Source organism: Haloechinothrix sp. LS1_15 (assembly GCF_033042135.1).
In the GTDB taxonomy this organism is placed as follows: domain Bacteria; phylum Actinomycetota; class Actinomycetes; order Mycobacteriales; family Pseudonocardiaceae; genus Haloechinothrix.
The window spans coordinates 115,344-171,737 of record NZ_WBXM01000005.1 but is presented as its reverse complement, the minus strand read 5'-3'; the positions used below and the strand labels follow the sequence as shown (position 1 = coordinate 171,737).

Annotated in this window: 60 protein-coding genes (1 of these 60 cut by a window edge); 41 read left to right on the top strand and 19 right to left on the bottom strand. The window is 68.7% G+C overall.

Annotated features, from left to right (window positions below):
• Positions 1–929 carry the 5' portion of an ATP-binding cassette domain-containing protein gene (locus F8178_RS10100; RefSeq protein ID WP_317494456.1) on the bottom strand. 58 nt of this gene lie to the left of the window's left edge, so 929 of the gene's 987 nt are visible here — the first part of the coding sequence; the start codon lies at positions 927–929; the stop codon falls past the left edge of the window.
• A gap of 90 nt (positions 930–1,019) precedes the next feature.
• On the opposite strand from F8178_RS10100, the gene F8178_RS10095 reads away from it, so the two are divergent.
• From F8178_RS10095 to dprA, 12 genes are all read left to right on the top strand, one after another.
• Positions 1,020–1,778, top strand: a complete 759-nt coding sequence (locus tag F8178_RS10095; RefSeq protein ID WP_317494455.1) for a TetR/AcrR family transcriptional regulator — start codon at positions 1,020–1,022, stop codon at positions 1,776–1,778.
• Between the two features lie 237 nt (positions 1,779–2,015).
• Positions 2,016–2,558, top strand: coding sequence for a 30S ribosomal protein S16 (rpsP, locus tag F8178_RS10090; RefSeq protein ID WP_317494454.1), 543 nt, complete (start codon positions 2,016–2,018; stop codon positions 2,556–2,558).
• The gene (locus tag F8178_RS10085) at positions 2,555–2,794 is read left to right on the top strand and encodes an RNA-binding protein (protein WP_317494453.1); all 240 of its coding nucleotides are present in this window, start codon (positions 2,555–2,557) and stop codon (positions 2,792–2,794) included. The genes rpsP and F8178_RS10085 overlap by 4 nt, the downstream gene beginning before the upstream one ends.
• An 89-nt stretch (positions 2,795–2,883) precedes the next feature.
• On the top strand, positions 2,884–3,465 hold the full coding sequence (gene rimM / locus F8178_RS10080) for a ribosome maturation factor RimM (RefSeq protein ID WP_317494452.1): 582 nt from the start codon (positions 2,884–2,886) through the stop codon (positions 3,463–3,465).
• 54 nt (positions 3,466–3,519) lie between these two features.
• Positions 3,520–4,293, top strand: a complete 774-nt coding sequence (trmD, locus tag F8178_RS10075) for a tRNA (guanosine(37)-N1)-methyltransferase TrmD (RefSeq protein ID WP_317494451.1) — start codon at positions 3,520–3,522, stop codon at positions 4,291–4,293.
• A 207-nt stretch (positions 4,294–4,500) separates the two neighbouring features.
• Positions 4,501–4,860, top strand: coding sequence for a 50S ribosomal protein L19 (rplS, locus tag F8178_RS10070; RefSeq protein ID WP_317494450.1), 360 nt, complete (start codon positions 4,501–4,503; stop codon positions 4,858–4,860).
• Positions 4,861–4,891: 31 nt separating this feature from the next.
• Positions 4,892–5,683, top strand: a complete 792-nt coding sequence (gene lepB, locus F8178_RS10065) for a signal peptidase I (protein ID WP_396345244.1) — start codon at positions 4,892–4,894, stop codon at positions 5,681–5,683.
• A 63-nt stretch (positions 5,684–5,746) separates the two neighbouring features.
• A complete protein-coding gene (locus F8178_RS10060; protein ID WP_317494449.1) occupies positions 5,747–6,484 on the top strand; it encodes a ribonuclease HII in 738 nt (245 codons plus the stop codon).
• 52 nt (positions 6,485–6,536) lie between these two features.
• A complete protein-coding gene (locus F8178_RS10055; RefSeq protein WP_317494448.1) occupies positions 6,537–6,860 on the top strand; it encodes a DUF2469 domain-containing protein in 324 nt (107 codons plus the stop codon).
• Between the two features lie 194 nt (positions 6,861–7,054).
• The gene (locus F8178_RS10050; protein WP_317494447.1) at positions 7,055–7,465 is read left to right on the top strand and encodes a YraN family protein; all 411 of its coding nucleotides are present in this window, start codon (positions 7,055–7,057) and stop codon (positions 7,463–7,465) included.
• A complete protein-coding gene (locus F8178_RS10045) occupies positions 7,466–8,983 on the top strand; it encodes a YifB family Mg chelatase-like AAA ATPase (protein WP_317494446.1) in 1,518 nt (505 codons plus the stop codon). It begins immediately after the preceding gene.
• Positions 8,980–10,146, top strand: a complete 1,167-nt coding sequence (dprA, locus tag F8178_RS10040) for a DNA-processing protein DprA (RefSeq protein WP_317494445.1) — start codon at positions 8,980–8,982, stop codon at positions 10,144–10,146. Before F8178_RS10045 ends, dprA begins: the two co-directional genes overlap by 4 nt.
• 60 nt (positions 10,147–10,206) lie before the next feature.
• Here the strand turns inward: dprA and F8178_RS20405 are convergent, their stop codons facing one another.
• From F8178_RS20405 to F8178_RS10025, 3 genes are all read right to left on the bottom strand, one after another.
• Positions 10,207–10,707, bottom strand: a complete 501-nt coding sequence (locus tag F8178_RS20405; protein ID WP_396345240.1) for a DUF6879 family protein — start codon at positions 10,705–10,707, stop codon at positions 10,207–10,209.
• Positions 10,708–11,023: 316 nt separating this feature from the next.
• A complete protein-coding gene (locus tag F8178_RS10030) occupies positions 11,024–11,788 on the bottom strand; it encodes a hypothetical protein (protein ID WP_317494443.1) in 765 nt (254 codons plus the stop codon).
• Positions 11,789–11,808: 20 nt separating this feature from the next.
• The gene (locus tag F8178_RS10025) at positions 11,809–11,946 is read right to left on the bottom strand and encodes a hypothetical protein (RefSeq protein ID WP_317494442.1); all 138 of its coding nucleotides are present in this window, start codon (positions 11,944–11,946) and stop codon (positions 11,809–11,811) included.
• 5 nt (positions 11,947–11,951) lie between these two features.
• On the opposite strand from F8178_RS10025, the gene F8178_RS10020 reads away from it, so the two are divergent.
• From F8178_RS10020 to F8178_RS10010, 3 genes are all read left to right on the top strand, one after another.
• Positions 11,952–13,064 carry a tyrosine recombinase XerC gene (locus tag F8178_RS10020; protein ID WP_317494441.1) on the top strand — a complete coding sequence of 371 codons (1,113 nt, stop codon included), beginning with the start codon at positions 11,952–11,954 and terminating at the stop codon, positions 13,062–13,064.
• The gene (locus F8178_RS10015; protein ID WP_396345237.1) at positions 13,039–13,926 is read left to right on the top strand and encodes a FliA/WhiG family RNA polymerase sigma factor; all 888 of its coding nucleotides are present in this window, start codon (positions 13,039–13,041) and stop codon (positions 13,924–13,926) included. Before F8178_RS10020 ends, F8178_RS10015 begins: the two co-directional genes overlap by 26 nt.
• A gap of 297 nt (positions 13,927–14,223) precedes the next feature.
• Positions 14,224–16,863 carry a S8 family serine peptidase gene (locus F8178_RS10010; protein ID WP_317494439.1) on the top strand — a complete coding sequence of 880 codons (2,640 nt, stop codon included), beginning with the start codon at positions 14,224–14,226 and terminating at the stop codon, positions 16,861–16,863.
• Positions 16,864–16,895: 32 nt separating this feature from the next.
• Here the strand turns inward: F8178_RS10010 and F8178_RS10005 are convergent, their stop codons facing one another.
• On the bottom strand, positions 16,896–17,507 hold the full coding sequence (locus F8178_RS10005; protein ID WP_317494438.1) for a M23 family metallopeptidase: 612 nt from the start codon (positions 17,505–17,507) through the stop codon (positions 16,896–16,898).
• Positions 17,508–18,032: 525 nt separating this feature from the next.
• Here F8178_RS10005 and rpsB point away from each other — a divergent pair.
• From rpsB to F8178_RS09970, 7 genes are all read left to right on the top strand, one after another.
• Positions 18,033–18,956: a 30S ribosomal protein S2 gene (gene rpsB / locus F8178_RS10000; protein ID WP_317494437.1), complete on the top strand. Its 924-nt coding sequence runs from the start codon at positions 18,033–18,035 to the stop codon at positions 18,954–18,956.
• 141 nt (positions 18,957–19,097) lie between these two features.
• The gene (gene tsf / locus F8178_RS09995; RefSeq protein WP_317494436.1) at positions 19,098–19,922 is read left to right on the top strand and encodes a translation elongation factor Ts; all 825 of its coding nucleotides are present in this window, start codon (positions 19,098–19,100) and stop codon (positions 19,920–19,922) included.
• Positions 19,923–19,936: 14 nt separating this feature from the next.
• Positions 19,937–20,683 (top strand): UMP kinase, encoded by a 747-nt coding sequence (pyrH, locus tag F8178_RS09990; RefSeq protein WP_317494435.1) that lies wholly within the window; start codon positions 19,937–19,939, stop codon positions 20,681–20,683.
• Positions 20,684–20,789: 106 nt separating this feature from the next.
• A complete protein-coding gene (gene frr / locus F8178_RS09985; RefSeq protein ID WP_317494434.1) occupies positions 20,790–21,347 on the top strand; it encodes a ribosome recycling factor in 558 nt (185 codons plus the stop codon).
• Between the two features lie 103 nt (positions 21,348–21,450).
• Positions 21,451–22,311 (top strand): phosphatidate cytidylyltransferase, encoded by an 861-nt coding sequence (locus F8178_RS09980; protein WP_317494433.1) that lies wholly within the window; start codon positions 21,451–21,453, stop codon positions 22,309–22,311.
• A 35-nt stretch (positions 22,312–22,346) separates the two neighbouring features.
• Entirely contained in the window at positions 22,347–23,474 is a 1,128-nt protein-coding gene (rlmN, locus tag F8178_RS09975) for a 23S rRNA (adenine(2503)-C(2))-methyltransferase RlmN (protein ID WP_317494432.1), read from the top strand.
• A gap of 40 nt (positions 23,475–23,514) precedes the next feature.
• Positions 23,515–23,673: a hypothetical protein gene (locus tag F8178_RS09970; RefSeq protein WP_317494431.1), complete on the top strand. Its 159-nt coding sequence runs from the start codon at positions 23,515–23,517 to the stop codon at positions 23,671–23,673.
• Between the two features lie 53 nt (positions 23,674–23,726).
• Here F8178_RS09970 and F8178_RS09965 read toward each other — a convergent pair whose 3' ends face one another.
• Positions 23,727–23,999, bottom strand: coding sequence for a DUF2631 domain-containing protein (locus F8178_RS09965; protein WP_317494430.1), 273 nt, complete (start codon positions 23,997–23,999; stop codon positions 23,727–23,729).
• A 237-nt stretch (positions 24,000–24,236) separates the two neighbouring features.
• Between F8178_RS09965 and dxr the strand changes: the two genes are divergently transcribed.
• The 8 genes from dxr (at position 24,237) to map (ending at position 33,109) form a co-directional block, all read left to right on the top strand.
• On the top strand, positions 24,237–25,475 hold the full coding sequence (gene dxr / locus F8178_RS09960; protein WP_317494429.1) for a 1-deoxy-D-xylulose-5-phosphate reductoisomerase: 1,239 nt from the start codon (positions 24,237–24,239) through the stop codon (positions 25,473–25,475).
• A gap of 3 nt (positions 25,476–25,478) precedes the next feature.
• Positions 25,479–26,717, top strand: coding sequence for a site-2 protease family protein (locus F8178_RS09955; protein WP_317494428.1), 1,239 nt, complete (start codon positions 25,479–25,481; stop codon positions 26,715–26,717).
• Between the two features lie 159 nt (positions 26,718–26,876).
• Complete coding sequence (gene ispG, locus F8178_RS09950) at positions 26,877–28,028, top strand: flavodoxin-dependent (E)-4-hydroxy-3-methylbut-2-enyl-diphosphate synthase (protein WP_317494585.1); 1,152 nt, start codon at positions 26,877–26,879, stop codon at positions 28,026–28,028.
• Positions 28,029–28,067: 39 nt separating this feature from the next.
• Positions 28,068–28,916, top strand: coding sequence for a helix-turn-helix domain-containing protein (locus F8178_RS09945; protein ID WP_317494427.1), 849 nt, complete (start codon positions 28,068–28,070; stop codon positions 28,914–28,916).
• A complete protein-coding gene (locus F8178_RS09940; RefSeq protein ID WP_317494426.1) occupies positions 28,913–29,314 on the top strand; it encodes a VOC family protein in 402 nt (133 codons plus the stop codon). Before F8178_RS09945 ends, F8178_RS09940 begins: the two co-directional genes overlap by 4 nt.
• 60 nt (positions 29,315–29,374) lie before the next feature.
• Entirely contained in the window at positions 29,375–30,229 is an 855-nt protein-coding gene (locus F8178_RS09935) for a GNAT family N-acetyltransferase (RefSeq protein WP_317494425.1), read from the top strand.
• A gap of 109 nt (positions 30,230–30,338) precedes the next feature.
• A complete protein-coding gene (locus F8178_RS09930; RefSeq protein ID WP_317494424.1) occupies positions 30,339–32,180 on the top strand; it encodes a penicillin-binding transpeptidase domain-containing protein in 1,842 nt (613 codons plus the stop codon).
• Positions 32,181–32,251: 71 nt separating this feature from the next.
• Positions 32,252–33,109, top strand: a complete 858-nt coding sequence (map, locus tag F8178_RS09925; protein WP_317494423.1) for a type I methionyl aminopeptidase — start codon at positions 32,252–32,254, stop codon at positions 33,107–33,109.
• A 39-nt stretch (positions 33,110–33,148) separates the two neighbouring features.
• On the opposite strand, the gene F8178_RS09920 is transcribed toward map, so the two are convergent.
• Complete coding sequence (locus F8178_RS09920) at positions 33,149–34,558, bottom strand: mycothione reductase (protein WP_317494422.1); 1,410 nt, start codon at positions 34,556–34,558, stop codon at positions 33,149–33,151.
• Between the two features lie 200 nt (positions 34,559–34,758).
• On the opposite strand from F8178_RS09920, the gene F8178_RS09915 reads away from it, so the two are divergent.
• Entirely contained in the window at positions 34,759–35,607 is an 849-nt protein-coding gene (locus F8178_RS09915; RefSeq protein ID WP_317494421.1) for a serine protease, read from the top strand.
• Positions 35,600–36,064 carry a GNAT family N-acetyltransferase gene (locus tag F8178_RS09910; RefSeq protein WP_317494420.1) on the top strand — a complete coding sequence of 155 codons (465 nt, stop codon included), beginning with the start codon at positions 35,600–35,602 and terminating at the stop codon, positions 36,062–36,064. Before F8178_RS09915 ends, F8178_RS09910 begins: the two co-directional genes overlap by 8 nt.
• On the opposite strand, the gene F8178_RS09905 is transcribed toward F8178_RS09910, so the two are convergent.
• On the bottom strand, positions 36,036–37,217 hold the full coding sequence (locus F8178_RS09905; protein ID WP_317494419.1) for an 8-amino-7-oxononanoate synthase: 1,182 nt from the start codon (positions 37,215–37,217) through the stop codon (positions 36,036–36,038). The two genes, F8178_RS09910 and F8178_RS09905, sit on opposite strands and share 29 nt — an antisense overlap.
• A 291-nt stretch (positions 37,218–37,508) precedes the next feature.
• On the opposite strand from F8178_RS09905, the gene F8178_RS09900 reads away from it, so the two are divergent.
• The gene (locus F8178_RS09900; protein WP_317494584.1) at positions 37,509–38,213 is read left to right on the top strand and encodes a PIG-L deacetylase family protein; all 705 of its coding nucleotides are present in this window, start codon (positions 37,509–37,511) and stop codon (positions 38,211–38,213) included.
• A 33-nt stretch (positions 38,214–38,246) separates the two neighbouring features.
• Here the strand turns inward: F8178_RS09900 and F8178_RS09895 are convergent, their stop codons facing one another.
• From F8178_RS09895 to F8178_RS09885, 3 genes are all read right to left on the bottom strand, one after another.
• Positions 38,247–39,635, bottom strand: coding sequence for a DEAD/DEAH box helicase (locus F8178_RS09895; protein WP_317494583.1), 1,389 nt, complete (start codon positions 39,633–39,635; stop codon positions 38,247–38,249).
• Between the two features lie 485 nt (positions 39,636–40,120).
• Positions 40,121–40,861, bottom strand: coding sequence for a peroxide stress protein YaaA (gene yaaA, locus F8178_RS09890; RefSeq protein WP_317494418.1), 741 nt, complete (start codon positions 40,859–40,861; stop codon positions 40,121–40,123).
• 90 nt (positions 40,862–40,951) lie between these two features.
• Positions 40,952–41,392, bottom strand: a complete 441-nt coding sequence (locus F8178_RS09885; RefSeq protein WP_317494417.1) for a YdeI/OmpD-associated family protein — start codon at positions 41,390–41,392, stop codon at positions 40,952–40,954.
• Between the two features lie 133 nt (positions 41,393–41,525).
• Between F8178_RS09885 and F8178_RS09880 the strand changes: the two genes are divergently transcribed.
• Positions 41,526–43,301 carry a proline--tRNA ligase gene (locus F8178_RS09880; protein ID WP_317494416.1) on the top strand — a complete coding sequence of 592 codons (1,776 nt, stop codon included), beginning with the start codon at positions 41,526–41,528 and terminating at the stop codon, positions 43,299–43,301.
• Positions 43,302–43,362: 61 nt separating this feature from the next.
• On the opposite strand, the gene F8178_RS09875 is transcribed toward F8178_RS09880, so the two are convergent.
• The 5 genes from F8178_RS09875 to F8178_RS09855 form a co-directional block, all read right to left on the bottom strand.
• On the bottom strand, positions 43,363–43,773 hold the full coding sequence (locus F8178_RS09875; protein ID WP_317494415.1) for a YjbQ family protein: 411 nt from the start codon (positions 43,771–43,773) through the stop codon (positions 43,363–43,365).
• 141 nt (positions 43,774–43,914) lie between these two features.
• Positions 43,915–44,235: a hypothetical protein gene (locus F8178_RS09870; RefSeq protein WP_317494414.1), complete on the bottom strand. Its 321-nt coding sequence runs from the start codon at positions 44,233–44,235 to the stop codon at positions 43,915–43,917.
• Positions 44,236–44,341: 106 nt separating this feature from the next.
• The gene (locus F8178_RS09865; protein ID WP_396345227.1) at positions 44,342–44,617 is read right to left on the bottom strand and encodes a hypothetical protein; all 276 of its coding nucleotides are present in this window, start codon (positions 44,615–44,617) and stop codon (positions 44,342–44,344) included.
• Positions 44,618–44,632: 15 nt separating this feature from the next.
• On the bottom strand, positions 44,633–45,769 hold the full coding sequence (locus F8178_RS09860) for an acyl-CoA desaturase (RefSeq protein ID WP_317494413.1): 1,137 nt from the start codon (positions 45,767–45,769) through the stop codon (positions 44,633–44,635).
• A gap of 31 nt (positions 45,770–45,800) precedes the next feature.
• On the bottom strand, positions 45,801–46,907 hold the full coding sequence (locus F8178_RS09855) for a ferredoxin reductase (RefSeq protein ID WP_317494412.1): 1,107 nt from the start codon (positions 46,905–46,907) through the stop codon (positions 45,801–45,803).
• A gap of 182 nt (positions 46,908–47,089) precedes the next feature.
• Between F8178_RS09855 and F8178_RS09850 the strand changes: the two genes are divergently transcribed.
• The 4 genes from F8178_RS09850 to F8178_RS09835 all read left to right on the top strand — a co-directional run bounded on the left by F8178_RS09850 (position 47,090) and on the right by F8178_RS09835 (position 50,786).
• Positions 47,090–47,710 (top strand): TetR family transcriptional regulator, encoded by a 621-nt coding sequence (locus tag F8178_RS09850; RefSeq protein WP_317494582.1) that lies wholly within the window; start codon positions 47,090–47,092, stop codon positions 47,708–47,710.
• Positions 47,711–47,857: 147 nt separating this feature from the next.
• A complete protein-coding gene (locus tag F8178_RS09845) occupies positions 47,858–49,069 on the top strand; it encodes an NAD(P) transhydrogenase subunit alpha (protein ID WP_317494411.1) in 1,212 nt (403 codons plus the stop codon).
• Positions 49,069–49,389 (top strand): NAD(P) transhydrogenase subunit alpha, encoded by a 321-nt coding sequence (locus F8178_RS09840; protein ID WP_317494410.1) that lies wholly within the window; start codon positions 49,069–49,071, stop codon positions 49,387–49,389. Before F8178_RS09845 ends, F8178_RS09840 begins: the two co-directional genes overlap by 1 nt.
• Positions 49,390–49,460: 71 nt before the next feature.
• Positions 49,461–50,786, top strand: a complete 1,326-nt coding sequence (locus tag F8178_RS09835) for an NAD(P)(+) transhydrogenase (Re/Si-specific) subunit beta (protein ID WP_396345286.1) — start codon at positions 49,461–49,463, stop codon at positions 50,784–50,786.
• 61 nt (positions 50,787–50,847) lie between these two features.
• Here F8178_RS09835 and F8178_RS09830 read toward each other — a convergent pair whose 3' ends face one another.
• The gene (locus F8178_RS09830) at positions 50,848–51,582 is read right to left on the bottom strand and encodes a hypothetical protein (RefSeq protein ID WP_317494409.1); all 735 of its coding nucleotides are present in this window, start codon (positions 51,580–51,582) and stop codon (positions 50,848–50,850) included.
• A gap of 230 nt (positions 51,583–51,812) precedes the next feature.
• Between F8178_RS09830 and F8178_RS09825 the strand changes: the two genes are divergently transcribed.
• From F8178_RS09825 to F8178_RS09815, 3 genes are all read left to right on the top strand, one after another.
• The gene (locus F8178_RS09825) at positions 51,813–53,288 is read left to right on the top strand and encodes a S8 family peptidase (RefSeq protein WP_317494408.1); all 1,476 of its coding nucleotides are present in this window, start codon (positions 51,813–51,815) and stop codon (positions 53,286–53,288) included.
• Positions 53,289–53,574: 286 nt separating this feature from the next.
• Entirely contained in the window at positions 53,575–54,078 is a 504-nt protein-coding gene (locus tag F8178_RS09820) for a DUF3145 domain-containing protein (RefSeq protein ID WP_317494407.1), read from the top strand.
• A gap of 27 nt (positions 54,079–54,105) precedes the next feature.
• Entirely contained in the window at positions 54,106–54,753 is a 648-nt protein-coding gene (locus F8178_RS09815) for a hypothetical protein (RefSeq protein WP_317494406.1), read from the top strand.
• Between the two features lie 59 nt (positions 54,754–54,812).
• Here the strand turns inward: F8178_RS09815 and fabF are convergent, their stop codons facing one another.
• Both fabF and F8178_RS09805 read right to left on the bottom strand, forming a co-directional pair.
• A complete protein-coding gene (fabF, locus tag F8178_RS09810) occupies positions 54,813–56,045 on the bottom strand; it encodes a beta-ketoacyl-ACP synthase II (protein ID WP_317494405.1) in 1,233 nt (410 codons plus the stop codon).
• Positions 56,046–56,141: 96 nt separating this feature from the next.
• Positions 56,142–56,387, bottom strand: coding sequence for an acyl carrier protein (locus tag F8178_RS09805; protein ID WP_317494404.1), 246 nt, complete (start codon positions 56,385–56,387; stop codon positions 56,142–56,144).
• Positions 56,388–56,394 lie beyond the last annotated feature (7 nt).

Sequence of the window (56,394 nt, the reverse complement as noted above, 5' to 3'; positions counted from 1 at the left end):
AGGAACGCCTCGTCCAGGGTGGGGCGGCGGATGCCGAGATCGGCGACGGCGACGCCCTTGCTGCGCAGGTCGGAGGCGATCTCGGTCAGTACCCGCGCGCCGTCGGCGACAGGCACGTTCACCGACAGTTCCGTGTCGTCGACCACGACGTCGGAGGAGTCCGTGGCCGCGCATTCGGCCAGGCCGGTGATGACCGGGAGATCCTCCGGCTCAGCCGCGACGATCTCCAGTCGTTCCTTGCCGATACGTCGCTTCAGGCCGTCCGGAGTGTCGTCCACGACGTTGCGGCCGTGATCGATCACCCCGATGCGGTCGCACAGCTTGTCCGCTTCGTCGAGGTAGTGCGTGGTCAGCAGCACCGTGGTGCCGCCTGCTGCCAGGTGCTGCACGGCCTGCCACACCTCGCGGCGGCCAGCCGGGTCGAGGCCGGTGGTTGGCTCGTCGAGGAACAGCACCCGCGGCGCGAGGATCATGCTTGAGGCGAGGTCGAGGCGGCGACGCATGCCCCCGGAGAACTTCTTCGGCGACGTGTCTGCCACGTCCGTCAGGCTGAACTGTTCGAGGAGTTCGTCGGCGCGCTTGCGAGCGGCCGCCGTACTGATGTGGAAGAGCCTGCCGAAGAGTACGAGGTTGTGCCGCGCGCTGATCTTGTCGTCGACGGCCGTGTGCTGGCCGGTCAGGCCGATACGGTGCCGTACTTGCCTTGGGGAGCGGGCGACATCGTGGCCTGCCACCTCGGCACGCCCAGAGTCCCAAGTGATCAGGGTGGACAGGATGCGCACCGCCGTGGTCTTGCCCGCGCCGTTGGGGCCGAGCAGGCCGTAGACCATGCCGTACGGCACTGCCAGGTCCAGACCGTCCAGTGCGTGGTTGTCGCGGTATCGCTTGCGCAACCCCTCGGCGAGAACGGCGTAGTCGGAAGTGGTCACGAGAACCCCCATCGATAAAGTGAGTACGCTGTACTCACTTTAGGGTACACTGTACCCAATTGGCAAGATGTTCGTTAAGATGTCCACACCATGACAACCGAGCCATCCGACTCCAATCCCGTGACCCGCAGTATCGCGTTGCTGTGGGGGGTCAAGGACCGGCCCGCGCGTGGTCGCAAGCCCTCGCTCACACTCGACAGGATCGTCGACACGGCGATCGCCATCGCCGACGCGGAGGGGACGGAGGCGCTGTCCATGCGGCGGGTCGCCCGCGAGCTCGGCGCGGGTGCCATGTCGCTGTACCGGTACGTGCCGGGCAAGGCCGAGCTGCTCACCCTGATGCTCGACAGGATCAGTAACCCGGCCGCCTTGCGGGAGGAGGCGAACGGGCAGTGCTGGCGTGGCGTGCTGGAAGCCTTCGCTCGCACGTCCTGGCGACGTGGCCTGGCGCACCCGTGGTTCATCGAAGTCGACTGGGGGCGCCCGGTGCTGGGGCCGAACTCGGTGGCCGAACTCGAACATCTCATGGCAGCACTCGACGGTCTTCCCCTGTCGGATCGGGAGCGAGTGATGATCGTGACCACGGTGGAGAACTACGTCGTCGGCTCGGCTCGTGCCCAGCTCCTGTACGCGCGGGCCGAGGCCGATACCGGGGTGAGCCACGACGAGTTCTGGACGCTGCACGTGCCGGTCCTGGAGCAGGCCATGGAATCCGGTGAGTACCCGACGCTGGCCTCGGCCGACGAAGATACCTTCGCCAGTAGCTGGGAGGAGTCGTTCGAGTTCGGCCTTGAGCGGATTCTCGACGGTATCGAGCGCCTCGTGGCCTCACGCGCAGCGGCCGGGTGAGTCCACGCGGCGGCGCTGTGCCCGGGTGGCTGGAGGCTCTGGCCGGGCCGTCTGGCACAATGAAGAACTGCCTGCCTCGGCCAGGCCTGGCCGAGCCTGTCCGGAGACCTCATCCGGGTGTGCTCGCCGTGCCGGGGTTATCCATGAACCACAGCTTTGTGGCTGCCGCATCCGCTCCACTCGGATAGCGCGTGGCCGACCGCGATCAAACGGAAGAACACAAGGAGTTCCGCACCCGTGGCCGTCAAGATCAAACTGCAGCGTCTCGGCAAGATCCGTGCGCCGTATTACCGGATCATCGTGGCCGATGCCCGCACCCGCAGGGATGGCAAGGCTATCGAGACGATCGGTAAGTACCACCCGAAGGACGAGCCGAGCTTGATCGAGGTCGACTCCGAGCGCACACAGTACTGGTTAGGTGTCGGTGCGCAGCCGACCGAGCCGGTCCAACGCATCCTTCGCATCACCGGCGACTGGCAGAAGTTCAAGGGCCTGCCGGGCGCGGAAGGCACGCTGAAGGTCGCCGAGCCCAAGCCGAGCAAGGAAGAGCTGTTCAACAAGGCTCTTGCCGAGGCCGACGCCCAGACCGCGGCGGCCGACACCGCCACGACCGAGAAGAAGCGTGGCAAGAAGGCGAGCAAGAGCGAGAGCGGCAAGGCCGAGCAGGGTAAGGCCGGGGACGAGACTAAGGCGAGCGACGCTGCCGGGGACACCGACAGTGGCGCGGCCGGCGAGCAGGCCGCCGCAGAAGACGAGTCGTCCGCCGGGGCCGGGGCGTGAGCTTTCTCGCGGACTCGCTGGAGCACCTCGTGCGGGGCATCGTCGATCATCCCGACGAGGTCCGCGTTGATCTGATCACCACGCGCCGGGGGCGTACGCTGGAAGTGCACGTACACCCGGATGATCTGGGTAAGGTCATCGGGCGAGGGGGTCGCACCGCCACCGCGCTGCGTACCGTGATGGGCGGCGTCGGTGGCCGCGGCGTACGGGTCGACGTGGTCGACACTGATCGATGATGGCTCCTGCGCACCCTCGTCCGGTGCCGCACGTGGCCGGTGGACCACCGGTCGGCGGTTCGGTGAGGATCGCTGTGGGAAGGTGAGTCGTGGAGGTCGTCGTCGGAAGGGTCGCTAAGGCCCACGGTGTGCGCGGCGAGCTCGCCGTCGACGTCCGGACCGACGCGCCGGACGAGCGCTTCGCCGATGGTGCCGTGCTGGCGGTGCGCAGGACGGATTCGGCGCGCGTCCGCCCGTCCCATGGGCGTGATGACACCCACCGGACCGATCACTCCGGCAGCGTCGGCGACGATGGTCCGCGCACGCTGACGGTGGCGCAGGCGCGCCCGCACGGACAGCGCCTCCTGATTCGTTTCGAGGAAGTGACCAGCAGGGAAGCCGCTGACCGGTTACGCGGGTGCCTGCTGGTGGTCGACACGGCTGACCTTCCACCTCCGGAGGACCCGGACGAGTTCCACGACCATCAGCTGATCGGGCTCGACGTCGGGCTCACCGACGGATCGAGCGTGGGGTCCGTGCGCGATGTGGTGCACGGGCCGGGCAGTGACCTCCTGGTGGTGGCTACCGGTGACCGGGAGGTGCTGGTGCCGTTCGTCCACGCGATCGTTCCCGTCGTGGATCTCGACGAGCGCCGGATCGTGCTCGATCCCCCGGAAGGGCTGCTGGAATAACCCCCGAAAGCAGCGGCCGCTACAGCCATTGCCCGAACAGGTTCGCGAGTTGACATGCACATCGACGTCGTCACGATCTTCCCGGAGTACGTGGAACCGCTCCGGGTGGCGTTGCTCGGCAAGGCGATCGACCGTGGCCTGATCAGCCTCCAGGTGCACGATCTACGCGAGTGGACGCACGACGTGCACCGCACCGTGGACGACGCGCCGTACGGCGGCGGGCCGGGAATGGTCATGAAGCCGCAGGTCTGGGGGGAAGCGCTGGACGACCTCGTGCCGTACGGCGCCGAATCCAGCGGACCGGTCCCGCGGTTGGTCGTGCCGACTCCCGCGGGACGACCGTTCACGCAGCGGGTTGCCGAGGAGTACGCCGCCGAGCAGCGCCTGGTGTTCGCCTGCGGTCGCTACGAGGGGATCGACCAGCGCGTGATCAGTGACGCGGCACGCAGGATCCCGGTCGACGAGGTCTCGATCGGCGACTACGTGCTGGTCGGTGGTGAAGCGGCGGTACTGGTGATGGTCGAGGCGGTCGCGCGGCTGCTGCCCGGAGTGCTGGGTAACCCCGACTCGGCGCACCAGGACTCGTTTTCCGCCTCGCTGGACGGGCTGCTCGAAGGGCCCAGTTACACCCGGCCCGAGCAGTGGCGCGGGCTCGGCGTGCCCGAGGTCCTGCGCTCCGGCGACCACGCCCGCGTCGCGCGTTGGCACCGGGATCAGGCGCTGATCAGAACATACCGTCGCCGCCCGGATATCCTCGCCGCGTTGCCGGAGGACTCACTGGACGAGCACGACCGCGCGGTGCTCGACGCCCTGCGTGACGAGCAGTGACCGTCGCGGGTGGGCCGCCCCCGCACGCGACGGCCAGCCGACCGCCTGTAATATTGAGGAGGTGGGCGTGCTCGCGCACGGTGCGCAGCACGTCAGTGCGCACCCTCAGGCCATACATTCCGCTGTAGGATCACGGTATGTCGCGTTGGGGTCGCAGCGCGCCGTGATGAAGGTAGATCACCCGAAGAACGAGGACGGACCAACACGATGAACACCCTGGACGCTCTTGACGCCGAGTCGCTGCGTTCCGACATCCCGTACTTCCGGCCCGGCGACACGTTGAAGGTTCACGTCCGCGTTATCGAGGGAAGTCGCGAGCGCAACCAGGTCTTCCAGGGCGTGGTGATCCGCCGCCAGGGAGGCGGTATCCGTGAGACGTTCACGGTGCGGAAGGTGTCCTTCGGCGTCGGTGTCGAGCGGACGTTCCCCGTGCACTCGCCGAACATCGCCAAGATCGAGGTCGCCAAGAAGGGCGTCGTGCGTAGGGCCAAGCTCTACTACCTGCGCAACCTCCGCGGCAAGAAGGCGCGCATCCGCGAGCGCCGCGAGTCGACGACCTCGGCCTGAAGCCTCCGGGCGGGTGTTCTAGTCTGGCTTTGTGGTCAAACCCGTGCATGCCAGTGGACCCGATGAGATGCCGGACGATGGTGGTGACGGTCGGACTGAGGAGCCCCGCAGGCGTGGCGGTGCGCACCGGAAACGCAAACCGCCCAAGCAGCGGTCGTTCTGGAAAGAACTGCCGATCCTCATCCTGGTCGCCCTCCTGCTGACGTTCACCATCCAGCATTTCGTTGCGAGGGTGTACATGATTCCGTCCGGATCGATGCAAGCCACGCTGCACGGCTGCCCCGGGTGTACACCCGATCGGGTGTTGGTGGATAAGGTCGTCTACAACTTCAACGAGCCGGAGCCGGGTGACGTGGTCGTGTTCCACGGGCCACCGGCGTGGACGGAGACCGATGCGCCGGTGACCGAGCCCGCCAACCCGGTGGCGGGCTTCCTGCAACAGGTGGGCTCGCTGATCGGTATGGCTCCCCCTGACGAGAGCGACTTCGTCAAGCGTGTGGTCGCCACCGGGGGCCAGACCGTGGAGTGCTGCGATGACCAGAACCGGGTGATGGTCGACGGCAAGCCGCTCGACGAGCCCTACCTGCACTGGGAACAGGGCAGGGAGAGCGAGCAGCGATCGTTCGGCCCGGTGGAGGTGCCGGAGGACACGCTGTGGATGATGGGGGACAACCGCAACAATTCCAGCGATTCCCGCATTCAAGGAACCGGCGGTGAGCGTGGCTCGGTGCCGGTGGAGAACGTGGTGGGCAAGGCCCGGTTCATCGTTTTGCCCCCGGGGCGTTGGGGAGCGGTCAGTGATTACAACCCGCAACGCGAGTGACGCGGACAGCGGCTGCCGCCGATGGCCGGGGGCCGGATCGCGGTGAGCGCAGGTACACCGTCGATGCCCGCTGGGGCGACCGTGACCCGTGCGGCGGGGATACCGCGACCCGCGCGCGTGCCGGTCCGGCGGGATGGGGGCTCCTGGGCGATGCAACGCGCGCTCACCCGGAGAGGTCTCGGCCCGGTGGCCGGGGTCGACGAGGCGGGGCGGGGGGCGTGCGCAGGCCCGCTGGTGGTGGCCGCCTGCGTGCTGCACCATGACAGCCGGGCCCGGTTTCCAGAACTCACCGACTCGAAGCGGCTGAATCCGGCGGTCCGCGAACGTCTCTATGGCGAGCTCGTCGCCGGAGCCGAAACCTACGCGGTCGTGGTCATCGACGCTGTCGAGATCGACCTCGACGGCGTGCACGCCGCCAATATCGCGGGCATGCGCCGCGCCGTCGCGCGACTGCGCCCCCATCCCGGTTACGTACTGCTGGACGGGTTCGCCGTACACGGCCTGGCCAGCCCCAGCCTGCCGGTGGTGCGGGGGGACCGAACCGCTGCCTGTGTCGCCGCCGCGTCGGTGCTGGCCAAGGTCACCAGGGACCGCATCATGACGGAGCTGCACGAGCACTACCCGCAGTACGGTTTCGCCGGGCACAAAGGTTATGGCACGGCCGAGCACACCAGGGCGCTGGCCGAGTACGGGCCGAGCGAGATCCATCGCTGGTCGTATGCGAATGTGGCCGCCGCGGCGCGCGACGGCGGGTCATGGCGAGGCGCCCTGTCGCGCTTCCGACACGGTGCGGAACAATGAACCTTGTACGGACGCTGTTGAGCCCGCAGGCCCGAGGAGGGACGCCACCCGCATGAGCGCGGAGGACCTCGAGAAGTACGAGACCGAGATGGAGCTGTCGCTGTACCGCGAGTACCGCGACATCGTCGGCCAGTTCTCCTACGTCGTCGAGACCGAACGGCGGTTCTACCTGGCCAACGCCGTGGACGTGCAGGTGTGCGACGCGGGCGGCGAGGTGTACTTCGAGGTGGCGATGTCGGATGCGTGGGTGTGGGACATGTACCGCCCCGCGCGTTTCGTCAAGAACGTCCGGGTGATCACCTTCAAGGACGTCAACGTCGAGGAGCTGGACAAGCCCGACCTCAAGTTGCCTGACGACGGCCCGTTCACCGGCTGAGCCGGGGACGTCTCCGGCGTATCACCACTGGCGCCGCGGCGCGTAGCGCGGCATCGGGACGAGTGTCCCCACCCGGGCAGTTCTCCACAGGTTGGCGGGTTCGCCGTGGCGCTGGCGCCGTCACCACCGGCATCGTCACTGCCGGAGAACTCCGGAACCATCGGAACCATCGGGACACGGGGGGATCGGTAGCGGTGAGTGTCAGGCGAGCGGGCCGTGCGGGCGGTGCCGGGCAGGCGGCGAGTCACGCGGCGGACCGGCAACGGTTGGGGCGTGACGGCGAGCGGGTCGCGCAGCGCTATCTCGAGGACCGCGGTCTCGTCGTGCTGTCGCGGAACTGGCGGTGCCAGGACGGCGAGCTGGATCTCGTGGCCACGGACGGCACGATGCTGATCGTCTGCGAGGTCAAGACCCGGTCCGGCGGCGGCTACGGCTCGCCCGCCGAGGCTGTGAGCCCGGCGAAGGTGGCCCGCGTGCGGCGGTTGACGCTGCGGTGGCTGTCGACCTTCCGCGTGGGGTGGGTCCCGGTACGCTTCGACGTGCTCTCCGTCGTCTGGCCCCCGGACGGCAGGCCTGCTGTCACCCACCTGGAGGGGGCGTTTTAGATGGCGGTGGGGCGGGCCTGGTCGATCGCACTGGGTGGGCTGCACGGCACGCCGGTGGAGATCGAGGCCGATATCGGTGCGGGACTGCCGGGCACCAAGCTGCTCGGGCTACCCGACGCGGGGTTGCGGGAGGCCAAGGACCGGGTGCGAGCCGCGGTCCGCAACTCCGGACACAGCTGGCCGGAGCAGCAGGTCACGCTCGGACTGTCGCCTGCCAACCTGCCGAAGATGGGCTCGGCCTACGACCTGGCCATCGCGGTGGCGACGCTGGCCGCGGCCGAGGTGGTGCCCGCTGCCCGGTTGACCGGCACCGTACTGCTCGGCGAACTCGCCCTGGACAGCAGGATCCGGCACGTCCGGGGCATCCTGCCCAGCCTGCTGGCGGCCCGTGACGCTGGGATGACGCGAGCCGTCATCCCGACCGGATCGCTGGCCGAGGGGACACACGTCGGACACCTGGACGTAGTGGGAGCCGACGATCTCGGTGCGGTGCTGGCCTGGCTGCGGGAGGAGGGTGAGCTGCGCGCACCGCCGCGACAGGTGACGTCGGAGCCGGAGCCGGTGGGAGACCTTGCCGACGTGGTGGGGCAGCCGGAAGCCCGTTACGGGCTGGAGGTGGCCGCCGCTGGCGGGCACCACATGCTGCTGATCGGGCCGCCCGGTATCGGCAAGACCATGCTCGCCCACCGGCTACCGGGGCTGCTACCCCCGCTGTCCGATGAGGAGGCGCTCGAGGTCACCGCGGTGCGCTCGATCGACGGTTCGTTGCCTGCGCACGCCCCGCTGGTGCGGGTGCCGCCGCTGGTGGCGCCGCACCACTCCACATCGGTCGCCGCGTTGATCGGTGGGGGCAGCGGGCTGGCCGCACCGGGTGCCATCAGCAAGGCGCACCGCGGCGTGCTGCTGCTGGACGAGGCCTGCGAGTTCGGGCCGGATCGGCTGGAGGCGCTGCGGACCGCCCTGGAGGAGGGCCGGATCCGGCTCGCCCGGTCGCGTGGCGTGGTGACCTACCCGGCACGTTTCCAGCTGGTACTGGCGACCAACCCATGCCCGTGCGCACCACCCCGCGAGTCGGAGTGCCGGTGTTCACCCGCGGCCCGGCGCGGCTATCTCGATAAGCTGTCCGGGCCCCTGCTGGACCGGGTCGACATCCGGGTGCGGATGCGGCCGGTCACCGCCCTGGAGGCCTCCGAGCAGGTTGCCGGGGAGAGTACGGCGGCGGTTCGCGAGCGGGTGTGCCAGGCTCGGGAGCGGGCGCGGCAGCGCTGGACAGCGGCGGGCTATGACTGGCTGGTCAACGCCGAGGTGCCCGGGCCGGTGCTACGCCGGGAGTTCGCGCTGCCGGAGCCGGTGACCGCGCCGCTGGAGCGGGCGCTGTCCCGCAGCGCGATCACCGCGCGGGGTGCTGACCGGTGCCTGCGGCTGGCCTGGACGTTGGGTGACCTGGCTGGCCGCGAACGGCCCGTGCGGGAGGACATCGCGGCCGCGCTGGAGTTCCGGGACAGGAGCGCGGCGTGAGCGCGGGCGGCCAGCCGGATGCCCGGTTGCGCCGGGCGCGCGCCTACCTGGCCTGCGTGGCCGAACCACCCGCCCCCGCGCTGGGCAGGTTGGTGACCGAGCACGGCCCGGTGCGTGCCGCGGAGCTGGTGCGCGATGGCCGCGACGGTGTCGTGCCGGATGTGGTGGCGGCGGAGACGCGGGCGCGGCGGGATCGGGTGGCCGCCGGTACTGAGCTGGACAGGGCGGCGGCCGCGGGGATCCGGCTGCTCATTCCCGAGGACGAGGATTGGCCCGCCTGGCCGCTGCTGAGCCTGGAGGTCGCCGCGGGACGCGGCGTGGCGGGGATGGTGGTGCCGCTGGCGCTATGGGTACGGGGCGAGGTCGCCCTCAGCGAGACCACCGGCGAGCGTGCGGTCACCGTGGTCGGCGCCCGCGCGGCGACCGGCTACGGCGAGCACACCGCGGCGGACTGGGCGTACACGTTGGCAGGGGAGGGCACCACGGTGCTGTCGGGCGCGGCGTACGGTGTCGATGCCGCCGCGCACCGCGGCGCGCTCGCCGCCGACGGGTGCACCATCGCGGTGCTGGGCTGCGGCATCGACGCGGGCTACCCCGCAGGACACGATGTGTTGCTGCGCCGGATCGCCGAGCAGGGAGCGGTGCTCAGCGAGTACCCGCCGAGGACGCCGCCGGCGAGGCACCGCTTCCTGGTGCGCAACCGGCTACTCGCCGCGCTCAGCGCGGGCACCGTGGTGGTGGAGGCGGACCTGCGCAGCGGGGCACGCAACACCGCGAGCACGGCGGCCGAGCTCGGTAAGGTCGTCATGGCGGTGCCCGGACCGGTCACCTCCCGCATGTCGCGCGGCTGCCACGAGCTCGTCCGGTCGAGCGGGGCCACGTTGGTCGCCTCGGCAGGGGAGGTGGCCGAGTCGGTGGGTGTGATCACGGTGGAATCCGACGCGCGAGCCGTCGGGCAGGAACGCGAACTGGACAGGCTCAGCGGAGAGGCAGGCAGGCTCTACGACGCGCTGGAGCCGCGCCAGGGGCGTTCGGTGGCGCAGCTTGCCGCGGCGTCCGGGATCCCGGAGGGCACCGCCCGCGCCGTGCTGTGCGAGCTGGAACTGGAGGGGCTGAGCTTGCGGTGCGAGGAGGGGTGGAAGCGCGGGAGGTCGGCTCGGTGAAGTGCAGGCGACCGTGCCGTCATCAGCACGGTGGGACACGCGCGTGGCGCTACGAGCCCGTTAAGTTCGTACATGCGTTGCGTGCTGAAGCGCGGCATCGCGCCACTTCAGGTACTGACTGAGATCAGGGTCCTCCACTGGTCCTCGGCTGAGCACTCGTCCGTTCCCGTCGAAGTTCAGGCGGATGACCTCCTGCTCTTCGAGCAACCAGAAGTCGTAGTCAGGCAGGCCGAGCGAATCTTTTGTGACATCAAGGATGCGGATGTCCTCCCCGGCTTCCACGTTGCCAGGTATACCCCACGCCAGCTGATACCGCTGGTAGTCCGTCAGGGGATGGCGAACGGCTCGGACGCGGCCGATGTATCGTCCCGAAGCAACCAGGCCGCGAACGGTTTCTCGCCACGCCGCATTGTGATCCGCTGGCTTGGGCTCACCGGTGAGGAAGGCGGCGAGTGAGGATGCTTCTCGCGACACCGAGTGGTCGGGCTGACACTCCCAACGCCAGGTAGAACGCTCGAATCCCCGAACGCGGGCACGGAAGTCCTCGAGCGCTAAGAACACTACGCCAGCCCTTCCACCGCCCGTCTCAGCAACTCGACCGGAACTTCCACTGCGTTTTCGTTGTCGGCCAGAGGCAATCCGCAGGACTGGCCCACTGCAAGTCCCTGGACAACGATGCTGCCGCGATCAGAAAGGTACATCGTGGGGCAGTCGTCATCGTCACATGTGCCGCCCAGCTTATGAAGCTTCATGATGCCTCGCTGACTCTGTGTGTACGCGCGCTCGACGCTACGTTGCCCGACACGGGGACGGCAAGCTTCCCGCTCTCGCTATGCGCGTGCTCGCATAAACACAGCGTACGGCTGTCGGGCCCCGGTCAGACTTCGTCGTCGATCTCCTCGAAGGACTCCATGACCTCGGTGATCACCGGCTCGTTCGCCTCGCGTTCCGAGGGCACTGTCCAGCCGACGACGTCGTAGTAGGCGCGTTCACCGCGCACGACCACCCACCACAGCACCTGGTTGACCCCGTCGACCTCGGCGGTGACCTCGTAGTTGATCGCGCGCATCCCGTCGATGGTGGTCTCGTCGGAGTTCTCGATGCTCGTCTCGCCGAAATCGCCGCTGCGCAGCCACTCCTCGGTGAGGGTGGCGGAGTCGTCGAAGCTGGCGTAGTCCTCCTGCGGGTAGCTGAACACCTCCACGGAGACCTTGGTGAACGGCTCGCCGATGGCGATCACGGCCTCCATGTCCCGCATCTCCTCCGGCAAGTCGTCCCAGTACGCCGGAGCGCGCACCTGGCTCAGCCCGTCGCTGGCGACCACGGTCTCCGACAGTAGGGAGTCGGGATCGGTCGCGTCGGCGTCCTCATCAGGATCGTCGGTGGGGTCGGTTCCGGGTTCGGCTGCGGGCTCCTCGGTCTCGGCCGGTGCGGTGGTAGCGGGGGCCGCCTCACCCGCGAGGCGTTCCGGCTGCTTGACGATGACGAGGGCAATCAGCACCAGTAGGCAGACCACCAGGGCGAACAGCGCGACCCACAGCCCCCGCCGCGACGAACCCGAGGATCCGGACGGCGGTCGCGCTGGGCCTGCGAACGCTGAACCTGCGAACGCGGGGCCTGGCTGCGACGGATCCGGTGCCATACGAAAATCTCCTCGTGACGTCAGAAATCGGATGACGGCCCATCGTAATCCAAACGGGTGACAGTGGTGTGCGTGCGCCGGAGGCTGTGATCATTGGGGAAGTCGACGGTGACGGTGTGGCGATCCTTGACCCGCGGCGTGCCCTCGCGCAGCGTCATTCATCATGCGATCGTCTGGTTCCCGGAGGGTGACTACGCGCGAGCTCAGGGCCGCGCTTCCCGGCCCGTGCACGCGGGTGGTGGACGCGTTCGAGCGCCACCTCGACCTCGAACGCGGCCTGTCGCCCCACACCGTGCGCGCTTACATCGGTGACACCGTGTCGTTGCTGGCCCACCTGCACGGCATCGATCCCGCCATCGATCCTGGTGCCGAGGTTGCAGCGGACCCGGCCGTGAGTCCCGATGCGAACCCGGGCATGGGATCCGGCGGCCGCGACGACGGGTCCGGGCTCGACGGTCTCGACCTGGATGCGCTGCGGGCGTGGCTGGCCGCGCAGCGCACGGGTGGGGCGGGCCGCACGACACTGTCCCGGCGGGCGGCGGCGGCCCGCACCTTCACCGCCTGGGCCTACCGGGTGGGTTACCTGGCCACCGACCCGGGAGGCAGGTTGGCCTCACCCCGGGCGCACCGGATGCTGCCCAGCGTGCTCACCGCGAGCCAGGCCGCCGCCGCGATGCGTCCGGTGACGACCGAGCCCGAGGGTCAGGCCGGGGACGGCACCGGTAACAGCGACCCGATCGCGCTACGTGATCATGCTGTGCTGGAACTGTTATACGCCACCGGTGTCCGCGTCGCCGAACTGTGCGGGCTCGACCTCGACGATGTGGACACTTCCCGCCGGATGCTGCGCGTGCTGGGCAAGGGAGGCCGGGAACGGATGGTGCCGTTCGGCGTTCCCGCGGCGCGGGCGGTCCGGCAGTGGCTGGATGGTGCCCGCGCCGCTGTGGTCGCGGCAAGCGGGACGAGCGAAACAGCAGTTCGGGACGGAGACAGTGGGCCGCGCGCGCTGTTTCTCGGTGCGCGAGGGGGCAGGATCAACGAGCGCACCGTGCGGCGCATCGTCCACCGGGCAGTCGGAGGGGTGTCGGGCGCAGCGACGATGGGTCCCCATGGCCTGCGGCACACTGCGGCGACCCACCTGCTCGACGGCGGCGCGGACCTTCGCAGCGTTCAGGAGCTACTCGGTCACGCTACGCTAGCGAGCACCCAGCTCTACACTCATGTCACAGTCGAGCGGTTGAAGGCGATCCATGATCAAACGCACCCCAGAGCCTGACGAGGACGCCGGGGCCAGGGTGGGCTCCGTGGCGGACGCGACCCCGCACGGAGCGCAGCGCGCGACCGGGCCGGTCAACGCCGGGAGTCCGGGGGGCGACGAGCCCCATGGCGGGATCGACGAGCTGTGGCAGGAGTTCGTGCGCCACCCACGTGCCAGCCTCAGGGAGCGGCTCGTGCTGCACTACGCACCGCTGGTCAAGTACGTCGCAGGCCGGGTGGGTACCGGCTTGCCGACCCACGTCGATATCGGTGACCTAGTGCAGTCCGGGATCTTCGGGTTGGTCGACGCGATCGAGAAGTTCGACCCCGACAAGGGACTGAAGTTCGAGACCTACGCGATGCAGCGCATTCGCGGTGCGATCCTGGACGATCTGCGCTCCCAGGACTGGGTGCCGCGCGCGGTGCGGAGCCGGGCCAAGGAAGTGGAGCGTGCGCTGGAGCGGCTCGGCGGGCGGCTGCATCGCACCCCGACCGACGCGGAGCTGGCCGCCGAGCTGGAGATCTCCGTGGCCGAGCTCCGCGATCTCTACGGGCAGCTGCAGTTGACCAGCGTCGTGGCGTTCGAAGACCTGGTTTCCGGGAGCAGGGAAGGCGGGTCCGTCATGGATACGCTGCGCGACGACGACGCGGTCGATCCGGTGTCGGTGCTGGTTGACCGGGACAACCGCAAGCAGCTCGCCGAGGCGATCGCCCAGCTCGCCGAGCGAGACCGGATCATCGTCAGCCTGTACTACTTCGAGAGCCTGACGCTGGCCGAGATCGGCAAGGTGCTCGGAGTGACCGAATCGCGAGTGAGCCAACTCCACACCCGCGCGGTACTACGGCTGCGCGCGAAGCTCACCGAACACGTTAGCGCCTGACGTCGTCGGCTGTTCGGCGGACAACTCGACTGTTCGGCGTATTGCCATTGCCGGAGGGCTCGTCGAAGATCGCGGACGACCCGCGCCGATGGCCCGGACGGCACCACGGGGGAGGAATCACCCACGCCGCGGGAGCCCTCACCAGGGACCCGCGCCGGTGTGTCCGTGTCCCGGCGCGCCGACACGAAGGGACGTGATGCGACGGTGAGACCACACCGGACACGGCCCCGCCGGATACACCCGTTCCGGAGGGGATCACAACGGAAGGCACCGGCACTGATAGCCGGATTGGCGCTGGTGTTCGGCGCGACGGTGGGGCAGGCAGGTGGCGAGACGGCAGCCCATGCCGAGCAGCAGGGTGACGGGCTCGCGCCGATCCACCCCGCGCCGTCGGCGGAGGACGGCGTGATGACCCACGAGAGCAACGGGCTCTGGTTCGTCGAACTGGAAAGCCCACCCGGCGCGGCCGGAACGTCGCAGGGCCATCTCAACCGGGAACGGCAGGAATTCCACGAACAGGCACGTGACCGGGGCGTCGAGGTCGCCGAACGGATGAGCTTCGACGAGCTGTTCAACGGGCTGTCGGTGGAGCTGGATCCCGGCGACGTGGACAAGCTGCGGGAGGTCCCCGGCGTGCAGGCGCTCTACCCGGTGGAGACGGTGTCGATCCCCGAGACCACCGCCGAGGAGCCGGAGATGGCCAACGCGCTGGCCATGACCGGATCCGACATCGCGCAGTCGGAACTGGGGCTGAGCGGGGACGGTCTGCGGGTGGCCGTGATGGACACCGGGATCGACTACACTCATCCCGACCTCGGCGGACCGGGGCAGTTCCCCACGCAGCGCGTTGTCGCGGGGTGGGACTTCGTCGGGGACGACTTCGACGCAGGCCACCCCGACACGCTCGAACCGCAGCCCAACCCGGATCCCATGGATTGCCACGGCCACGGCACGCACGTCGCGGGCATCGTCGGCGCGGAAGGCGAGGTCACCGGCGTCGCACCCGACGTGGAGTTCGGTGCCTACAAGGTGTTCGGCTGCGACGGCATCACCACAGCCGACGTGATGATCGCCGCGATGGAGCGCGCCCTCGCCGATGACATGGACGTGCTGAACATGAGCATCGGTTCGGCCTTCTCGTGGCCGCAGTACCCTACGGCGAAGGCCAGCGACGAGCTGGTCAGGCAGGGGATGGTCGTGGTCGCCTCGATCGGCAACAGCGGCGCCAACGGCGTGTACTCCTCGGGAGCGCCGGGGCTTGGCGAGCAGGTCATCGGCGTGGCCTCCTACGAGAACTCGCACATCTCGGTACACACGGCCGAGGCGAACCCGAGCGGGGAGCCGGTGCCGTACATGCCGATGTCCGAGGCCCCCGAACCGCCCACGACAGGCACCTCCGCGGAACTCGTCGACGTGGGGCGCGCCTGTGTGGAGTCCGAGGGCGACGAGCTCACCGGCGATCCCTACGCCAGGGTCGCGCTGATCGAGCGGGGCGCGTGCACGTTCGACGAGAAGTACGCGGCCGCCATGGACGCCGGAGCCGAGGGCGTGGTGATCTACAACAACGTCGGCGGGATGTTCGCAGGCGGCGGCATCACCGACCGAGGTGGTTTCGCCATCGGGATCTCCGATACGGACGGCGCGCACCTGCGTGAGCTGCTCGACGGGGACGAGCCCGTCACGTTGTCCTGGACCGAGGACCAAGCCGAGGTGCCCAATCCGAACGGTGGGCTGATCAGTTCGTTCAGCTCTTATGGAATGTCACCGGACCTGGACCTCAAGCCCGATATCGGGGCTCCAGGCGGACTGATCCGGTCCACCTACCCGATGCACCGGGGCGAGTACGCCACGGTCAGCGGTACCTCGATGTCCTCGCCACACGTGGCGGGTGCTGCCGCGTTGCTGCTGGAGGCGCACCCCGATCTGCGGGCTCCGGAGGTTCGCACGGTGCTGCAGAACAGCGCGAACCCCACCGAGTGGTGGGGCAACCCCGACCTGGGGGTACTGGACAACGTGCACCGGCAAGGGGCGGGCATGCTGGATGTGCCCGCCGCGGTGGAATCGACCACCATACTGCGTCCCGGCAAGCTGGCAGTCGGGGAGAGCGCGACCGGGTCCGACCGGCACCGCTTCCGGATCGTCAACAACGGCAGCGAGCCCGCGACCTACCGAATGTGGCACGCGCCGGCACTCGGCACGCACGGCAGCACGTTCACCCCCGAGTTCAACAGCGCCTACGCGCAGGTGACCTTCCGGCAGGACGAGGTGACCGTGCAGCCGGGTCGCTCGGCGATTGTGCACGTCACCATCACCGCCCCGCCCGACGAACAGGAGAACATGCAGTACGGCGGCTATCTCGTGGCCGACGAGGTCGGCGGTGGCGAGTACCGGATGCCCTACGCGGGTTTCGCGGGTGACTACCAGTCTCTCGAGGCGATGACCAGCATCGAGGAGGTCGACGAGGACGGCTCGGTCGTCGAGCGCGATGTGCCGTGGCTGACCAGGATCACCGCGTGTGAGGCGTTCATCGACAACGAGTGCGTCGAGGGTGGCGAGTTCGCCAACCAGCCGGACGGTGCGACGTTCACGCTGGACACGGTGGATGGTTTGCCGGACATCCCCTACATCCTCGTGCACTTCAGCCACCAGGTGCAGCGCCTGGAGATGGTGGTGACCCACGCCGAGACCGGTCGGCCGATCCATCCGCATCGCAACAAGGCGGTGGACCTCGAGCACGTCAACCGCAACGCCACGAGCACGTCCTACTTCACCTACCCGTGGGACGGCACGGTGACCGGTATGCAAGATCGCGTCTGGGACGTTCCCGACGGGGACTACCGGCTCGAGGTGCGTGCGCTCAAGGCGCTCGGCGATCCGAAGAACGACGAGCACTGGGAGACCTGGACATCCCCGGTGATCACGCTGGACCGCGGCTGAGTCCCGCCGGGGTGGGGGCGTGACGCGCGCCCTCACCCCGGCGGCGACCGGACCGGCTTCAGCCTCAAGGTCCCGCCTGCCACCGCCACCAGCGGGTCCAGGTACTCGGCACCCCGACGCAGACCCCAGTGCACGCAGGCGGTCACGGTGCAGCCCGGATGCCCGGGCACGGCTACCCCGATCCGCTCACCTTCCCGTACGGTCTGCCCCACTCGCACCGCCGGGCGCACCGGTTCGTAGGTGGTGCGCAGCGTTCCGTGATCGATGGAGATCACGTAGCGGTCCGCGAGCCTGCCAGCGTGGATGACGACGCCGCCTGCCGCCGCGCGTACTGGCTGCCCGGGATCGGCTGCCAGGTCAACGCCGCGATGACCGGGGCAGTAGCGGCAGGCAGGCGGCTCGAACGGCCGCGTCACCGCCGGTGTCGGCCGCAGTGGCCAGCTCATGCCGTGCGCGGCTCGGTGGCCTTCCCCGGCCGTGGGCTGTTCCGGCGGATGGTCGGTCCCGGAACGAGCTAGCTGGGATGCGCCGGCGGGTGCCGCCGGTAGCACGGCAGGCACCGTCATCGACAGCGCCGCCGCTGCCGCCGTGACCAGCGCTACAGTTGCTGCGGCTGCTGTCGCGGCACGTCCGCCGGTGCTCACGGTACTCACCAGCGTCGCCGCCGCACGGCTCGGTCGATGTCGCACCCGCCCAGCATGCGACGCCCGTCGTCGGCGCGGGCGGGCGAGGCGGCGGCTGTGGACAGGCGGTCCCGCTGGGGATCCCTACTCGGCCAGCAGGGCCGGTGCGGATCCCGCGCGGCACGGGGCAGGCTCACCGCGTACACTGTTACCCGCAATCCGCTCGCATCGCGGTGCTGACCGCGAGAGGGTGGGTTGACTTCGCGTGTGTGTGCGTGATGGCGCTTCCGCGTGTGTGGTTCGCGTGGCTTCCCCCGGGTCGCGGCGCGGCCTTCACCCGCTGCGAGGCGAGCATCGACGGTCACCCACGGTTCCCCGGGCAGCGCCCTCGTGGTGATGATTCCGGGGTGGGGTGGTCGGCACCGCACCAGGACGGGTGTGGCCGGGCCGGTGGCAGGCACCGGCGGGCGGCGCCCGTGAGAAACCGACCACGCGCGCCGCCACACCAGCGGGGCGCCAAGACAGATACGAGGTGCGAACAAGGCAATGGCCGTCGTCACCATGAAGCAGCTGCTCGATTCCGGCGTGCACTTCGGGCATCAGACCCGGCGCTGGAATCCGAAGATGAAGCGCTACATTTTCACCGAGCGTAACGGCATCTACATCATCGATCTGCAGCAGACGCTCAGCTACATCGATCGTGCCTACGACTTCATCTCCGAGACCGTCGCACACGGCGGCTCGATCATGTTCGTCGGCACCAAGAAGCAGGCACAGGAAGCGATCGCACGCGAGGCGCAGCGGGTGGGCATGCCGTATGTCAACCAGCGCTGGCTCGGCGGCATGCTGACGAACTTCCAGACCGTCTACAAGCGTCTCCAGCGGCTCAAGGAGCTGGAGGCGATGGAGCAGACGGGCGGCTTCCAGGGGCTGACCAAGCGGGAGATCCTGACGCTGACCCGCGAGAAGGACAAGCTCGAGAAGACGCTCGGCGGCATCCGCGACATGACCAAGCTGCCCAGCGCGGTATGGGTCGTCGACACCAAGAAGGAACACATCGCCGTCGACGAGGCCCGCAAGCTCAACATCCCGGTCATCGCCATCCTGGACACCAACTGCGATCCGGACGAGGTGGACTACCCGATCCCGGGCAACGATGACGCGATCCGGTCCGCGGCGATGTTGACGAAGGTCGTGGCCGAGGCCGTCGCAGGTGGCCTGATGGCGCGTTCGTCCGCACGCAACGGCGCGGCCGAGGGCGAGGAGAAGCCGGAGCCCGGCGTCGCCAGCGACGAACCGCTCGCCGAGTGGGAGAAGGAGCTGCTCAGCGGCGCCGCGGACGAGGAAGGCAGCGAGGAGAGCACGGCGCGAGCCGGCGCCGAGCAGACCGGTGCCGAAGCGGCAGGCGGCGAGCAGCAGGCACAGGCCGAGCCCGCGGGCGAGGAAGCCGAGCAGCCAGCATCCTCGTGACGTCCCCGGTCGGGCCGTGACGCTGCCTTCCGCTGCCTGGTCCTTCGGACCTCGGGCGGAAGCGGTCACGGTCCGACCGGAGTGCCGTTTCCCAGCTTGTCAAGCAATCCGACCTCGACCTTCACAGAACGGAATCCCACCATGACGAACTACTCCGCAGCAGACGTCAAGCGCCTGCGGGAGCTGACCGGCTCCGGCATGATGGACTGCAAGAAGGCGCTGGAAGAGAACGACGGCGATTTCGACAAGGCCGTCGAGTACCTGCGTATCAAGGGCGCCAAGGACGTCGGTAAGCGTGCCGAGCGGTCCACGGCGGAGGGCCTGGTCACCGGCTCGGACGGCGTGCTGGTGGAGCTCAACTCGGAGACGGACTTCGTCGCCAAGAACGACGAGTTCCGCGCGTTGGCCGATCGCATCGTGGCAGCGGCCAAGCAGGCCAACACCAGTGACGTCGCGCAGCTCAAGGATGCCCCGCTGGACGAGGGCACTGTGGAGGACGCCGTGCAGGCACTGGCGGCCAAGATCGGCGAGAAGCTCCAACTGCGGCGGGTGGCTGTCTTCGACGGCAAGGTGGAGACTTACCTGCACCGCAGGGGCGCGGACCTGCCGCCGGCGGTCGGTGTGCTCGTCGAGTACACCGGAGAGGGCGACGACGCGGCGAACGCGGCGCGAGCGGCCGCGATGCAGGTGGCAGCGCTCAAGCCGCAGTACCTCTCGCGTGACGATGTTCCCGCGGACGTGATCGAGGCCGAGCGCAACATCGCCGAGCAGACTGCCCGCGGGGAGGGCAAGCCGGACCAGGCGATCCCGAAGATCATCGAGGGCAAGGTCAACGCCTACTACAAGGACAACGTGCTCCTGGAGCAGCCGTCGGTCACCGACAGCAAGAAGACCGTGCAGCAGCTGCTGGATGAGGCCGGTGTCACGGTGACCCGCTTCGTCCGCTTCGAGGTCGGTCAGGCCTGAGGCGCGCGAGAAGCATGACGACGGATCGGCCTGCGCACGGGTACCGCCGGGTATTGCTCAAGCTCGGCGGCGAGATGTTCGGCGGTGGCTCGCTCGGGGTCGACCCCGATGTCGTCCACGACGTGGCGAGACAGATCGCCGAGGTGGTCCGAGGTGGCACGCAGATCGCCGTGGTGATCGGGGGCGGGAACTTCTTCCGTGGCGCCGAGCTGAGCCAGCGCGGCATGGATCGTGACCGTGCCGACTACATGGCGATGCTCGGTACGGTCATGAACTGCATCGCGTTGCAGGATTTCCTTGAGAAGCTGGACGTGCACACGCGGGTGCAGAGTGCGGTCACCATGGGGCAGGTCGCCGAGCCGTACGTCCCCCGCCGCGCCGAGCGCCATCTCGAAAAGGGACGAGTGGTGATCTTCGCGGCGGGGGTCGGCATGCCCTACTTCTCCACCGATACCGCGGCCGCTCAGCGCGCGCTCGAGATCGGTTGCGAGGTCGTGCTCATGGCCAAGGGGGTCGACGGGGTGTTCTCGGCGGATCCGAAGTCTGATCCTGACGCGGAGTTCTACGGCGCGATCACCCACAGGGAAGTGCTCGAGCGGGGGCTCAAGGTCGCCGACACGACCGCCTTCAGCCTGTGTATGGACAACAACATGCCGATTATCGTGTTCAATCTACTGGTGGATGGGAACATCGCCCGTGCGGTTCGTGGGGAAGCGGTCGGCACGCTGGTGGCCACCCCCACCGCGCAGGTGATCTCCTAGACCTGCTGGGATGGGTGGCCCGAGCGCCACGATCAGCCGGGTGCGGCACCGTCCGGCCCGGTCCAGCCCGCAACCGGCGCGTAGGCATCGACCTCAAGGAGTTGCCGTGATCGACGAGACCCTCCTCGACGCTGAGGAAAAGATGGAAAAGGCTGTGTCCGTCGCGAAGGAGGACATGACCTCGGTGCGGACGGGTCGTGCTTCACCTGCCATGTTCGCGCGGATTCATGTCGAGTACTACGGGGCGCAGACGCCGCTGAACCAGCTCGCCAGCATCAACATCCCGGAAGCCAGGATGGCGGTGATCAAGCCGTACGACGCCAGCCAGCTCGCGGAGATCGAGCGGGCCATCAGGGATTCCGACCTGGGCGTCAACCCGAGCAACGACGGAACCGTCATCCGTGTGGTGATCCCGCAGCTCACCGAAGAGCGCCGCAAGGAGATGGTCAAGCAGGCCAAGGGGAAGGGCGAGGACGCGAAGATCTCCATCCGCGGTGTCCGCCGCAAGGCCAAGGAAGAGCTCGACCGGATCGCCAAGGAGGGCGAAGCTGGTGAGGACGAGGTGATGCGTGCGGAGAAGCAGCTGCAGAACCTCACCGACACCTACGTCCACCAGATTGACGAGCTGGTCAAGCACAAGGAAGCCGAGCTCCTCGAAGTCTGAGCGAGCGGGCACGAGTGAGCGGGTACCGAACGCACCGGCTGCCTGCGTTGCCGTGGTGGCGGCGCGCGTGTACGGCCGAGCGGTACCGTAGGTGAGGCTGGTCGTGACAGTGTCGGAGAAGTCCTCGGAGCAACCAGAGCACGAGCACGGTTCTTCCCGTGCGGGACGGAACCTGCCCGCGGCGATCGCGGTCGGCGTCTCGCTCGGGGTGGCGATCCTGGCGTCACTGCTCGTCCAGCGTCACCTGTTCCTCGTTGTGGTGGCCGTCGCGCTGCTGATCGGCACCATCGAGTTCGCCCGCGCACTGCGGGAGGCAACCGGCGTCCGCGTTCAGCTCGTGCCGGTGCTGCTCGGCGGCCAGGCGATGATCTGGCTCAGTTGGCCGTTCGGCACAGAGGGAGTGCTGATCGCCTTCGTCGTCACGGTGCTGGCGTGCTTGCTGTGGCGGCTCACCCGCGGCGCGGCTGGGTATGTCTCCGACACAGCCGCAACCGTGTTCGCCACCGCCTACCTGCCGCTGTGCGGCGCGTTCGCCGCCATGCTTGTGCTACCGGACGACGGGGTCGGCAGGGTGCTCGCCTTCATGATCGGTGTGATTGCGTCGGACGTCGGCGGCTACGCAGCCGGGGTGCTCGGTGGCAGGCACCCCATGGCCCCGTCGATCAGCCCGAAGAAGAGCTGGGAGGGCTTCGGCGGCTCACTGCTGACAGGCATGTTGGCTGGGTCGTTGAGCCTGTCGTTGCTGCTGGACGCGCAGGTGTGGCAGGGGATCGTGTTCGGCGCCGCGATCGTGCTCACCGCCACGCTGGGAGACCTGGTGGAGTCGGTGATCAAGCGGGACGTGGGAATCAAGGACATGGGCACGATGTTGCCGGGGCACGGGGGGCTGATGGACCGGCTCGACTCGTTGCTTCCGTCGGCGGTGGTGTCCTGGCTGTTGCTCGGCGCGTTCCTACCGGCCTGAGCGCCCCCTCGGCGGGGATGGGATCCTGGAGGGTGATGAGCTCGCTTCCCCTGGTCTTCGACGCCCCCAGCCGCGGCATGCCGCCGAGGCACCTCGCCGATCTCAGCGTGCCGGAACGCGCCGAGGCCGTGGTCGAGTTGGGGGAGAAACCGTTCCGCGCCAAGCAGCTCTCGCACCACTACTTCTCCAGGCTGACGGTGGATCCCGCCGACATGACCGACATTCCCGCTGGTTCACGGGAGAAGCTGGCTGGAGCGCTGCTGCCGCCGCTGCTCACCGAGGTGCGGGCGCTGTCCTGCGACAGCGGCGCGACGCGCAAGACGCTGTGGCGGGCGCACGACGGGACGATGCTGGAAAGCGTGTTGATGCGGTACCCGGATCGCGCGACGTTGTGCCTGTCCAGCCAGGCGGGATGCGGGATGGCGTGCCCGTTCTGCGCGACCGGTCAGGCAGGCTTGGACCGCAACATGTCCACCGCTGAGATCGTCGACCAGGTGCGCTCGGCTGCCGCGGTGATGCGGGATGGCGCGCTGCCCGGACCGGAGGGCACGCCGCGTCCCGGCCGGTTGTCGAACATCGTGTTCATGGGGATGGGCGAGCCGCTGGCCAACTACCGGCGGGTGGTCGACGCGGTGCGGCGCATCACCGAGCCTGCCCCGCAGGGACTGGGGATCTCGCAGCGTTCGGTCACGGTGTCCACCGTCGGCCTGGCACCGGCGATCCGCAGACTGGCGGGGGAGAGGATGCAGGTCCGGCTGGCGTTGTCGCTGCACGCTCCGGACGACGAGCTGCGCAACGAACTGGTTCCGGTGAACAACCGGTGGCCGCTGGCCGAGGTGCTGGATGCGGCCCGGTACTACCTGGAATGCACCGGCAGGCGGGTATCCATCGAGTACGCGCTGATCAGAGATATGAACGATCAGCCGTGGCGTGCGGACCTGCTGGCAGCCACGCTGCGGGAGCACCTGGGACATCTGGTGCACGTCAACGTCATCCCGCTGAACCCGACGCCGGGCAGCAAGTGGGACGCGAGCCCCAAGCCGGCGCAGCGGGAGTTCGTCCGCCGGGTCAACGAGGGCGGGGTCACCTGCACCGTCCGGGACACCCGTGGCCAAGAGATCGCGGCAGCCTGCGGCCAGCTCGCGGGCGAGCAATCCGGCTGAGACGGATCACGGCAGGCTGGTGGCGGGGTATCCTAACACCATGGACAGGAATGTGATCGAACTCACTGACGAGGAGCTGGCGTTGCTGGTCGCGGCGCTGCGTTCGTATCTCTCCGATTTCAGTCATGACGAAGCGGACATGCAACGTGCGACCAAGCGGCTGCTGGCGAAGCTCCCGCAACCGGAACCCGCGAGCTGACCGGGAACCGGCCCGAGAGACCCACTACATCGGCCGACGCGGCCGATGCGGTGTCACCGCCGCCAGGACGTGCGACGCCGGTGCAGGTCCCAGAGCAGTCCACCGCCGATGATCAGCGCGGTGAACACCAGGAAGTAGTTCTCGATGTTGCTCTCGTGCGGACCGTAGAGCATGCCGAGCAGGATCAGCACCACTGCCCAGCCCGCGATCTGCCTGCCCTTCGGGAAGTGGTCGTGCCAGCCCCACTCGACCGAGGGCTCGTCACGGGGATCGACCTCGTCGCCGACCTCGGTTGTGTGCCGCCGTTCGAGTTCCGTGCCTGCCACGCGCCTGCTCTCCTCTGCCGTGTGACTGTCTTCGACTGTTGTATGACGGCAAGCTCTGACTCGGTCGCCGCAGAGCTACCGTACAACCGTCCGGCTGGGTGGTTCCACTGCCCGGCATGATCCCACACCGCACAGCGCAGGATCCCGTCGGCCGGTGCCCGGTGGCGATGCCGGCGTTGACGCCTGGCACGGCGGCTGCCTGCGGTGTCGATTCCGGCATCGGAGACAATGGAGCCGATGACGTCTTCCCCCCTTCCCGGTCGCGACGCCACGGCGGCACGCTCGGTTCTCGTGCTGGGCTCGACCGGCTCGATCGGCACACAGGCGTTGGATGTGGCGTGGCGCAACCCGGAGCTGTTCCGGGTTGCGGGTATCGCCGCGGGCGGCAGCGACCCCGCCACGCTGGCGGCACAAGCGATCGCGCACGAGGTGGACGCGATCGCTGTGATCAAGCCGACAGCCGTGGAGGACGTGCAGCTCGCGCTCTACACCGAGGCACAGCGGCGTGGCTATCCCACCGGCGGCTACCGGCTGCCGCGGATCTTTGCGGGCGCGGACGCGGTCGGCGAGCTGATCGACGCCGTTCCGGTGGACGTGGTGCTCAACGGCATGCCGGGCTCGGCGGGCCTTGATCCCACGCTGCGCGCCCTGCGGACCGGCGCGACGCTGGCGCTGGCGAACAAGGAGTCGCTGATCGCTGGTGGGCCGCTGGTGACCGAAGCGGCTGGGCCGGACCAGCTGGTGCCGGTGGATTCTGAGCATTCCGCGCTGGCGCAGGCGCTGCGCGGTGGGCGCGCCGAGGAGGTGGCGCGGCTGGTTCTCACGGCGTCAGGGGGACCGTTCCGTGGCCGCAGCCGCGCCGAACTGGTCGAGGTCACCGTCGACCAGGCGCTGAACCATCCGACTTGGGAGATGGGGCCGGTTGTCACGATCAACTCGGCGACGATGGTGAACAAGAGCCTGGAGTTGATCGAAGCGCAGTTGCTGTTCGGCGTGCCGTGCGAGCGGATCGATGTGGTGGTCCACCCCCAGTCGGTCGTGCATTCCATGGTGACCTTCACCGACGGCTCCACGCTGGCTCAGGCCAGCCCGCCGGACATGCGGTTGCCGATCGCGCTGGCGATGAACTGGCCGCACCGGGTGCCGGAGGCCGCGCCCGCCTGCCGGTGGGATTCGGCGACGTCGTGGACGTTCGAGCCGCTGGATGACGAGGCGTTTCCCGCCGTGACGGTGGCCAGGCACGCCGCCCGTGTCGGCGGGTGCCTTCCCGCGGTGTTCAACGCCGCGAACGAGGAGCTGGTGGCCGCGTTCCTCGCGGGGAACACCGGCTTCACGTCGATCGTGGACACTGTGTCCCAGGTGGTCGAGCAGGCCGACGAGTGGCACGGCCGGCCACGTGACATCGACGACGTGCTCGCCGCCGAGCAGTGGGCGCGTTCCCGCGCCGCTGAGCTGATCCGTCAGGGAAGGGACTAGTACGTGCTGGCCTACATCATCGGGGTCGTGCTGTTCGCCCTGGCCATCTGCGTGTCCATCGCGCTGCACGAGGCCGGGCACATGTGGACCGCGAAGAAGTTCGGCATGAAGGTGCGTCGGTTCTTCGTCGGTTTCGGCCCCACCCTGTACTCCTTCCGCAGGGGGGAGACCGAGTACGGCGTCAAGGCGATCCCGCTCGGCGGCTTCTGCGACATCGCGGGTATGACCGCGCTGGACGAGGTCAAGCCGGAGGAATCCAAGCGGGCGATGTGGCGCTACCCGGTGTGGAAGCGCACCACGGTGCTGGCCGCCGGTTCGGCGATGCACTTCCTCATCGGCTTCATCGTGCTGCTGGTCATGGCAGGCTCGCTCGGGCTGCCGAATCTCGACGGCAAGCCCGAGGTCGCCGGGGTGTCGGATTGCGTGCGGGACGTCGAGACGCGGGAGCAGTTGGAGAACTTCGACGACCTGGAGTGCCGCCCCGGGGATCCCGCGCCCGCGATGGACGCCAACCTGATGTCCGGTGATGTGATCACTTCGGTGGACGGCCGGGCGGTGGAGAACATCGTCGAGGCCACCGAGCTGGTGCAGGAACGGCAAGGGTGGGTACCCGTCACGCTCGATCGGGACGGCACCACGATCCAGACCTCGATCGACGTCGCGCGGGTGGAGCGCCCAAACCTCGATGAGGAAGCCGTCGAGCAGGGCGCGCCCGCCACGGTCGAGGTCGGCATGATCGGCGTCGAGTTCGTGCAGTATCACCAGTACAACGCGGTCGAGGCCGCACCGGCGACGGTGGTGTTCACCGGCGAGATGTTCGAGCGCACCTGGCACGCGCTGCTGCGCCTGCCGGAGCGGATGCCCGCCGTGGTCGAGGCGATCACCGGGGCCGAGCGCGACCCGGACACTCCGATCAGCGTGGTCGGAGCCAGTCGTATCGGCGGGGAGACGGTGCAGCACGGTATGTGGGAGGTCTTCCTGCTGCTGTTGGCTGCGCTGAACTTCTTCGTCGGGATCTTCAACCTGCTGCCACTGCTGCCGCTCGACGGCGGGCACATCGCGGTGACCTGGTATGAGCGGGTACGGGACTGGATACGCAAGCTCTTCGGCAAGAGCCCGGGCGGCCCGGTCGACTACACCAAACTCTCGGCGGTGACCATGGTCGCGATCATCATCGGCGGCGGTGTGATGTTGCTGACCATCACCGCCGACATCGTCAACCCGATACGGATCACGGAGTAGCGACCGCGGTGCGAGCCGAAGGGCTCCTCCGGTGCCGCATAGGTACTCAAAGGGCCCTTCGTCTCGCACCCACACGCGTCCTGCCCGGGCGAACGCGCGGTATCGTTCGGGGTGGCACCCGTAGGCGCACGACATGCGATGGAGAAGGCAGAGGACGCGATGACGGTCGATCTTGGCTTACCGGCCAGCCCGCCTCCGGTACTGGCCGAACGCCGCAAGACCAGGCAACTCATGGTCGGTCCCGTCGGAGTCGGTAGCGAGCACCCGGTCTCGGTGCAGTCGATGACCACCACCCAGACCTCCGACGTCAACGCCACGCTGCAGCAGATCGCGGAGCTGACCGCGGCAGGCTGCGACATCGTGCGCGTGGCCTGCCCGCGCCCGGAGGACGCCGAGGCGTTGCCCGCGATCGCGCAGAAGTCGAAGATCCCGGTGATCGCCGACATCCACTTCCAGCCGCGCTACGTCTTCGCCGCGATCGAGGCCGGCTGCGCCGGGGTACGGGTCAACCCCGGCAACATCAAGAAGTTCGACGACCGGGTCGGTGAGATCGCCCAGGCAGCCAAGGAACACCGCACCCCCATCCGGATCGGGGTCAACGCCGGCTCGCTCGACGCGCGGCTGATGGAAAAGCACGGCAGCGCCACCCCGGAAGCGCTGGCCGAGTCCGCCCTGTGGGAGGCGAGCCTGTTCGCCGAGCACGACTTCCACGACATCAAGATCTCGGTCAAGCACCACGATCCGGTCGTGATGGTGCGCGCGTACGAGCTGCTGGCCGAGCAGTGCGACTACCCGCTCCACCTCGGGGTCACCGAGGCCGGCCCGGCCTTCCAGGGCACGATCAAGTCCGCCGTTGCCTTCGGCGCGTTGCTGCGGCAGGGGATCGGCGACACCATCCGGGTGTCGCTGTCGGCCCCGCCGGTGGAGGAAGTCAAGGTCGGCGCGCAGATCCTGGAGTCGCTGAACCTGCGCCCACGCAAGCTGGAGATCGTCTCCTGCCCGTCCTGCGGCCGCGCCCAGGTCGATGTGTACAAGCTCGCCGACGAAGTCACAGCCGGGCTGGAAGGCATGGAGATCCCGCTGCGGGTGGCCGTGATGGGCTGCGTGGTCAACGGCCCCGGCGAGGCCAGGGAAGCCGACCTCGGGGTGGCCTCCGGCAACGGTAAGGGCCAGATCTTCGTCAAGGGCGAGGTCATCCGCACCGTTCCCGAACACAAGATCGTGGAGACGCTGATCGAGGAAGCCATGCGGCTGGCAGAGGAGTCCGGCGAGTCCCTCGGCGAGGGCGAGCCCACCGTCACCGTGAGCTGAGCGCCCGCGGCCACCGGCGACCGCCGCTAGGCTGGTCGTGTGGCCGCCGTCAGCGAGTTCGTCACGCGCCCGCCTCACCCGGCGCTGCGGGGTCGGGTCCTCCGTTATATGGGCTACCGGCAGCACGGCCGGCTGCCGGAGCTGCACCGGGGGCTCCCGTCGTGCTACGCCACCTTGGTGATCAGCCTCGCCGAGCCGATCCGGGTGCGGGGCACCCCTGACGGCACCCGGACCGACCTGTCGCTGTCCGCCGCTGTCGGCGGCCTCTATCCGGGTCCCGTGATGATCGCTCCAGGGCAGTACCAGCACGGCGTTCAGATCGAGCTGCACCCTCTCGGCCTGCGGCAGCTGCTCGGGCATCCAGCCGCGGCGCTGTCGGGCCAGGTCGCCGACCTCGGCGACCTGGCCCGCCCGGAGCTGGCCTCGCTGCCGGAACGCCTCGCCACCGCCCGGACCTGGACTGATCGGTTCGCCGTACTGGACAGCGCTCTGCTGTCCGCGACGCGCGGTGAGGTCGCCGTACCCGCCGAGGTGACCTGGGCATGGCACGAGATCGTCCGGCGGGACGGTGGGCTCGCGGTTACCGAGCTCGCCGCGGCGGTGGGGTGGAGCAAGCGGCACCTGTCCGGCCGGTTCCGGTGCGAGCTCGGCGTGAGCCCGAAGCAGGTCGCGCGGATCGCGCGTTTCGAGCGCGCGCGACGCCTGCTCGGCCAGGACGCGCGCCAGGCTCTGGCCACCGTCGCCGTCGAGTGCGGGTACTACGACCAGGCGCACATGAGCAATGAGTGGCGAACACTCGCAGGCTGCTCCCCGTCCAGGTGGCTGGCAGAAGAGCTCCCGTTTCTCCAAGCCAACGGCGACGACTCGCAGGCACGCTACGGAGGATGACAGTACATCAGCACCCGACGGTTTGGCCCTGCCTGCGTTACGACGACGCGCACGGAGCGCTGCGGTTCCTGGTGGACGTGGTCGGGTTCATCCGAGCGTTGGTGATCCCTACCGGGGACGCTGACATCGAGCATGCCGAGTTGCGGTGGCCAGAAGGGGGAGCGGTGATGTTCGGCAGCGCCAAGCGCCAGCGCGGAACCGTGCACGACGTGATGCGTTCGGGAGTGAACACGGTGTACGTGGTCACCGATCACGTCGACGCTATCCATGAGCGTGCCGCGGCCTCCGGCGCCGAGATCGCGGTCGAGCCGCACGACACCGACTTCGGCTCGTACACCTTCACCCTGCGCGATCCCGAGGGGAACCTCTGGACGTTCGGCACGTATCGCGGTGCGTGACTGCCTGGAGCATCATGTATCCGCTACCCGCCGGTGGTTGATGTCTGGCAGGCTTGATGCGTGTTGCGGCTTGCAGGGACCCGGCTGCTCGACGACCGGGACTATCCAGCGGTCGATGCCGCGTTGGCGGCCGATCCGGTGCACTGTTGCATGGTCAGTGCCAGGGTCGAGGCGACGGGACTGGATCCGAGACGGCTCGGCGGTGAGCTGTGGGCCGTCGACTCGCGGCCACTGTGGTCCGGGCGGCTGCAGGGCCTGTGTTTCGCGGGGCCGAATCTGATCCCGCTGTCGGGCACGCCCGCGATACTGCGTTCCTTCGCCGAGCGCGCGCTGAGCCGGGCGCGGATGTGTTCCTCCGTGGTCGGCCCCGCCGAGCAGGTCCTGGGGATCTGGGAGGAGCTGGTCAGCGAGTGGGGACCACCCCGCGATGTGCGGTCCCCCCAGCCGTTGCTCGCGCTGCAACGGCCACCCGCAGTGCGGTGCGACCCGCAGGTACGGCGGGTCATGCCCCACGAGCTGGATCGTTACCTTCCCGCCGCGGTGGCGATGTTCCGCGAGGAGGTGGGCGTCGACCCCAGGGCAGGGGGTAACGGCATGAACTACCGCACTCGGGTCGCCGAACTGATCCAGAGCGGGCGGGCATTCGCCCGGTTCGAGCGCGGCCAGGTGGTGTACAAAGCCGAGATCGGCGCGCTGTCCTCGCGGGTCGGGCAGATCCAGGGGGTGTGGGTCCACCCGGACCGCCGGGGCGAGGGGATCGGCACGGCTGGTACGGCAGCGGTGGCTTCGGTACTGGTTCGCGAGTTGGCGCGCACGGCGAGCCTGTACGTCAACGCCTACAATAGCCCGGCCCTCGCGGTCTACGACAAGATCGGCTTCCGGCGGGTCGGCGAGTACGCGACCGTACTGCTGTGAGCGTGTCGGCCGCGCGGGGCGCGGCACCGAACCAACCAGGTGACGAGTATCCCCCGGGCCGGGCGCCGGTCGGACACCGTCGGGCGCGTGGCAGGCATACTGGGCAACCGTGCGATCGACGACAATCATGCTGGCCGTCGCCTCGTTGCTGGCCACGACCGCGGGCTGCGGGCTGTTCGGCGATCCGGCGGCGGAGCGCACCGAGGAGTTCCTGCGGGCGCTCGCCGAGGGCGACACCGACCGCGCCGCCGCGCTCACCGATGCTCCCGACGAGGCCGCTCCGGTGCTGGAGCAGGCCTACGACGCGCTGGACCCGGAGTCCGTGGACATCGCCGTCGCCGACTCCCAGGAGGCCGATGGCGAGGACGGCGACGACAACGGCGCCGGTGACGTCTCGATCGTGGAGTACGACCTGGGTTGGCATCTGGAGGGCGACCGGGAATGGCACTACACCGCCTCGGCGCGACTGGGACAGCAGGACGGTGACTGGGTCGTGCAGTGGGATCCCGCTGTGGTGCATCCCGAGCACGCCGAGGACCACACGCTTGCGCTGATCGATGTGCCTGCCGAGCTGCCCCCAGTACTCGACAGGGGCGGTGACGAGCTGCTCGCCCCGCAGCGGGTGACCTCGGTGCTGCTCGACCCCGTGGCAGCCGACGCGGGTGAGGGTCTCGAACCGGTGGCGCGCACCCTCGCGGAGGAACTGTCGCAGTTCGACGAGGGGATCACCACCGAGTCCATTCTCGCCGGGGCGAGCGAGGCAGGCGAGGGTGGCGCGCACCTGGTGGCCGCGTTGCGTGAGGATCACTTCCAGCAAGTGGTCGACACCATCACCGATCTGGCAGGCGTCCACGTCACCTGGCAGGAGCGGTTGCTCGGCCCGACCCCGGACTTCGGCACGCCGGTCCTTCCCGCTCTACGGTCGATGGTCAACGACGAGGCCGCCGCCAACGCCGGATGGCGCGTGGTCACCCTCGACGGGGACGGCGCCGAGTCGGCGGAGCTGCATGCCGAGCAACCGGAGCCGATCGAGCAGGTGGACACCGTGATGAGCCACGCCGTGCAGTCCGCGGCCGAACAGGCCCTCGATGGGGTCGCCGAGGCCGGCGCGCTGGTAGCGCTGAGCGCTTCCGAGGGCGATGTGCTCGCCGTGGCACAGAACGAGGCCGCCGACGAGTCGGGGTCGATCGCGTTGACCGGCCAGTACCCGCCGGGGTCGACTTTCAAGATCGTCACAGCTGCCGCGGCGCTGAGCGCAGGAGAGGTGTCCGCGGGAGGCGGCGTGAACTGTCCGGGATCGATGGTCATCGGGCAACGGGAGATCACCAACGACCGCGATTTCGACCTGGGTACCATCGACCTCTCCGAAGCGTTCGCACGCTCGTGCAACACCACGTTCGCCGAGCTCGCGGTGGACTCGGGACCGGGTGCCCTCGGAGAGGCCGCGGCCTCGCTCGGCCTCGGTGCGGAGTTCGACATACCGGGCATCGGCGTGTTCACCGGCGACGTTCCCGAGGCCACAGGCAACTCCGAACTCGCGGAGAACGGTATCGGGCAGGGAACCGTGCTTGCCAGCCCGTTCGGGATGGCGCTGGCCACAGCCGCGGTGGCCGGGGGCGAGGTCCCCACACCCACGGTGCTCGACGTCGACGGATCCGGGACCGAGGCCAGCGGTGTGGGCGAGCCACTCGCCGCGGAGGTCACCGGCGCGCTGCGTGAGCTGATGCGCGCGGTCGTGACCCGCGGTACCGCGAGCGAGCTGGACACGCTCGACGGGGTGCACGGCAAGACCGGGACGGCGCAGTTCGGCGACGGCTCGGACGCGCACGGGTGGTTCGTCGGCTACCAGGACGACATCGCCTTCGCGGTGCTGCTCGTCGGCGGAGGCAGCTCCGCTCCCGCCGTCTCGGTCGCGGGGGACTTCCTCGGCGAGCTCACCGATCGCGGCTGACCCCCTGGGGGCGTGTTGCGTAGCCTACGGCCCCGAGCTCGGTAGCCTGGAAGCATCGTAGGGTGGGCGGTATGCCGATGCGTGAGCCCTTGAAACCCGGAGTGCAGTCTCCCCGCCGTCCCGTGCCGGATTCCATCGAACGGCCCGAGTACGTGGGCAAGCCCGCTCCGCGACCGGAGCCGGGCAACGGCGTGCGCTCCCCGGAGGTGATCGAGGCCATGCGCGAGGCGGGACGGATCGCGGCGCAGGCCCTCGAAGAAGGCGGCAAGGCCGTCAAGCCGGGAAACACCACCGACGACATCGACAAGGTGGTGCACGAATTCCTGATCGACCACGGTGCCTACCCGTCGACGCTCGGCTACCGTGACTTCCCGAAGTCCTGCTGCACGTCGCTCAACGAGGTCATCTGCCACGGTATCCCGGACTCCACCGTGATCCACGACGGCGACATCTGCAATATCGATGTCACCGCCTACATCGGCGGGGTGCACGGCGACACCAACGCCACCTTCCTGGCAGGCGATGTCTCGGACGAAGCCCGGCTGCTTGTGGAGCGGACACGGGAAGCGACCATGCGGGCGATCAAGGCTGTACGGCCGGGACGACAGCTCAACGTGATCGGCAGGGTGATCGAGTCCTACGCGAAGCGCTTCGGTTACGGGGTGGTGCGTGACTTCACCGGCCACGGGGTCGGTCCCGCGTTCCACACCGCGCCAACAGTGCTGCACTACGAGGAACCCAGCGTGACCACACTGATCGAGGAAGGCATGACCTTCACCATCGAACCGATGATCACGCTCGGCACGATCGACTACGACGTCTGGGACGACGACTGGACCGTGACCACGCGGGACAAGAAGTGGACGGCCCAGTTCGAGCACACCATCCTGGTCACCGACTCGGGTGCCGAGATCCTCACCCTGCCGTAAGCCGCGTCCAGTGATCGGAGCCCGGCCGCCAGCGTTCGCTCAGTACTCCAGCGGCAGGTTCAGCAGCGCGTTCTCCACCAGTTCCGGCATGCCGGGGTGGATCCAGTACTGGCCGCGCGCCATGGAGGCGGCATCCAGGCCGAAGCTCATCGCCTGGACCAGCGGCTGGATCAACGTGGGTGCCTGGGGGCCCAGGATGTGCGCGCCGAGGAGTCTGCCTGTGTCGGGATCGGCGATCAGCTTGGCGAATCCGGTGGTGTCCTCCATCGCCCATCCGTAGGCGATACCGGCGTAGTCCTGGGTCGCGGTGACGTAGCGCAGCCCCCGCTCCGATGCTTCCTGCTCGGTCAGTCCGACAGCGGCGATCTGCGGTGACGTGAACACCGCGTGGGGCACGGGACGGTTGTCAGCTGCGACCGGGTCGTCCGGGTGCAGCAGGTTGTGCTGCACGATCTTGGCTTCGCGATTGGCGACGTGCTTGAGCTCGTGGGGCGAGGACAGATCACCGAGGGCGTAGATTCCGGGTACGCCGGTACGCTGGTATGCGTCCACCACGACGTAGCCCGACTCGGTGGTGGTCACGCCGGTGGCCTCGACGCCGAGCAGGTCGGAATTGGGCTTCCTGCCGGTGGCGATCAGCAGCAGGTCGGCCTCGACGACCTCGGGTGACTCCTCGGTGTGTTCCCGGGAATCCAGTTCGAGGGCGATGCCGCTTTCGGTGGCGCGCGCAGCACGCACCCGCCGCTGGAGCCGCAGGTCGAGATGGTGGCTGGCGAGCGCGGTGAACCGGCTGCTGATGTCCTTGTCGTGGCTGCGCAACGCCGTCGAGGAACGGCCGATGAGGCTCACCTCGGACCCGAACGACGAGAACACGTGCGCGAACTCGGCCGCGATGAACCCGGTGCCGAGGATCGCGACACGCTCGGGTAGCTTCTCGATGCGCATGACGGTGTCGGAGGTGTGGTAGTCGACGGTGGACAGGCCGGGGATCTCCGGGACGGTGGGCCTGCCTCCCGCGCCGAGTACGAACCGGTCGGCCGTTATCTGCTCGGTGGGCGTGCCGCCGAGAGGGGTGATCTCGAGTGTGTAGTCGCCGACGAACCGCGCCTGCCCTTGGTAGACGGTGACGTTGGCGTTGTCGGGGTGGGTGTGGCGGTACTCGCGCCCAGCTGCCGCGATCGGGTCGATCCGGCCGAAGATCCGGTCACGTACGTCGGCCCAGCGCACGCCGTGCAGCGTGGAGTCGACGCCGAGCGCGGGACCGGTCGCTGCCGCGCGGGCGACGTCGGCGCTGTGCACGAACATCTTCGTCGGGATGCATCCCACGTTCAGACAGGTGCCGCCGAACACTCCCTGCTCGACGATCGCCACCCGCCAGTCGCCGAAGCGGGAGTCGAGGATCGTGTTGGCGGAACCGGTCCCGATGATCACCAAGTCGTAATGTGCCACGTCCCTTGCAACCGCACCGGGACCCGCGAGCATTCCGATACGGGGAGCTCGATCGTTCGCAACACCACCCGTTCCAGTGACAGCGGAACGGGGCACGACTCGATAAGCTCGGCACTCGGTCGCCGCACGATGTGGGGACAGCTTGCCCGTACCGGTGACCGGTGTCAGGCCTATCGTGCACAACCCTCGAGGGAGTAGCCGTGCGGAACACGAGCAGGATCGCTTCCTGCGCGATCGCGCTGGCGGCAGTGCTCGTTGCGAGCGCGTTCGGGTTCACAGCCGCCTCGGCCGGGGTGTCCACCGGCCCGCAGTCGCCGGGCACGCAACCATTCATCGTCGGAGGAGACGAGGTCTCGGTGCACGACCACCCGTACGTGGTCTACCTCGCTGACCGCAACGGAAAGCAGTACTGCGGTGGCACGCTCATCGCGCGGGACACCGTGGTGACGGCGGCACACTGCGTGGCCAACGTTCCCCGCAGGGGCTTTCACGTCGTGGCCGGACGCCAGGACACCCGCAGCGACGAGGGCACCGAGCGGCAGGTCGAGCGGGTCTGGATTCCCGAGGACTACCGCTCGGTGCGGGACGGCTCCGACCTCGCCGTGCTGACCCTCGAGCGGCCGGTGTCCCACCGCGGCATCGACTACGCCAGGCAAGGTCAAGGTCATCTCTACGCCGAGGGCACGATGGGCACCATCTACGGCTGGGGCCGCACCTCGGAGGGCGGCTCGAGCGCGCACCGGCTCCGCGCCGCCGATGTACCGATCCGGCCACACGCCGACTGCGAGCGGGCCTATGACGACTACGACCGGGACAGCATGGTGTGCGCCGGGTATCCTGAGGGCGGCGTGGACGCTTGTCAGGGTGACTCGGGAGGGCCGCTGATCGTCGACGGCACGCTCGTGGGCATCATCTCCTGGGGCGAGGGGTGCGCCCGCGCGGGTAAGCCGGGCGTTTACACCGATGTGCGACCTTACGCCGAGGACATCGCCAGGAGTGATCGCACCGGTGACGATCAGGCATCCCGACTGCCGATCCTCGGTGGCTGAGAACGAGGCACCGCACGGTCGGTACCGGATCGAGGTCGCCAGGGGGAACGAGCTCTCGCCTGCGCAGCTGTACGCGCTGCTGCGGCTGCGGGTCGACGTGTTCGTCGTGGAGCAAGAGTGCGCCTACCCCGAGCTGGACGGCGCGGACCTGCTGGCCACCACGGAGCACGTGTGGGCGGTGGCCGAACCGGGGGTGCTGGGGTGCCTGCGCGTGCTCGGTGACACCGAGCCGTGGCGGATCGGCCGGGTGTGCACCCGGCCCGACGCGCGCGGCCGCGGCATCGCCGCGTCACTGCTCGACCAGGCGCTGCGCCTGCTCGGCCACGCGGAGACCGTGCTGTCCGCACAGACCCGTGCCATCGGGCTGTACGAGCGGTTCGGCTTCGTGGCCGAAGGCCGTCCCTACGATGAGGACGGTATCGAGCACGTCACGATGCGGCGGCGTCTGGAGCGGTAGCGACGATGGCGTCGACGCAGGCGTCCACGTCGGCGTCGGTGAGATCCGCACGCGCGGTCAGCCGCAGCCGGGAGATGCCGTCGGGCACCGACGGTGGCCGGAAACACCCCACCCTGATTCCCTTCTCGGCACACCGGGTGGACCAGGCGACGGCCTCCTCCGGTGAGGGCGCGTGCACCGATACCACGGCGGCTCCCGGTGTGCTTGTGGTCAGTCCGGCTGCCTGGAGCCGGTCGGCGAGCGTGGCCGCCACCTCGCACACCCGGGCGGGCCGGTGCGGCTCGGCCCGCAGGATCTCGAGTGCGGTCAGCGCGGCCGAGGCCGGGGCGGGAGCGAGCGCGGTATCGAAGATGAAGCTGCGCGCGGTGTCGATGAGGTGCCGAATCACCCTGTGAGGCCCCAGCACCGCGCCGCCCTGCGCGCCAAGCGCCTTGGACAGCGTGATCGTGGTGACCACATCCGGCGCTTTGGCGAGCCCGTCGTCCCACACCGTGCCGCGGCCCCCTTCGCCGAGCACGCCGAGCCCGTGCGCGTCGTCGACGAGCAGGGCGGCGCGGTGTTCACGGCACACCGAGGCCAGCTCGGCCAGCGGCGCCCTGTCACCGTCGACGGAGAACACCGAGTCGGTGACCACCAACGCGCGTTCGTGCCGTCGGGTACGCAGCGCGTGCGCCACCGCGGCGGGATCGCGGTGCGCGACAGCCGCCACATCCGCCCTGGACAGCCGGCAGCCCTCGATCAGCGAGGCGTGGATGTACTTGTCGGTCACGATCGCCGATTCCCGCCCGGACAGTGCCGTGACCGCACCGAGGTTGGCGGTGAAGCCGGACGAGAACACCAGCGCGGCTTCGGCGCCGCAGAAACGCGCCAGCGCGTGCTCGAGCTCGGTGTGTAGCTCGGTCGATCCCGTCACCAGCCGGGAGCCGGTGGCGCCCGCGCCCCACCGCAACGCCGATGCCGCCGCTGCCCCGGTGACCCGCTTGTCCCTTGCCAGGCCGAGGTAGTCGTTGCCTGCGAGGTCGATCTCGTCGGCGGTGGCAGCGCGCGGCCGCAGGCGCCGGACCAGCCCGGCCTCGGCCCTGCGCTCCGCTTCGCCGTCCAGCCAGTCGAAGACGTGCTCGGCAGGGTCGTCACGGTGAGCCGACTCGCTCACGCCACCACACTCCTCACATCCGCGAACGCGTGCGCCGTATCGGGCACGCCGTGGTGTCGCGGGCGGCCCGCGACGCATGCCCAACCTGACATACTCTTCCCGTGCAGTGTCGCACCGGAACTGTCAGGTTGGTACGCAGGCCGGGGTACGGGCACGTGCGGGTACCGGGACATCGCGCTGTGCCCGCAGCAGGCGGGAGCGATCCGTGCGCGGTCGCAGCCTGCCGGAACGCGCCGTGCCCGCTGGGTGCCGGAATCATGGAGGTGGCCGTACGTGACCGAACTTGCCGCGATGCCCACGGACTGGACCAAGGCGCTGGCCGTTGTCGCGCACCCCGACGATCTCGAGTACGGCGCCTCCGGTGCCATCGCGCGGTGGACCCACGAGGGCCGGGAGGTGGCTTACCTGCTGGCCACCAGAGGGGAAGCCGGTATCGACAGCATGGATCCCGCGGATGCGGGGCCGACGCGCGAGCGCGAGCAACTGGCCAGTGCGGCCATCGTGGGGGTCGACCAGGTGGAGTTCCTCCAGTACACCGACGGCGTCATCGAGCAGTCGCTCGAACTGCGCAAGGACATCGCCGCGGCGATCAGGCGGCACCGACCGGAACTGGTGATCACCACGAACCACCGTGAGACCTGGCCGGGCGGGTTCCAGAATATGGCCGACCACCGCAACGTCGGAGCCGCCACCATCGACGCGGCACGTGATGCCGCGAACCGGTGGGTGTTCCCCGAGCTGCTCGAGGAAGGGCTCGAGCCGTGGGACGGCGTCCGATGGGTTGCGGCGAACAACTCACCGAACGACTCCCACGCCGTCGACATCACGTCCACGTTCGACAAGGCGGTCGCGTCGCTCGAGGCACACGAGACCTACCTCGCGGGGTTACGTGGTGTGATGGCCGACCCCGACACGTTCCTACGCACCATGGCCGAGAGCGTCGGCAAGGCATTCGGCTGCGAGTTGGCCTGCTCGTTCGAGCTCATCGACCTATAGCCGGTGCCGTGCCGCGCGCTGGCTCCCGGGCGCTCAGCCTGAGCGGCGCGCCTGGTCGGACCGGGATCGCCGCGGGTGCTGCTGGCGGTCGCCGTGCTTGCGGCCGCGGGCGCCTCCCGTGCTGTGCGGGTTGCGCCTGCGGCCGTTGCGTGCAGGCACATGGTCGGCATTGCCCGGCCTGCCACCGCGCCTGCGCGTGGGCGGCTGCGGCTCCGGCACGGGTGTGCCGGAGGGGGTGCGAGCACCGGTGATGCGGGCGAGCGCGCCTGCCCCCGGTTGCACGGTGGCGGTCTCCGGGCGCACCCCCGCGGCTCCGAACATCTTGCGCAGCCCGCGCTGCTGGCTCGACGTGATCACGGTGGCGACGGTCCCGGATGCGCCCGCGCGGGCCGTCCTGCCCGCGCGGTGAAGGTAGTCCTTGGCATCGGCAGGCGGGTCCACGTGCAGCACGAGGCTCACGCCGTCGACGTGGATGCCGCGTGCGGCGACGTCGGTAGCGACCAGCGTGGTGGCAGCGCCGTGCCGGAACGCGTCGAGGACCCGGTTGCGCTGTCCCTGAGGCTTGCCACCGTGCAGCGCCACCGCGGCCACCCCGCTGCCCCGGAGCGTGTCGGCCAGCCGGTCAGCGTTCTGCTTCGTGCGCACGAACAGGATGGTGCGTCCCTCGCGCGCGGCGATCTCGGTGATGACCGCACGCTTGTGTTGCTGCGGGACGACCAGCACATGGTGGTCCATGGTGGTCACGCTCGCGGTGGCAGGGCCGACCGAGTGCTCGACGGGATCGTTGAGGTAGTTCCGGACCAGCGTGTTCACCGCGCCGTCGAGGCTGGCCGAGAACAGCATGCGCTGCGCGACGCGCGGCGTGCCGTCCAGGATCTCGGTGATCTGCGGGAGGAACCCCATGTCGGCCATCTGGTCCGCCTCGTCCAGGGTGATCATCGCGATGTCGTCCAGGTTCGCGGTGCCCTGCCGTACGTGGTCGGACAGCCTACCTGGGGTGGCGATGAGCAGGTCCAGACCGCGAGCCAGCGTGCTCGCCTGGCGGGTGAACGGCATGCCACCGACGGCGATGCCGCACCGCAGCCCGATGGCCTCGGCTAGCGGCTTCAGCGTGTCGGCGACCTGCATGGCCAGCTCCCTCGTGGGCACCAGCACGAGTCCGCGGGTGTGGCACTGCCTGGGCCTGCCGTGTTGCTGCCGCAGCTCGCGGGCGCCTGCGAGCATGGCCAGGCCGAAGGCGAGGGTCTTGCCGGATCCGGTCTGCGCGCGGCCGAGCACGTCGCGCCCTGCCAGGGCGTCCGGCAGCGTCGCGGTCTGGACCGGGAACGGGGTGTCGATGCCCGCCGCCCGGAGCGCGTCGAGCAGGGCGCTCGGGAGGGCGAAATCGGCGAACGAAGGCGCAGGCGGTGTGGCGTGGGACAGCGGTTCGGAGTGTGCGAGGGGACTCGACGCGCTCGGCGCGTGCTCGGTGATGGTCACGGGGTGCCTTTCTACTGGCGTTCGACGGTGGTGCGTCATATGCAAGGCCCCTGCCGCGCAACGCGCGGCGACCGCCACCTTTGACAGCGGGCTGATACACAGACGAACCCGACGCAATCTGCGTCGTCAGTGGGCGGTACCCGAAATGCTCGGATGCTCGGCGGTGCCTGCACGGGCAGGCTTACACCGGCGAGGATCTGCCACCCACCACGCTGTGTCGTGACACGAGCTGCCACGAGCCATCGCGAGTAGTCACTGTACGAACCCGCGACCGATGCGCGACCACCTCGGAACGCCCCGGACGACTCTACAGCAGTGGCTACCGTGTCGGTCTCCCCGGTGGTGACCGACACAGTGCTGGTGTGCTGCGGGTGTGCCGCTGGTGCGCTGCGGGCGTGCCGCTGGTGCGTAAGCTCGCTGAGCGCTGCCTACTGGACGAGCAGCTCCAGCTCCTGCTCGCCGGTCTGTTCCATCTTGAACCCGGCCGAGGAGGCGGCGGTCAGCAGGTCGTCGATCGTGGCTGGCTCTCGGGTGGCCCGTGCCAGCGCACCTGCAAGCCTGCCCTTGTAGGCCTTGTTGTGGTGGCTGACGGTGGTGCGCTTACCGGTGCCGTTGTCGGTGACGACGCGTACCGTGACCGCGTCGGGCATCCGCGCCAGCGCGGCGTACGGCCCGGAGCGCAGGTCCACCACGAGCTCGTCGAGCCCGGTGAGCACCGGCTCCAGCGCAGGCCGCCACAGGCCGCGCAGTGAGCCGAGGTCGGGCAGGGTGGTGGCCGCCGAGAGCCGGTAGGCGGGAATCGGATCACGTGCGCGGACCACGCCGAAGAGCGCGGAGGCCACGGCCAGCCGCGCGTGCGCGCGTGCACGCTCGCTGCCGGTCAGGCCCTCGACGTCGAGGGCGTCGTAGAGCACGCCCGTGTAGCGGTGTAGCGCGCCCGTGGTCGGCGAGCCGCGCAGCGCGGCGTTGCGCTCGACCTCGGTGGACTGACGTGGTGACAGACCGAGTACGTCGCGGCTGCGCTCGGCATCGGCGGCGAGCGCGACCAGGGCGGACGCGATGCGATCGCGGGTGGGGTTCAGCGCGGGGAAGGACAGCGCGTCCAGGTCGAGCGGCGGGCCGTCGCCGCCGTGGGCCTTGGTCTCCGACGGGGGAAGCAGTACCAGCACGTCCCGGATGCTAGATCATCGCGAGCGCGCGGTACGCGGGGCGGATGGCGCGTGTGCCGAGATGCTCGCCGCGCCGCACGCCCTGGCCGCTCAACGGCGCAGCTCCTCGATCGTTCGGGTGATACGCCGCTGCTGGATCTCGGAACTGCGGGACTCGGCGACCCAGCGGGCGAGGCTCCTACGCCGCTCGTACGGCAGCGAGTCCCACCGTGGCCGCACGTCGCCGAGAGCTCGCAGCAGCTCCTCGGGAGGCTCCACGTCGACACGTGGCCGCACCGGGTCCAAGGTCATGGTGACCGTATCGCCAGGCTGCACCCCGGCCATCTCGCAGTTCGCGCGGTTGACCGGGATGTAGGGGGCGTTGTCGTAGACGACCACGGTCGATGCGTAGGTGTGGTCGTTGATGGTGACCCGCACGGGTGGCCGTGGTTGGCCGAACACCTCGGTGACGTCGAGGGGGAGCCTGGCAAAAGCCGATGAGGACGCGCCTTCCAGCTGCTGGAGCGTCACCTCGACGGTCACGGGTTCCATACCCGTGATGGTACGCCGGGCATCGCCTGCTCGTCCGCGCGCCGAGCCGACCGGCCTGCTCACGGCAGGCGTGGGCGGGTGGCATACCCTGGCAGCACCCCCGAGATGAGGCGCGTCACGAGGAGCTGAGCACGTGATTACCCGGATGTCCACGCTGTTTCTGCGCACGTTGCGTGAGGATCCCGCCGACGCGGAGGTACCGAGCCACAAGTTGCTGGTGCGCGCCGGTTACATCCGCCGGGTCGCGCCGGGTGGTTTCGCCTGGCTGCCGCTCGGGCTGATGATGCTGCGCAGTATCGAGCACATCGTGCGCGAGGAGATGAACGCGATCGGTGCTCAGGAGATCCAGTTCCCTGCGTTACTGCCGCGCGAACCGTACGAGGCCACGGGACGGTGGACCGAGTACGGCCCCAACGTTTTCCGGCTCACAGACCGCAAGGGAGCCGATTACCTGCTCGGTCCTACCCACGAGGAACTGTTCACGCTCACGGTGAAGGGTGAGTACGGCTCCTACCGGGACTACCCGGTGATGCTGTACCAGATCCAGACTAAGTACCGGGACGAGGCACGGCCTCGCGCCGGGCTGCTACGGGGCCGCGAGTTCGTCATGAAGGACTCCTACTCCTTCGACCTGGATCAGGAAGGCCTCACGCGCTCCTACCGGCTGCACCGGGATGCGTACCAGCGGATCTTCGACCGGCTCGGGCTGAGCTACGTGATCGTCGCCGCCACCTCGGGTGCGATGGGGGGATCGGCGTCCGAGGAGTTCCTCGCCGACGCCGCCACCGGCGAGGACACCTATGTCCGTAGTCCGGACTCCGGCTACGCTGCGAACGTCGAGGCCGTGGTCACCCCGGCACCGGAGGCGAAACCCATCGAGAGGTTGCCCGCCGCGCAGGTGCACTACACGCCGGACACGCCCACCATCGAGACGCTGGTGGACTTCCTGAACACTCGCGCCGGTCTGGGTCGGACGTTCACCGCGGCCGACACGCTGAAGAACGTGATGGTCAAGGTCCGGCAACCGGGCGGGAGCGAGTGGGAGCTGCTGGCCGTGGCGGTTCCGGGGGACCGGGACGTGGACATGAAGCGGCTGGAGGCCGCGCTGGAGCCCGCCGAGGTCGCCGTCATCTCCGACGAGGACTTCGAGCGCTACCCCTTCCTGGTCAAGGGCTATATAGGGCCGAAGGCGCTGCAGGACAACAAGGTGCGGTTCCTGGTCGATCCGCGCATCGTGCCCGGTACGGCGTGGGTGACGGGGGCGGACAAGCCCGACCACCACGTGGTCGACCTGACCTGCGGCAGGGATTTCGTGCCCGACGGCACGATCGAGGCCGCCGAGGTGCGGGAAGGTGACCCGGCGCCGGACGGGTCCGGTCCGCTGATCGCCGCCCGAGGTATCGAGGTCGGCCACATCTTCCAGCTCGGCACCAAGTACACCGACGCGTTCGAGGTGGACGCGCTCGGGCCGGACGGAAAGCCGGCACGGATCACGATGGGTTCGTACGGCATCGGCATCTCCCGGCTTGTGGCCGCGATCGCCGAGCAGCATCACGACGAACAGGGATTGGTGTGGCCACGCACGGTGGCTCCTGCCGATGTGCACATCGTGCTGGCCGGTAAGGACGAGGCGATCGCCGAGCAGGGTGAGCGGCTCGCTGCCGAGCTGGACGCGGCGGGTGTGCGCGTGATCCTCGACGATCGGGGTTCCAGCCCCGGTGTGAAGTTCGCCGACGCGGAGCTGGTTGGCGTTCCCACGATCATGGTGGTTGGCAAGGGCCTGCAGAAGGGCGTCGTCGAGTTCAAGGATCGCGCCTCCGGTGAGCGCACGGAGGTTTCGGTCGGCGAGGCCGTCGACCACGTCCGGGGGCTGCTCGGCCGAGTATCCCCCGGACGGGATGGGCGCTGAACGTCACGTTCAGCGCCGTAGACGGAACGAATGTCCCGTTGAGCTCCCGCGGGGTGCCCGCTCACCCGGTGAGGAAACTGAACCGCAGGCGGCGCACCGGATTGTCGACGTTGGTGTCGACCAGACACAGGGACTGCCAGGTGCCCAGCTCCATCGTTCCGCCGAGCACCGGCACCGTGGCATACGGTGGCAGAAACGCCGGGAGGACGTGATCGCGGCCGTGTCCGCTGGTGCCGTGCTGATGTCGCCATCGGCTGTCTCGGGGCAGGAGATCGTCGATGGCGGTGAGCAGGTCGTCATCGCTGCCCGCGCCGGTCTCCAACACGGCCAGCCCGGCGGTCGCGTGTGGCACCCACGCGTGCAGCAGTCCGTCGGTCGCGTCGCAGCCTGCGAGGAACGTCTTCGCTTCCTGGGTCAGGTCGTGTACGACGGCACGGTTGCCGGTCCGGATTTCGATCTCTTCGCTGTGCACACCACCACGGTACGCAACGGTGCGGCGGAGATGGAGCCGCTCGGAGCGGCCGCCGTACGGCAGGCATCGTCACGATCGTGCGAGCCGAAGGCCTCCTCCGGTGCATATCCGGCACCCGAGGACCCCTTCGGCTCGCATCCCTTACCCGGGGGTGCGCGGTGCGGTGCGTCGGTTGTGGAGCCACTGGTCGGCGAGCCGGAGCATGATGCCCGGCTCGTGCCAGGCGGTGCGTGGTGGGGCGGGCAGCCAGTCCACGATCGGGTGCTTGCCGCACTCCAGCGGGTGCTCGGGATGGATGTCGGTGAGCACGGTGGTCTTATCGGCGTTGGCGATCCGCCCCCGTTGCACGGCGATGTAAGCATCGCCCTGCGTCCACGTGAAGGTGTGCCCGTGGCGGAACGTTTCGAGTTTGGGACGGGTCGTCTCGTACGGGTGCGTCAGTCCCGGCGGCAGCGCGGTCATGATCGTCATCCCCCAACACGGAGTGTTCGAGTGTGTGCGTGTAGTGGTGTGACGATCCCGCGCCGGGGTGGTGACGCCGCACACGGTGGAAAGGTGCGGTTGCCGCCTACCGCTCCGCTTCGCCGTCGCCGTCGATCACCGGCCGCGGTGTGATCTCATGCCCCTCACGGAGCCGCTCGTCCTCCCGGCCCGCGTCCTCGTCGACCTTGGCTCGCTGGGATGCCTCGTACATCTCGACCGACTCGGAGATGGCATCCCCGATCTCGCGGGTGATGTCCCGGACAGCCGAGGTGATGATCGTGGCGATGTTGCCCACGTGGCCTGCCACGGTCTCGGTGATCTCCTGCGCGGTGTCCTTGTTGCGCTCGAACTGGCCCACCATGAGCTACCCCTGTTCCTACGCCGCTGCGGCTTGCTTGCCCGTAACCACCGTAGCGCGCTCGGGTTCGCTCCGTGATGTGCCGCTCTGCGAGGTGCCGGACGGTAGCGCCAGCTTGACGATCTTCTTGGCGACCGAGCCCAGCTGCTTGCGTAGCGGTCCGGTGTTGTACGGCAGGCCGTACTTCTCGCAGATCGCGCGGACCTCGGGGGCGATCTGCGGGTAACGCCGGGCAGGGATGTCGGGGAACAGGTGGTGCTCGATCTGGTGGGACAGGTTGCCGCTGAGGATGTGGAACAGCTTCCCGCCGGAGATGTTCGCCGATCCCAGGATCTGCCGCAGGTACCACTGGCCGCGCGTCTCGTTCTGGGTCTCCTCCTCGGAGAAGCTTTCCACGTCCTCCGGGAAATGACCGCAGAAGATGATCGCGAACGCCCAGAGGTTGCGCACCACGTTGGCGGAGGCATTACCCAGCAGCGTCAGCGGCGCCAGCGGCCCTGTCAGCAACGGGAAGGCCACGTAGTCCTTGCCGATCTGCCTTGCTGCCTTCGCGCGGATCCTCCTGCGGACTTCGGCCTTCTCCGCCCACGTGACCTCGCCTTTGAGGATCCGGTCCACCTCGAGGTCGTGCAGCATGACGCCCCACTCGAAGAAGATGGCCAGCAACACCGCGTACACCGGATTGCCGAGGTAGTAGGGGTGCCACTCCTGGTCCGGGTCGATCCGCAAGATGCCGTAGCCGACGTCGCGGTCCTTGTCGAGGACGTTGGTGTGCGTGTGGTGCATGTAGTTGTGGGAGTGCCGCCAGTTGTCGCCGGGTGCGGCAGTGTCCCACTCGAAGGTCTTGGAGTTCAGCTCGGGAATGCGCGTCCAGTCGTACTGGCCGTGCATGACGTTGTGGCCGATCTCCATGTTGTCCAGGATCTTCGACAGCGACAGGCAGCCGACCGCGGCCAGCCACGCGGGCGGCAGGAACCCCAGATACATCAGTCCGCGTCCGGTGATCTCGAGCCCGCGCTGTGTCTTGATCAGTTTGTTGATGTAGTCGACGTCCTCCTTGCCGAGGTCGGCCACGATCCGCTGCCGGATCTCGTCGAGCTCCTTGCCGAACTCCTCGACCTGCTGCGGTGTCAACCTGTCCTGCAACCCGGTCATCTCATGTCCTCCCTGATCTCGATCGGTGTGCTCAGCAGCAGATGTCGACGTCCCCGACGGGCACGGAGATGCACATCTGGATTTCCTCGTCTGGCTCGGACGACAGCTCGCCGGTCAGTGCGTTGCGCACGCACCCGCTCGACTTGACCTGTGTGCAGGAGAAGCAGATGCCCATGCGGCATCCGTGCTCCGGGCGCAGCCCCGCAACCTCGGCCTGTTCCAGCAGCGGCCGTCCGGTATTGCTGATCTCTCGACCGCTGTGCGTGAACCGCACCTCGCCGGTGGCGTTCTCGGTGTCGATCTCCAGTTCCGGCGGGGTGAACACTTCGGTGTGCAGCTGTTCACCGAGTCCTTCGGCGTCGTACAGCGACCGCACCGCATCCATCAGGCCGTCCGGCCCGCATAGGTAAGTCTCGGCGTGCCGCCACCACGGGGCGACCTCGTCGAGATGTTCCCGGGTGAAGAACCCGTGCAGGTCGGCACCGGTTTCGGCGTGCGTGTAGCCCAGCGCCACGCGCAGCTCGGGGTGCGCCCGGTCCAGCTCCGCTAGCTCCTCCCTGTAGAGCACGTCCTCGCCGGTGTTGGCGTAGTGCACGAACACCACGTCATCGACCTGACCCTGGTCGCAGAGCGTGCGCAGCATCGACAGCACGGGTGTGATCCCGCTGCCGCCGCTGATCAGCACCATCTTCCGTGGACGCGGCTCGGGAAGGGTGAACTCGCCGTCCGGTTGTGACAGACCGAGGATCATGCCGGGTGCCGCGTGGCGGTGGAGGTAACTCGACACCAGGCCGTTCGGGTCGGCTTTGATGGTCAGCTCCAGCGCTCCCCGCGGATCGAGCTGTGAGTTGGCGGGGGAGTAGCAACGGGTGCGGCGGACGCCGTCGATGTCCACCGACACGCGCACGTACTGGCCGGCACGGAACCCTTGCCAGCTCCGGCTGGTGCGCACCGTCAGCGTGACCGTGTCCGGAGTCTGGCGCCGCACGGCGACGACCTCGCCACGGAGTTCGGAACGCACCAGCATCGGGTGCACCAGCTCCAGATAACGATCGATGCCGTGTGGCGTGAGCAGCGCCCCCGCAAGCGACGTCGCCGTCTCCCGTAGGGACCGGCGGCGCGGGATCAGGTCGGCCACCGTGACCTCCTTCCACGTTTCCCGACGCGCGATCGAGCACTTTTGGTGAACATGTGTGCACTGATATCGCAACGCTACAGAGAGCGTCGTGCCGGTGTCACGGTGATGTGACCGGGGCTATACGGGTTGCTGGGCGCTGATCAGTGGACGGGCGTACGCTTGTCGCTGTGGTAGCGGAGCCGATGGAGCCGAGCAGTAGGCAGGAACGCAAGCAGCGCACGCGGCAGGCGTTGCGCGATGCTGCGTTGCGGCTGCTGACCGATCGCACGCTGGCGAGCGTGAGCCTGCGTGAAGTCGCCAAGGAAGCGGGCATCGTCCCCACCGCCTTCTATCGCCATTTCGCCTCGCTCGAGGATCTCGGTATCGAGCTGGTCGACGAGTCGATGCGGACACTGCGGGAGATGGTGCGTGACGCGCGGCGGAACCGGAGTGATCACGAGGACGTCATCGCCAGTTCCGTGGCGACGCTGCACGCCCAGGTGCGTGCCAACGAGGACCACTTCCGCTTTCTGATCAGGGAGCGCTACGCGGGTACCGGCCGGGTGCGAGCGGCGATCGCGACCGAGCTGCGCCTGTTCGCCAGCGAGCTCGCCGTCGATCTCGGTCGATTCGACGAACTGCGCTCCTGGAACGCCGAAGATCTTCGTATGATGGCCGACTTGATCGTCACCGCGATGCTTGGGACCGTGATGGAGCTCATCGACGCTTCGGGAAGGGATGCGGACACGGAGATCACCAGGCAGGCACGGAAGCGGTTGCGACTGATCGTGCTCGGTGTAGCGGGGTGGCGTAGCGACGTCTGAGTGTCGGCGATCCGGGACGTGGGTCCTCCCGGTGCGGGACGTACGAAGATCGCCAAAACGGCGCGGGCGTGATAGACAACGTGCACGCCAGGGTGCCCCTTGGTCGGTCGAGTTGTTCCGTGGTTGTTCGGGCGAGGAGGTTGTGAGGTGGCCGGAGCGGAGTCGGCGGCCGAGGGCGTATCGGTTGGCGTGATCGCCGAGCGGACCGAGGGTGAGCGCCGGGTGGCGCTCGTGCCAGGAATGGTGGAGCGGCTGGCGCGACGCGGCATGGGGGTCGTGGTGGCACCCGGTGCCGGTACGGCGGCGTACATCTCCGACGACGCCTACACCGATGCAGGCGCGACCATCGGCGATCCCTGGCAGTGCGACGTCGTGGTGGGGGTGAACCCGCCTGCCGAGTCAGATATCGATCGGCTGCGGGAGGGGACCGTGGTGATCGGTTTCCTCGACCCGTTCTCGGGCCGCGAGCGGTTGGAGCGGCTGGAGCGTGCCGGGGGCATCGGATTCGCGATGGAGTCGGTGCCGCGGATATCGCGCGCACAGTCCATGGATGCGTTGTCGTCGCAGGCGAACGTCGCGGGTTACCGGGCGGTGCTGGCCGCAGCACAGCACTTGCCGCGGTTCTTCCCGATGCTGACCACGGCCGCGGGCACGGTCAAGCCAGCGAAGGCGCTGGTCCTGGGGGCCGGGGTGGCCGGGCTGCAGGCACTGGCCACAGCCAAACGACTCGGGGCGCAAACCACCGGATACGACGTGCGGCCGGAAGTAGCCGACCAGGTGCGGTCGGTGGGTGCGCAGTGGCTTGATCTGGGCATCGAGGCCGTGGGTGAGGGTGGCTACGCGCGGGAACTTACCGAGCAGGAACAAGCCGAGCAGCAACGGCGCCTGACCGAGGCGATCACCGGATTCGATGTGGTGATCACCACCGCGGCGGTGCCCGGTAGGCGAGCGCCGGTGTTGGTGCCCGCCGAAGCGGTACGTGGGATGCCAGCCGGTGGGGTCATCGTCGATCTGGCAGGCGGGACGGGGGGTAACTGCGAGCTGACCCAGCCGGGCGAGGTGGTCACCGCGCATGGGGTGACGATCTGCGCGCCGCTCAACCCAGCCGCCGAGATGCCCGCGCACGCCAGTGAGCTGTATGCCCGCAACGTAGTCGAGCTCCTCGAGCTGATCGTCACAGCGGACGGCACGCTCGCACTGGACCGCTCGGATCAGATCATCGCCGATTCCTGCGTGGCGGGCCGGGACCGGCTGGACCGGCCACCGGAACCGGGGGCTGACGACAGCGGGGGCAGCGGTGGCGCGGGCAGCGCCGATAGCGCCGGTGCGTCCGGTACCGAACAGCAGGAGGTGCGGTGATGGACCCGACGTTGGTGCAGAACCTGGCGATCCTGGTGCTGGCGGGGTTCTTGGGGTTCGTGGTGATCTCCAAGGTGCCCAACACGCTGCACACCCCGCTGATGTCGGGGACCAACGCCATCCACGGGGTGGTGGTGCTGGCGGCACTGGTGGTTCTCGGACTCGGTGTCGAGGGCGTGTTCAACGAGATCATCCTGGTGATCGCGATCATCTTCGGCACGATCAACGTGGTCGGTGGGTTCCTGGTCACCGACCGCATGCTGGGCATGTTCAAGGAGAAGCCCGGCGCGACGCGCGGTGAGAAGGAGGCGGGCCGGTGACCTGGATCCACGACCCCTCACTGATCAACAGCCTCTACATCGTGGCGTTCGCGCTGTTCATCGTCGGGCTGATGCAGATGCGGGGTCCGCGCACGGCGGTGCGGGGGAATTGGATCGCCGCGGCCGGTATGGCCGTGGCGGTGGTGGCCACGCTGCTGATCGACGGTATGGGCAACTGGCTGCTGATCGCGCTGGGTATCGGCATCGGCACCGTGATCAGTATCCCGTCGGCCTATAAGGTCAAGATGACCGCTATGCCGCAGATGGTCGCGCTGTTCAACGGCCTCGGCGGTGGGGCGATCGCGCTGATCTCCTGGGCCCAGTTCCGCGACACCGCCGGGTTCGTCGACTACCCGCTGCACGCGGTGATCTCGTCGCTGTTCGCCGCGCTGGTGGGGTCGATCTCCTTCTGGGGTTCGCTGATCGCCTACGGCAAGCTGCAGGAACTGCTCTCCGGTAAGCCCATCACCCTCGGCCGGTTGCAGCAACCGATCAACGTCTTCATGATCGCGTGCGCGGTAGCGGCCTGTGTGGTGGTGATCGCCGGCGGCACATCCGAGTGGTGGATGATCGCACTCCTGATCGCCTCGGCCGTGGTCGGCCTGATGGTGGTGCTGCCCATCGGGGGGGCCGACATGCCGGTGGTGATCTCACTGCTGAACGCGCTGACCGGGCTGTCGGCCGCGGCCAAAGGTCTGGCGCTTGACAACACCGCACTGATCGTCGCCGGGATGATCGTCGGTGCCTCCGGCTCGATCCTGACCAGCCTCATGGCCCAGGCTATGAACCGCTCCATCCCCGCGATCGTGGCCGGTGGTTTCGGTGGCGGCGCGGCCGCGCCGCCGAGCGCCGGAGCCGAGGAGCGGCCGGTGCGTAGCACCAGCGCATCCGACGCGGCCATCCAGCTGGCCTACGCGGGCAAGGTCGTGGTCGTGCCGGGCTACGGGATGGCCGTCGCCCAGGCCCAGCACGCCGTCAAGGAGATGGCCAGCCTGCTCGAGAAGCAGGGCATCGAGGTCTCCTACGCCATCCACCCGGTGGCCGGACGCATGCCGGGGCACATGAACGTGCTGCTGGCCGAAGCCGACGTGCCCTACGAGGCGCTCAAGGAGATGGATGAGAGCAACTCCGAGTTCAGTCAGACCGACGTCGCCCTGGTCATCGGTGCCAACGACGTCATCAACCCCGCTGCCGACACCGACCCGGCCTCACCCATCTACGGCATGCCCATCCTCAAGGTCAACCACTGCCGATCGATCATCGTCATCAAACGCTCCATGAGTCCCGGCTTCGCAGGTATCGACAACGAGCTCTACTACGACCCCAAGACCAGCATGCTCTTCCAGGACGCCAAGACCGCCACCACCGACATCGTCGAGGAACTCAAGCACTTGTAGGCGCTCCCTCCCTGGCCCACGGGCGGTGCTCGCCAGTGCCAGCCAGCTGGAGGGCTGGCGATCACCGGCGGGGCCTGCGGCGTGGCAGGAAACGTTGCACGCCCACACGCACCGGTTTGGCCCGATGCTCCGGTGAGGACGGGGTGGCCGCTGACGACTGGCGTGCGGAGGCGGCCACCGCGTGCCCGAACCCCTCGGCCACGAGCTGGTCCGCGTCTGGGGGTGCGGTTTCGGGTAACAGCCCGCGCAGCACGGCGCGTGCCTGCTCGACAGTGCACGGGCGTGCACCGGGCTCCGAGCCGGGGAGCCGCTTGCTGAGTACAGCCCGGAACGAGGCAGGCGTGGGGTACAGGATGTGAACCGCTGGTTCGATCGCGCCGTCGGGCACCTCGACAGTGTGGGCGTAAGGGCCGACCGCGATGATCACACCGACCGGGAGTTCCGCCTTGGCCAGGCTGCGGAGCCGGCCAGCAGCGACCCGAGCGGAGGCGAGCAACCGGGTCGCCGGATTGGGGTCCGCACCCGGGGCCGCCACCGGCCAGCCGTCCGCGGTCCATGGTGCGTTGAGCGGCGCCACCAGCCGCATGGTGGGATCGGCGAGGTCGACGCCGAACACGAGAAAGATCCCGTTCGGTCGCACAACGAGCCCCTCGATAGGTGACGTATCGCCCGGAAGGGTGAGTCCGGCGATCGCGAGGCCGCCGACATCGGCGTCGCCTCTGCCGAATGCCGTCAGCGCGGCACGAACATCGGCGGTGACGCGCGACTGCCGGTCACCGATGCGCATGACTCGCACCGGTCCCACCTCCCGGTCAACGATTCGAAGGGATCCCCTGTCACCAGCGTAGTCGCGCTCGCGTATCCCGTCGCTTCGCCCCTGCGTTAACAGGGAAGGGACGGCAGGAGGTGAATGACGTTCACGTCAATTGATGCGTCGTTATTGACAGTGACTACAGTCACCTAGTTGAGTGTCATCCCTCTAGATGAATAGCTCGGGTGGAATTGAGTACCAGGGAGGAGCCTGCCGTGCGAGAGAGACCGTGGCGACGCCGGCTAGCGCTTGTGGCCGCGTCAACCCTCATCGCGCCGGCGCTCGGGACGACACCGGCGCTGGCGCAGGATGACCCCGATCCGCTTGCGCCGATCGCGGACGCGCTGGACGACGTGTTGTCGAACGTTACCGGATCCGACGAGGTATCGGTCCTGGTGCACGGCACCGATGTGGCGGCGGCGGATGACGCCATCGCCGAGGCCGGCATGCAGCGACTGGTCAGTTTCGACAAGATCGGCGTGGTGGCCGCGGAGGGTATGGCCGCGGACGTCGAGCAGCTTCGATCCGCCGATGGCGTCACCTACGTGGAGCACAACGAACCCGTCGAGTTCTTCCAGACCTCGGGCACGGAAGCGACCCGCGCGCTGGAAGCCCAGCAAACGCTGACCGGTCCCGACGGTGAACCGATCGACGGCAGCGGTACGTCCGTCGCGGTCATCGACACCGGTGTCGATCCGCACCACCCGGCCTTCGCCGATGAGAACGGCGACAGCAGGGTGGTCGCCAATATGCGCAGCCTGTGCCTGACCGACAGTCCCGACACCGGCTGCATCATCGACGCGGGCCCGCTGGATACCGACACCACCTCGCTCGGTGGGCACGGCACCCACGTAACCGGCATCGCGGCTGGGCAGAACTATGAGCTCGCCGACGGCTCCCACGTGGGCGGTTCCGCGCCGGGTGCCGACATCGTGTCGGTGGCCACCGGCGCGGTCGTGTTGATCGTGGGAACGAACGCGGCAATGAACTGGGTGTTGGAGAACCACGAGGCGCCGTGCGGCGAGGACGTCCCCGCGGAGGAGTGCGCGCCGATCAAGGTGATTAACAACTCGTGGGGTCCCGCGGGCGGCGGGCAGTTCGACGAGGAGTCGGCGACCGTCAAGCTGCAGCGCGCTCTCGCCGAGGAAGGTGTCATGACGGTGTGGGCCAACGGCAACGACGGTGGCGATGGCTCGCAGAGCCTGTCGAACCCGCCGGGCCAGGACCCCACCCCGGGCATCATGTCAGTGGCTTCCTACTACGACGAGGGAACGGCCACGCGGGACGGTTCGGTTTCGGACTTCTCCTCACGCGGCGACGCTGAGAACTCGCACACCTGGCCGGACATCTCGGCTCCCGGTGAGAGCGTGCTGTCCGCCTGCAGGCTGACCATGCCGATCTGCTCGACCGGTCTGGACTTCCGCCACGGTCCGGGGCTGCTCGACCTGGGCACCTACAACGTCATCAGCGGGACTTCCATGGCCGCGCCGCAGGTGGCCGGGATCGCGGCACAGCTGTTCCAGGCTGCCCCCGAGGCCACCCCCGGCGAGGTGGAGCACGCCATGAAGGCCACCGCGCACAAGTACACCGACGGCGCCGAGTACGTCGACATCGGCGACTACACCTCGAGCTTCGACAAGGGAACCGGCCTTGTCGACGCGGTGGCCGCCGTCGAGTACCTCACCGAGTAGTCGACCCGTGCTCCTGCCCGCCTCCTACGCGTGCGGGCAGGAGCACGCCGGTGACCGAGCCGAACGATCTCCATCGGAGCACTGTTGCATCTGGTGCTGATGTGATTTCATGGCATACTAGGTGCACAACTTGATACCCGATGTTCGTATCGATATCCGCCGTACAGAGCTGGACGGACTCGTACGAACACAGAGGGTGCTCGCGGATGATCTCCACGCTGGACGACGAGGTCGTAGGGGAAGATGCTCCTCGTCAATCAGCAGGTTCGAATTGCGGAGGTCAGCAGTGAGCACTCGTGGAAGTACGCGTGGCGTGGTGTACGTCCACTCGTCGCCGTCTGCGGTATGTCCGCACGTCGAGTGGGCGGTGTCCGGTGCCGTTGGCTCCCGCGTCGACCTGCGATGGACGGCACAACCCGCGGCACCGGGACAGCTGCGTGCCGAATGCGAGTGGCGCGCGGCGGCGGGCACCGGGGCCAAGATCGCAGGTGCGTTGAAGGCGTGGCCGATGTTGCGGTTCGAGGTCACCGAGGAGCCGAGCCAGGGCGTCGACGGCGAGCGCTTCTGTTACGTGCCGGGGCTCGGCCTGTGGCACGCGCGGATGAGCGCGAACGGCGATGTCGTGGTCGGCGAGGACCAGCTGCGTTCCCTCGTGGCCACGACCAGGGCGGGCGAGGCGCTGGCGCACAAGCTGGACGAGCTGCTGGGGAGTGCATGGGACGAGGCGTTGGAGCCCTTCCGGTACGCCGGGGACGGCGCCCCGGTGACCTGGCTACACCGCGTCGGGTGATGGCTGGATCCTCTGGGAGCGTGGTCGGTGACCAGGCGGCCGCGTGAGCCCACGAGCCGGGCGGCACCGATCCGCGCGAGCGTCCCGGTCCGATGGATGGTGCCCGCCGCTGTGATCGTGCTCCTGCTGGCGGTGGGCGGGGGCCTGGTGCTGCGCGAGGTGTATCCCGCACGAGGCGAGAACGCCGCCGGTACCGATCCACCGCCGTGGCCGATCGAGCGGGACGAGGCGGAGCAGCCGGGTGACCCGCAGGTCCGGTTGAGCGAGGCAGCCTCGCGGCACCCGCAGCACACCGGGGTGCGGGAAGCGCTGCAAACCTATTTCGACGCCATCAACGAGCGGGATTTCGAGCTGTGGCGCTCCGTGGTGACCGCCGAGCGCGCGGAAGGAACCGATGCCGCGCAGTGGCGGGAGGACTTCCGCTCGACGCAGGACGGCGACATGTACGTCCACCGGATCGAGCCCGCCGCAGACCAGCGCTTGCTTGTGCTGCTCAGCTTCACCAGTACTCAGGACGTGGTCGACGCCCCTCCGACGCTGCCTGAGCCGTGTATCCACTGGTGGTTGGCGCTTCCCCTCACCGAGGACGGCGACGGCGGCGGGTCGGAGGCGGGTGACGCCTGGCGTATCGATACCGTCCCGCCGGGTACCCCGCCCGTCCACCAGCCGTGCTGACCGTCCCGTGGGACGGCCCGCGCCTGCCAGGCAGCCGCGGCGCCGGGCAAGGCGAGGGTTCAGGCTGAGCTGAACGCGAGTGCGACGTTATGGCCGCCGAAGCCGAACGAGTCGTTGATCGCCACCTCGAGGTCCATCTTGCGCGGCTCGTCGGTGACCACGTCGAGCGAGACCCCGGGGTCGAGCTCATCGACGTTAGCGGTAGGCGGGATGACGCCGTGGTGGATGGCGAGGATCGTGATGATCGACTCCACGGCACCCGCCGCACCGAGCAGGTGGCCGAGCGCGCTCTTCGGGGCGGTGAGAACCGGATGGTCACCGATCGCCTTACGCACAGCCACCGTCTCGGTCACATCGCCCACCTGGGTGGACGTGGCGTGCGCGTTGACGTGCCCGACCGCGGCGGGATCGATCCCGCCGCTGCGCATCGCAGCTTCCATCGCTTTGGCCTGCCACGTACCTTCCGGGTCGGGCGCGGTGATGTGATGCGCGTCAGCGGTCATCCCGACGCCTGCCAGCCGCGCGTACACCCGCGCCCCGCGTGCGCGAGCGAACTCCTCGCGTTCCAATACCACGATGCCCGCTCCCTCGCCGAGCACGAAGCCGTCGCGATCCACGTCCCACGGGCGCGAGGCGCGCTCCGGCTCGTCGTTGCGGGTGCTCATGGTGCGTGACTGCGCGAACCCCGCCATGGTGATGGCGGCGATACACGCCTCCGCACCGCCGGCGATCACCACATCGGCCTCGCCCGACTGCAGCAGCCGCCACGCCCACGCCAGGCCCTCTGCACCCGAGGCGCAAGCCGATACCGGTGCGTGTACCCCGGCGCGTGCGGAGAACTCCAGCCCGATGTGCGCCGCGGGGCCGTTCGGCATGAGCATCGGCACGGTGAGCGGCGATACCTTGCGCAGCCCGTTCTGCTCGAGCAGGTCGTCCTGGTGCAGCAGCGTGGTTGCCCCACCGATGCCGGTGCCGACGACGACGCCGAGCCGTTCGGGCTCGACGCCGTCGTCGCCGAAACCGGCGTCCTGCCACGCCTGGCGCGCCGCGATCAGCGCGACCTGCTCGCTACGGTCGAGGCGTCGCGCCTCCACCCGGGGTAGTACCTCGGTCGGGTCGACCGCGAGCTGAGCGGCGATCTTGACCGGCAGGTCGAACCGCTCGACCCACTCCGCCTCAAGCGCGGACACCCCGCTACGCCCAGCCAGGAATCCGTCCCAGGTCTCCTCGACACCGCCACCGAGGGGGGTGGTGGCGCCGAGACCGGTCACGACGACGTCGCTTGCACTCATGCTCGTCCTTCCCGTACGAATGCTCTCCCCGGGAGCGTTCGCGATCCGTGATTTCCGTTGCGCTCAGGCGGCCCCGAGCTCGAAGTAGGTCAGCGGTTACTTCGCGTTCGCCTGGACGTAGTTCACCGCGTCGCTGACGGTCTTCAGGTTGGCCAGCTCATCGTCCGGGATCTTCACACCGAACTTGTCCTCGGCCTGCACGGCGATCTCGACCATGGACAGCGAGTCGATGTCGAGGTCGTCCACGAACGACTTCTCGGCCGTGACGTCGTCCTGGGCGACGCCAGCGACCTCCTCGATAATCTCCGCAAGCCCCGCGATGATCTCCTGGTTGTCAGCCACTTTCGAT

Excerpts from the sequence above, each read along its gene's own strand:
- F8178_RS10095 (WP_317494455.1), top strand. The coding sequence starts at position 1,020 with ATGACAACCGAGCCATCCGACTCCAATCCCGTGACCCGCAGTATCGCG.
- trmD (WP_317494451.1), top strand. The coding sequence starts at position 3,520 with ATGCACATCGACGTCGTCACGATCTTCCCGGAGTACGTGGAACCGCTC.
- rplS (WP_317494450.1), top strand. The coding sequence starts at position 4,501 with ATGAACACCCTGGACGCTCTTGACGCCGAGTCGCTGCGTTCCGACATC.
- F8178_RS10060 (WP_317494449.1), top strand. The coding sequence starts at position 5,747 with ATGCCCGCTGGGGCGACCGTGACCCGTGCGGCGGGGATACCGCGACCC.
- F8178_RS10055 (WP_317494448.1), top strand. The coding sequence starts at position 6,537 with ATGAGCGCGGAGGACCTCGAGAAGTACGAGACCGAGATGGAGCTGTCG.
- F8178_RS10045 (WP_317494446.1), top strand. The coding sequence starts at position 7,466 with ATGGCGGTGGGGCGGGCCTGGTCGATCGCACTGGGTGGGCTGCACGGC.
- F8178_RS10030 (WP_317494443.1), bottom strand. The coding sequence starts at position 11,788 with ATGGCACCGGATCCGTCGCAGCCAGGCCCCGCGTTCGCAGGTTCAGCG.
- F8178_RS10025 (WP_317494442.1), bottom strand. The coding sequence starts at position 11,946 with ATGACGCTGCGCGAGGGCACGCCGCGGGTCAAGGATCGCCACACCGTC.
- F8178_RS10020 (WP_317494441.1), top strand. The coding sequence starts at position 11,952 with ATGCGATCGTCTGGTTCCCGGAGGGTGACTACGCGCGAGCTCAGGGCC.
- F8178_RS10015 (WP_396345237.1), top strand. The coding sequence starts at position 13,039 with ATGATCAAACGCACCCCAGAGCCTGACGAGGACGCCGGGGCCAGGGTG.
- rpsB (WP_317494437.1), top strand. The coding sequence starts at position 18,033 with ATGGCCGTCGTCACCATGAAGCAGCTGCTCGATTCCGGCGTGCACTTC.
- tsf (WP_317494436.1), top strand. The coding sequence starts at position 19,098 with ATGACGAACTACTCCGCAGCAGACGTCAAGCGCCTGCGGGAGCTGACC.
- pyrH (WP_317494435.1), top strand. The coding sequence starts at position 19,937 with ATGACGACGGATCGGCCTGCGCACGGGTACCGCCGGGTATTGCTCAAG.
- rlmN (WP_317494432.1), top strand. The coding sequence starts at position 22,347 with ATGAGCTCGCTTCCCCTGGTCTTCGACGCCCCCAGCCGCGGCATGCCG.
- F8178_RS09970 (WP_317494431.1), top strand. The coding sequence starts at position 23,515 with ATGGACAGGAATGTGATCGAACTCACTGACGAGGAGCTGGCGTTGCTG.
- dxr (WP_317494429.1), top strand. The coding sequence starts at position 24,237 with ATGACGTCTTCCCCCCTTCCCGGTCGCGACGCCACGGCGGCACGCTCG.
- ispG (WP_317494585.1), top strand. The coding sequence starts at position 26,877 with ATGACGGTCGATCTTGGCTTACCGGCCAGCCCGCCTCCGGTACTGGCC.
- F8178_RS09940 (WP_317494426.1), top strand. The coding sequence starts at position 28,913 with ATGACAGTACATCAGCACCCGACGGTTTGGCCCTGCCTGCGTTACGAC.
- map (WP_317494423.1), top strand. The coding sequence starts at position 32,252 with ATGCCGATGCGTGAGCCCTTGAAACCCGGAGTGCAGTCTCCCCGCCGT.
- F8178_RS09900 (WP_317494584.1), top strand. The coding sequence starts at position 37,509 with ATGCCCACGGACTGGACCAAGGCGCTGGCCGTTGTCGCGCACCCCGAC.
- F8178_RS09885 (WP_317494417.1), bottom strand. The coding sequence starts at position 41,392 with ATGGAACCCGTGACCGTCGAGGTGACGCTCCAGCAGCTGGAAGGCGCG.
- F8178_RS09870 (WP_317494414.1), bottom strand. The coding sequence starts at position 44,235 with ATGACCGCGCTGCCGCCGGGACTGACGCACCCGTACGAGACGACCCGT.
- F8178_RS09865 (WP_396345227.1), bottom strand. The coding sequence starts at position 44,617 with ATGGTGGGCCAGTTCGAGCGCAACAAGGACACCGCGCAGGAGATCACC.
- F8178_RS09860 (WP_317494413.1), bottom strand. The coding sequence starts at position 45,769 with ATGACCGGGTTGCAGGACAGGTTGACACCGCAGCAGGTCGAGGAGTTC.
- F8178_RS09850 (WP_317494582.1), top strand. The coding sequence starts at position 47,090 with ATGGAGCCGAGCAGTAGGCAGGAACGCAAGCAGCGCACGCGGCAGGCG.
- F8178_RS09840 (WP_317494410.1), top strand. The coding sequence starts at position 49,069 with ATGGACCCGACGTTGGTGCAGAACCTGGCGATCCTGGTGCTGGCGGGG.
- F8178_RS09835 (WP_396345286.1), top strand. The coding sequence starts at position 49,461 with ATGCAGATGCGGGGTCCGCGCACGGCGGTGCGGGGGAATTGGATCGCC.
- fabF (WP_317494405.1), bottom strand. The coding sequence starts at position 56,045 with ATGAGTGCAAGCGACGTCGTCGTGACCGGTCTCGGCGCCACCACCCCC.